Here is a 57,671-nt window from a genome sequence, read left to right as displayed (position 1 = left end):
TTAACCGCTTTGAGCGGATTCAGAATGGTTCTGATCCGGAATGTGGGTGGTACCACGGGTGTATTATTGGTTATGATAATCCCTCGTCCCTGTTTTTTATAAACAGGGCGGGGGATTTTTTGTTTTGTTTAGCATGATGAAGTGATGAAGAGAGCAGATTTAGAGGGGTATTTTTTAGGAGGGATAGACTGTGGCTAAAGAAAGATTCGAGAAACCTACAGGAACGCAGGATGTGCTTCCGGGAGCTGTGGAGAAATGGCAGTATATTGAGGGGAAGGCTAGAGATTTATGCCGTCGTTTCAATTACCATGAAATCCGTACACCGATGTTCGAGCATACGGGGTTATTCGAGCGTGGAGTAGGCGAAACAACGGATATTGTAGAAGGCGAGATGTACACGTTCAAGGATAAAGGCGATCGTGATCTGGCACTTCGTCCAGAAGGAACGGCTGGTGTCGTTAGAGCTTATGTTCAGAACAAGCTTTACGGTGAACCTGATGTAAGTAAGCTGTATTATATCGGACCTATGTTCCGTTATGAGCGTCCACAGGCAGGTAGATATCGTCAATTCCATCAGTTTGGTATTGAGGCTTTTGGAGCTGTGGATCCGGCTATTGATGCGGAAGTAGTCTCCTTAGGCTATCAATTCTATAAGGATCTTGGCCTTAAGGATGTAAGAGTGGAAATCAATTCTGTCGGTAACGCACCTAGCCGTGCAGCTTATCGGGAGAAGCTATTGGGTTTCTTAAGACCAATGAAGGATACCCTTTGCAGTGACTGTCAGCGTCGTATTGAGCGTAATCCGCTTCGCGTGCTGGATTGTAAGGTAGATCAAGATAAATTTACAGATGCGCCTTCCATTTTGGATAGTCTGGACGAAGAGTGCACGACTCATTTTGAAAAGGTGAAGATGCACCTTGATATCATGGGTGTGGAATTCACCATTAACCCTCGACTTGTAAGAGGACTGGATTATTACACGCATACAGCGTTTGAATATAAAGCAGCAGGTATTGGTTCGATTGATACCGTGGGCGGCGGAGGCCGTTACAACGGTTTGGTTGAAGAAATTGGTGGACCGGATCAACCGGGTATTGGTTTTGGGATTGGACTTGAACGAATTCTCCTCATTTTGGAGGATCAGAAGGTAGAACTGGAGACGGCGAAGCCACTGGATGTGTACTTCGTAGCTCTCGGTGAAGAAGCTGATATCGAAATCTCTAAGCAGCTATATATTCTGCGCAGCCAAGGGTTCTCAGCAGAACGTGACTACCTGGGCCGGAAAATGAAGGCACAGATGAAATCCGCAGACCGTATGTCGGCACGTTATACTGCGATTCTTGGCGAAGATGAGCTGAAGAATGGTGTAATTACCGTGAAGTCGATGAATACAGGGGAGCAGCGCACCGTGAAGCTGGATGAGCTGGGTCAGGCACTGGTTTAGACCATCTGACTAACGTCTTATGGTGACTGTATAGAGAAAGATTAAAAATGTATTTTTAACCATGAAGGGGAATGATAAATTATGCAAAGAAGTCATCAGTGTGGACAATTAACACCAGAACATATTGGACAGACGGTAACCTTGAACGGATGGGTGCAGACTCGCCGTGACCTTGGGGGCGTACTATTTATTGATCTGCGTGACAGAAGCGGTATTGTACAAGTTGTATTTAACCCAGACTACTCTGGCGAAGCCTTACAAATTGCTGATAAGGTTCGTAGTGAATACGTCCTGGCTGTTAAAGGTAAAGTTGTTAAACGTGATGAGGAAACCATTAACCGCAACCTGCCAACAGGTGAAATTGAAGTTCAAATTACGGACATTGAAGTGCTGAACGCAGCTAAGACACCTCCGTTCTTCATCGAGGATGGTGTGGAAGTAGACGAGTCTCTGCGTCTCAAATATCGCTATTTGGACCTTCGTCGTCCAGAGATGCAAAGAACCTTGCTGCTTCGCTCGAAAGCTTCTAAGATCTTCCGCGATTTCCTTGACAGTGAAGGGTTCATCGACGTAGAAACACCGATCCTAACTAAGAGCTCACCGGAAGGCGCGCGTGATTATCTGGTACCAAGCCGTGTGCATGAAGGCGAATTCTTCGCATTGCCGCAATCTCCACAAATCTACAAGCAATTGTTGATGGTCGGCGGCGTTGAGCGCTATTACCAAATTGCTCGTTGTTTCCGTGATGAAGATTTGCGTGCTGACCGTCAGCCTGAATTCACTCAAGTCGACATTGAGACTTCATTCCTGTCACAAGATGAATTGCTTGGTATGATGGAGAAGCTGATGCAGCGTCTGTTCAAGGAAACTGTAGGAGCAGATATTGAGCTTCCGTTCCAACGGTTGACTTATGCTGATGCTATGGGCAAATACGGTTCTGACAAACCTGATCTCCGTTTTGGATTAGAGCTTGTAGAAATGAACGATATTGTTGCTACTAGCGGTGTTAAGGTATTCGCTTCTGTAATCGAAAAAGGCGGCGAAGTGAAATGTCTAAATGCTAAAGGCTGTGGCACTTGGACTCGTAAAGAAATCGATGACCTTGGACCTTATGCTGCTCGCTATGGCGCGAAAGGCTTGGCATGGATTCAAGTGAAAGACGGCGAATTCAAAGGGCCGATTGTGAAATTCTTCTCCGAAGAAGAAATTGCGGCTGTGAAGGAACGTACAGGCGCTGAAGAAGGCGACCTTCTCCTCTTCTCCGCTGATAATAAAAAGGTTGTAGCAGACGTTCTAGGCGCCCTTCGTGTTAAAATTGGACGTCAGCTCGGTCTGATTGACGATAACGTGTTCAAGTTCGCTTGGGTTACAGACTTCCCACTCCTTGGATATGACGAAGATCAGAAACGTTATGTAGCAGAACACCATCCGTTCACTCGTCCACGTGAAGAGGATCTGCATCTATTTGACACAGATCCAGGTGCGATCCGTGCACAAGCTTATGACATCGTTCTGAACGGTTATGAAGTAGGCGGAGGCTCCATGCGGATTTACAAACGCGAAGTACAGGAGAAAATGTTCGAAGCCCTTGGATTTACGAAAGAGGTTGCTTATGAGAAGTTCGGCTACCTGATGGATGCGTTCGAATATGGTACACCTCCACACGGTGGTATCGCTTTCGGTTTAGATCGTCTAGTTATGCTGCTGTCCGGTCGTACAAATCTGCGTGAAACCATCGCATTCCCGAAAACGGCAAGTGCAACAGATCTACTTATGGATGCACCTTCGCCAGTTGATGGTTCACAATTGGAGCAGTTGCACATTAAGCTGGCACTTAAACCGAAGAAAGAAAAAGAATAATTAACTAATCGAAGCGGGCGAGGCAGATTTCTGCTTCGCCAAAGCTTTTGAAGGAGGCTGAACCTCATGCTACATCAGTTCTCACGCACGGAACTGGCGATCGGACCGGAAGGTCTGGAAATAATGAAGAACAGCACGGTAGCGGTGCTTGGCATCGGCGGTGTTGGCGGTATAGCAGTTGAGGCTTTGGCGCGTACCGGCATCGGCAGACTGATTCTGATAGATAAGGACACTGTAGACATCACCAATGTAAACCGCCAGATTCATGCACTCACAACTACGGTTGGGCAGAAGAAGGCTGAACTGATGGTAGACCGTGTGAAGCTGATCAATCCGGAATGCGAAGCGATTGCGCTCAACATGTTCTATACGGAAGAAACCTATGAGGAATTGTTCAAATTAAAACCTGATTATGTACTTGATGCTTCGGATACGATTATTTATAAGGTTCACATAATCAAAGAATGTCTGTCCCGTGGAATTCCAATGATCTCAAGCATGGGCGCTGCCAACAAAATGGATCCTACAAGATTCCAGGTAGCGGACATTTCCAAGACAACTTATGACCCTATTGCGCGTGTCATTCGTCAGAAGCTTCGTAAGGAAGGAATTAAGAAAGGCGTGAAGGTGGTTTTCTCTACGGAGCCGCCAATGAAGCCACGTCAGGATGTTACGGATAAGATCGTTCCGGAGAATGCGCCGGATCGACGTAAAGCGAAACAACCACCAGCTAGTAACGCCTTCGTTCCGCCGGTAGCAGGCCTGATCATGGTCAGTGTTGCCGTGCGTGATTTGCTTGAGGCTGGAGGCGTCAGCGTGTAAGTGAATCGCTGAGCTGAAGCTGTTTCAATTATAGCGATAGTAGTAGTAAAATGGACCAAAAGGGCGACCAGCTGAAATCCAGTTGCGTACGCCCTTTTGTTGTGGTTAACAGGCGGGTCTGCAAGATGCAGACCACAAATAGGCATAATAATTGAACCGGGATGAACCGTTGATTATAAGCCTTATTATCCGGGTAATATCCGCCTGCGGAACTTAATATCAGTGGAGGTTTTTGTACATGAAATCAAATTTTTTGCGAAATAGTGTAGGGCTTGCACCTGAGAATGACTGGAAACGGGAGTGGGCTGCAGGGATCCTTTCGTATTTTGCTTCGGTATACATTGTAATGGTGAATGCGACCATTCTTCATGACGCGGGTATGCCGCTTAGACCAGCAATGGTGGCTACACTATTGACTGCCATTACAGGCTGTCTACTGATGGCCTTCGGTGGGAAGACACCAATCATCGTGGTACCAGGGATGGGGATAAACGCATTTTTCACATACACACTTGTACATTCTATGAATTTAGGTTGGAGAGAGGCACTTACTGTAGTTGTAATAACCGGTGTGTTATTCGCTATCGTGGCCTTCACATCGCTTTATCGTATTCTAAGTGAGGCGATTCCTCAAAACCTACAGCATGCCATTACAGTCGGGATAGGGCTTTTTCTGACCTTTATAGGACTGCAAAAAAGCGGGATTGTGATTGCGCATCAGACCACGTTTGTTGCTATAGGACATTTTAGCGATCCAGCAGTTATCACTTCCTGTGTAACCTTGTTACTCGCTTTAGTACTGTTTATCCGCGGGACCAACGGTGGTTTGCTTATCAGTATGCTGGTTGGTACAGGTCTAGCCTACTTGCTGGGAGCGGCTCACGCGCCTGAGAAGCAGGCATCCGGTCATGTATTTACGGGTTATGAAAGCTTATTTCTGGGAATGGACTGGAGCGGCATAGTGAGCCTTGTGTTCTGGATTGCTGTTTTCTTACTGCTCTTAATTGTTGTATTTGAAAATATTGGGCTAGTCGCCTCACAGACTATGATGGCAGGGCGTCCTGAGCGCTTCAAGAGTAGCTTACGAGCACTCTCTATTGCCAATATCGCTGCAGGTCTCTTCGGAAGCAGTCCTGTAGTAGCCGCTGCGGAATCTAATGCAGGTATTGCTGCAGGTGGACGTTCGGGACTGACCTCACTCGTGGCAGGGCTGCTGTTCGGGGCGACATTCCTGTTCCTCCCTCTGCTCTCCTACATTCCAGATAGTGCTATCGCTCCGATCTTGATTGTAATCGGTGGGCTTATGGTACAGAATGTGCGTGAAATGGACTTGGGAGATTTAACAGAGCTCTTTCCTTCTTTTCTAATCATGGTCATGATTCCATTCACCTATAGCATCGTAGATGGTATGGCTTTTGGATTTATTACTTATCCGATCGTGAAGCTTGCGGTGGGCAAGGGAAAGGAAGTACCTCCTGCGCTGTATGGGATTGCGGGCTTATTTGTAGCTAACTTTATTTTGCAAGCTGTGCTGTAGTCGTATGTTCGCTTGAAAGATTTGGTATTTTAGTGCTGATTATGCTACAATGGGTATCCTTTTTGCGTGAGAAGAGGGAATGAGGAGAATGAAAATTTAAGCTCGATAAACTTTTAGGAGGTAACTGAAATTGGAAGACAACTTTCAAAGTGCCTATCAAGAGGAAGAAGACAGGCTGAATCAAGCGCTTACTGAGATTGACACCTTACTGGAGAAACTTAACCAGACTCCGGTGTACACGGGACACGATTATACGGAACAGGTGTTAGAAGCGAACCGTGATCAGAAGCGCAAAGATCTTGCCAAGCTTCGGCAGGAGCCTTATTTCGGACGGCTTGATTTTCAGGGCAATGATGAGAAGCAGCGGAAGGCACTCTATATAGGCAAAATCGGCGTAGACCGCGAGCAGGTAAGCGACCGTCCGCTAGTCATCGACTGGCGCGCACCGGTAGCAAGCCTGTTCTATTCGTTTACCGGTGGTACGGAGCCTGCCTCCTATGAAGCTCCTGAGGGGCTGATAGAAGGACTGGTATACCTCAAGCGCAACGTGGTGATCCGGAAGCAGATTCTGGAGCGGGTCGCAGATACGTACAACCGGGAGAGTGACGCACCTGTGGTGTCAGATGAGTTTCTCGTCTATCGCCTGGGTGAGAACAAAGATAATCGTCTCCGCGATATCGTATCGACCATTCAGGAGGAACAGGACAAGATTATCCGTGCCGCCAAAAATACAGCATTGATCATACAGGGCGTAGCGGGAAGTGGTAAAACTACAGTTGCACTACACCGTTTAGCCTTTCTGCTGTATCAATACAAAGATCAGGTCTCTGCAGAAAAAATGATTATTTTTGCACCGAACCGAATGTTTCTGGATTATATTTCGGATGTACTGCCTGAACTTGGTGTAGGAAATATTGCCCAGAGCACCTTCCCGGATTGGGCTGCAAATGTACTAGGTCTGGAGCTTCCAGAGCAAGATGCTACGGAGACGATGAACCGTTGGTTCGAAACTCCGGGCGGCATGCCTGTGATTACAGAAGAGACACCTGGACGCTTCAAGGGTTCTACGGTGTTGATGGGAATAATAGAGTCCAGCATCAAGCTATTGGAAAGCAGCTCGGTACCTGAGGGTGATTTTATCCCATGGGAAGGTGCTGTACTGCGCCGCTCCATGATCTTGCGCTGGCATAATGAGGAGTACGCCCCTTATCCGCCAGCGAAGCGTAAGGAACGTGTAATGGCACGGATACATCGCTGGATTGAGATGGAGCTGAAGAAAAGTCCGTCAGCTGCAGCTATGAAGGATCGCAAGAAAAAAGGTGCTGCGCGAGAAAAAGCATACAGTGCAAAATGGCCTAAGTATGATCCGCTGACGATCTATAAGCAAATCTTTCGTGCGGCTAAAGTCCCGGAAGATTGGCCGGTGGATCCACCTGAGAATATTCCAGCAGCTGTGCTGAAGGAAACGGCAAAAGAGCTGAAAAAAGGGATTATACGTGAAGAGGATTTACCACCTCTGTTATATATTTATTATCTTTTGAATGGGAACGAAGGCGGCGCTCGTTTTGATCATGTGGTGATCGATGAAGCCCAGGATTTCTCCCCCTTCCAAATTGCCGTGCTGGATTTATACGTGCGTGGACATTCCTTTACCATTCTAGGCGATCTGTCGCAGGGTATACACGCTTATAAAGGCGTACACGCATGGGAAGAGATGCAGACCTTATTTGCCCCTGAGAACACGGCTTACCATGCGTTGACACGCAGCTATCGTTCAACCATGGAAATTATAGACTTCGCTAATGGAATTCTATCCTCGGGAGTAGAAAGTTCGTTGTTGGCTGTTCCTGTCTTTCGTAGTGGTGACCCTGTTCGGATGATCGCCTACGGAGAAATAGTCGGAGAACGGGAAGCTGAAGGAAATGCTCGTTTGAGCACTATACAATCGGCACTGAAGTCCCTGTCTGGAAGGGAATATCGTACGGTGGCTGTGCTGACACGTAGTCTACGTGAAGCCACAGAGCTGTACGCTGAACTAGAGCAGCATTTTGAAGATATTCATCTGATCGACGGTAGTATGACGCAATATCAGGGTGGATTATCGGTACTACCTGTGTATTTATCTAAAGGTTTGGAATTTGATGCGGTCATCTTAGCAGATGCCGATCAAGACCATTACGGAGCGACAGCATGGGATGCGAAGCTGATGTATGTAGGTTGTACACGAGCGCTTCACGAGCTGTGGTTACTCCATAATGGGGAAATGCCTTCCTATGTGCAAACGGCGGTTGAAAGCGATTCTGAGGGGAACTAAGACTGGTGGAGAACAGTTATAACTGTTTTTGAACTTGTAACTCCCCTACGGGTATGGCTTAATAATAAGTGTCCGGCCGGGCAAGAACACTTCTGGAAGGAGGCTGAGTGAAATGATTTCAGTATACGAGGTGGTTTCCGTCTAAGACGGAAACCCGCTTAAAGCGAGGAGGCCGTAAGGCCTCCTTATTTCAAAACATGAGATATATGTACCGATTATTCATTAGGATTACGAAATGTGAATTAGAATGTAGACGCTACCAAGAGGTTTTTATATAATGAAAATACGGATTTTTCCAAATATGAGGAGAAGAAAGGAGGCAGGTGACGTGGAAATTACTTTATCAGTAGTTGACGGACGCATAGGAACACACCTGTTGAAGGAGGAAATGCAAGTTGAGTTATGTAAATGGGAAGGATGTGCTCCCCCCTGGCTTGCTCAAAGAGCTTCAGGGATACATCCAAGGTGAACTGCTCTACATCCCGAAGAAAACGGAAGAGCGGGTTAGATGGGGCGAGAACAGCGGTTCGAGGAAAGAGATAGCAAACCGCAATGAGGAAATTTTCAGTTGTCATCGAAAAGGCGATTCCGTAGCAGAGCTTCAGAAGAAGTATCATCTGTCGGAAGAGAGCATTCGAAAAATCATATCAAAAATGCGGCTGGCAATAAATTGCTAGCGTACAGTTCAAGCATAAACGCCTTTGGCGTCCCTATAAGGACGGTAAGCGTTTATGTGAGAAATAATAAGGATAAAGTATAGCGTGGAACCTATACTTTCGTATATTTTGAAAAAAGAGCATGGCTCCCGCCTTTCTAAGACGAGATCATGCTCTTTTTATTTTTTTTGTGAAAAATAAGTCTATGGTATGATAATGGGAGATGTACATTGGCTTTTATAAGAATATAGCAAGGAAGTGGAGTTATGGATTTATTTTCTATGGGAGAGGACAACGGGAGCGGAAGGTTGCTTGCGGACCGAATGAGACCGGAGAATCTGGATGAATATATTGGTCAAGAACATATCATAGGCCGGGGAAAGCTGTTGCGAAGAGCGATCGAGGCAGACCAGGTCTCTTCGATTTTGCTCTATGGACCTCCTGGATGTGGCAAAACAACATTAGCTCATATCATTTCTCATCACACACAAGGTGAATTCGTACGCCTGAATGCGGTGGAGGCTTCTGTGAAGGATGTGCGGGAGGTCATTGAACGAGCTCAAAATAATAAAACACTTTACGGTTCTAAGACGATTCTTTTTCTGGACGAGGTACATCGGTTTAACAGTTCACGTCAGGATGCGCTATTGCCAGCAGTAGAAAAAGGTACCATTACATTTATTGGCGCAACTACGGAGAACCCATTCCATTACGTTAACGGAGCACTTATGAGCCGTTCTACCTTGTTTCAGCTAGAGGCGCTAACGAGTGAACACAGTCTGGTCGCGATGCGCAGAGCTTTAGCAGACAAGGATAGAGGGCTTGGATTCATGGAGCTTCAGGTCGATGAAGAAGCATTACTGCATATTGCTACCATGGCTAATGGAGATATCAGGCGGGCTTTAAATGCTCTGGAACTTGCAGCGTTAACTACTGCTCCAGAGGTAGACGGGAGTGTGCATATCACGCTGGAGGTGGCGGAAGAGTCGATTCGGCGCCCCATTGTGAAGGCAGATGAATCGACGCAGTATGATGTTCTATCTGCTTTTCACAAAAGCATTCGAGGTTCTAGTGATGCTGCCTTGTTCTGGTTTCTGTATGCGGTAGAGAAATTGGGGATGGACCCGATGACTTTTATTCGTCGACTAATTGCAGCGAGCAGTGAGGATATCGGCTTAGCTAATCCCCAGGCTATGGTCCAAGCGGTGAGTGCGCTTGAAGCCTATAGAAATAACGGTTGGCCAGAAGCGAAGCTGAACATTGCGCAAGCCATTCTTTTCGCGGTGGAGAGTCCGAAGTCTAATGCCGTCTATACTGCTATTTCAAATGCAATGGCGAGTATGGATGAGATTAAATCCGCCGAGGTACCGCTACATTTACGTGATACACACTATAAAGGTGCTACTGCTCTAGGGCATGAAGGGTATCAATATCCGCACAATTTTCCGGGGCATTATGTGAAGCAGGAGTATCTGCCTAAGGAGATTTCTCAGCGTGTCTTTTATCAAGCGACCGAGCAAGGGAATGAAATTAAAATCCGTCATAACCAACGACTCCGACGAGAACAATAATCCACCAGTGACTGTAGTATCTTCCATTTTAATGCTAATAAGCAAATAAATTTAATGTAACACAAAAAAATATTTATTCCAAAAAAAGGCGGCCTAGAGCCGTTTTTTTGTTGTCTGCGTTACTTTTAATCACATGAACGAATTTTTTTTATAGGAAAAGATTGATAATTTACCATAAGTTAATTAAAATGAACTACAAAGTTACGGAGAAACAAGTTTTAATTCCGATGGAAGTACTTGTACTATTCTTAATGGTGTTAATAATCATAACAGTCGATGTTTGATATGTTTCATGAAAAGAATGCTGTTATATCAAAATTTACATAATATTTCATTGGGTAAATTTTGAAACTTTTGCCGTTAGGGGGATTAATTTGAGCGAAGAATTATTAGAAATTAAGAATTTGTCCACATCGTTCAGAATCGTAGATGACTATTATGCTGCAGTAGACGATGTTACCCTGTCCGTTCGCAAAAATGAGATTCTTGCCATTGTTGGAGAATCCGGCTCAGGAAAAAGTGCGCTCGCCTTTTCAATTATGGGATTGCACACAAGGGCCAAAATAGACGGACAAATCAAATACAAGGGTCAGGATATCGTTACTATGTCTCCTGCTGCACTCAACAAGCTGCGCGGTCAAGAAATGTCCATGATTTTTCAAGATCCTTTATCCGCATTAAATCCACTCATGATTATCGGTTCACAGATTGAAGAAGTACTCATCCTACATGATTCCAAGCTTTCGAAGAAGCAAAGAAAAGAGAAGGTCATTGATCTTTTGACCAAGGTTGGAATCTCCCGTCCCGAACATACATATCAGCAGTATCCCCACGAATTATCTGGTGGAATGAGGCAGAGGGTTGTGATTGCTATTGCGATTGCCAACGGCCCCAAGCTTTTGATCGCCGATGAGCCGACTACGGCACTAGATGTAACCATCCAATTGCAAATTCTTGAACTTATAAAAAAATTAAAAAACGATATGCAAGCAGGCATTATTTTAATTACCCATGATCTAGGGGTTGTCAGTGAAATGGCTGACCGGGTTGCGGTAATGTACGCCGGGCAAATCGTAGAAATCGCAGATATTTATACGTTAACGTCTAATCCGAAGCATCCATATACAAGATCCTTGTTGAACTCCATTCCAACCGTTAAAGAAGAGAAGTCTAGACTTCATGTGATTCAGGGAATTGTCCCACCATTACAGAATCTTCCGCGTAAAGGATGCCGTTTCGCGGCCCGAACACCTTGGATTCCGGAATGGGAGCATGAGGAAAATCCGCAGCTGCATGAAGTAGCCCCAGGGCATTTTGTTCGCTGCACCTGCCATAATAACTTTCATTTCCCGGATACTAACGAGGAGGCAATCTACAATGGGACTTCTTGAGGTTAGAAATTTAGCAGTTCATTTTCCAATCCACGGCGGCGTTTTTCGAAGAGAAATTGGCGTAGTCAAGGCAGTTGATAATGTTAGTTTTACTATTGAAGCAGGCAAAACTTACGGTTTGGTTGGTGAATCCGGATCAGGTAAGACGACTACTGGTCGTGGAATCATTGGACTCAATTCTATTACTAGCGGTAGTGTGATTTTTGAAGGACAGGATTTGGCTTCAAAGGGTGTACGTAAGCAAAAAAATATCCGCAAGGACATTCAGATGATCTTTCAGGATCCGTACTCTTCCTTGAATCCTAAGAAACGTGTGCTGGATATTATTGCTGAACCCTTACGTAATTTCGAAAAGATGTCTCCGGGCGAAGAAAAAAGACGTGTGCAGGAATTGCTTTTGCAGGTTGGATTAAGCCCTGAAAATATTCTTAAATATCCGCATGAATTCTCAGGCGGTCAACGGCAGCGGATCGGTATTGCAAGAGCTATTGCGCTCAAACCGAAGTTGATTATTGCGGATGAACCTGTCTCTGCGCTGGATGTTTCCGTACAGGCACAGGTGCTCAATTTTATGCAGGATATTCAAAAAGAACTGAATCTTACGTTTCTGTTCATCAGTCATGATCTCGGAATCATTAGGCATATGTGTGATCACATTGGGATTATGTATAAAGGACGTCATGTGGAGCAAGGGACTGCTAAAGATATTTTTGACAATCCTCGTCATATTTATACCAAACGTCTAATTGCTGCCATTCCTGATATTGATCCTAAGCAAAGAGAGAAGCAGACGGAGTTTAGAAAATCAGTAAGTCTGGAATATGAACAAGCGCACCGGAATTATTTTGATGAACTAGGCATGCCTTATCCATTGAAATCCATTTCCGAGACTCATCTGGTAGCCTTGCCTGAGAAAGGTTGAGAATATGTGGAAGATTATTGTTCGTAGAATTCTTATTATGATTCCTCAAATATTTCTATTAAGTATTCTTGTTTTTCTAATGGCGAAGGCGATGCCGGGAGATGCGTTATCAGGGATGCTTGATCCAAATATTGATCCTGCGGCCATCGATGCGATGAGAGAAAAACTAGGCTTAAATGATCCGTGGTACATCCAGTACTGGGATTGGATCACTAAAGCGATTCAAGGTGATTTTGGTCAATCCTTCCGTTTCAAAATGCCTGTATCAGAGCTTATCGGTCAACGCCTCATGAATACACTTTGGCTGGCGATTGTCACGCTGATCCTTACATACCTTATTGCTATTCCACTTGGTATTACTAGTGGTCGTTATAACGATTCATGGCTGGATCGCCTCATTACTGGATACACCTATATTGGCTTTGCCGCACCATTGTTTATTTTCGCTCTCTTAATGGTATGGCTCTTCGGATTTCATCTTCATTGGTTTCCTACTAGCGGCAGTGTTAGTCCTGGAGAAGTTCCGGGTACGCTAAGCCACTTCTGGAGTAAATTCTATCATCTGCTACTGCCCGCGTTATCAATGGCGCTGATTGCAACGGTGGGGACAGTACAATACCTGCGGAATGAGATTATTGATACGAAACAAAAGGATTTCATCCTCACCGCAAGAGCAAAAGGTGCTTCAGAGTCGCGCGTCTACAATCGACATATATTGAGAAATTCCTTACTGCCAATTGCTGCATTTTTCGGATATGAGATTACTGGACTGATCGGCGGAACGGTGTTCGTTGAAAGCATCTTTAGTTATCCGGGTATGGGTATGTTGTTCCTCAGTTCGATAACAATTCGGGATTTCAGCGTAGTAACGGCTCTCGTTCTTCTATATGGGATTGCTGCCATCGTCGGTGCGTTGTTATCAGATATTATCTTAAGTATCGTAGATCCGCGTATCCGGATTAAATAAGAAGATGAACACTTTGAGGTGAATAAAATGGCAAAGACAAGCGCAGAGTTAGCTCTGCTGCAGGAAACAGATAAAAGTCCATCAGGCTTCAGGATTGTTTGGCGTGAGATCGTGCGGGATAAACTGGCTTTGGTCTCACTGATTTTCCTATTTACGATTATTGCCGCCGTTTATGGGATTTCCTTATTTTTAGATCAAAAAGAGATTGTTACGGTTGACTTGTTCGCACTGTATGAGAAGCCTTCGGCTGTACATTGGCTGGGGACCGATTATGGAGGGCGGGATGTATTCGGTCAATTAATTATAGGCACACGAAATTCCATGTCGATTGCTTTTATGGTTACTTTTTTTACGGGAATCATTGGGATTCTAGTAGGTTTGTTCTCTGGATACTTTGGGGGAACGATAGATAATATTTCGATGCGTGTTGTAGATTTCTTCATGATTCTACCCTTTCTAATGATTGTTATAGCTTTTGTAAGTGCAGTTCCTAAATACAATACGTTAACTTTCTCCTTTATCATGACTGCCTTTCTATGGATGGGGATTGCCAGGTTAATACGTTCCAAAACGCTACAAGAGAAGGAACTCGATTACGTTCAGGCATCAAAGACATTAGGTTCCTCCAATCTTAAAATTATGTTCTCACAAGTGCTGCCAAACTTAAGCTCAATCATTATCGTCACGATGACTTTGAATTTGGCAGCTAATATTGGATTGGAATCAGGCCTATCCTTTCTAGGTTTTGGTTTTCCGGAAAGTACACCCAGTCTGGGCACTCTAGTGAGCTATGCGAGAAATCCGCAGACACTTGAGTTCAGATGGTGGATCTGGTTACCCGCATCACTGCTGATCTTGGTGTTGATGTTGAGTATAAATAATGTGGGTCAAGCGCTCAAACGTGCGACCGACGCAAGACAAAGAAAAGGATAATAAGGGAGGAAATGATTAAATGAGAAAACCCATCCGTTCAAAGGCACTACTAGTTTCATTAATGTTTGTAATGTTGTTCGCCCTTGCAGCCTGTGGCTCCAAGAACAACAACGGAGCGGCTGAGTCAACAGCAGCACCAAGTGCCAGTGCTCCTGCGGAAACCGCAGAAGCGACGGCAGCACCTGAAGCAGAAGACGGACTTTATAACATTAAAGATTTCAGTAACATTAAGACAAATCAAGGTGAAGCTATTGATGGAGGCTCGATTACTTTTGGTCTCGTTTCCGACAGTCCATTTGAAGGTACTTTGAACTGGAACTTCTATTCCGGAGATCCGGATGCACAAGTGTTGAATTGGTTTGATGAAGGTTTGTTAACATGGGATAAAGATTATGTATATACAAATGATGGTGCAGCAACGTATGAAGTCTCGGAGGATGGACGTACCTTTACCTTTACGATTCGCGACAATGTGAACTGGCAGGACGGCAAGCCAGTAACAGCAGAAGATTGGTTGTTCGCGCATGAGGTTATTGGTAATCCGAAATATGATGGACCACGTTATGGTTCTGACTTTACAAATATTGAAGGTATGGATGATTACCACTCCGGTAAGGCCAAGACCATTTCTGGAATTAAGGTGCTGGGTGATAAGAAACTGCAAATTACTTATCTGAAATCTACACCTTCTCTGTTAACAGGTGGGGTTTGGATTTATCCGTTAGCCAAACATATCTTTGGTGGCATGGATGTTGCGAAAATTTCCTCTTCTCCTGAATTACGTCAAAAGCCGATTGGCTTTGGAGCTTTCAAAGTGGAAAGTATTGTTCCTGGTGAATCTGTAGTATTCGTTAAGAATGACGATTACTGGCGTGGAGCTCCTAAACTGGATAAGGTAATTCTGAAGGTTATCAACCCTACAACGATTGTACAGGAGTTGAAATCTGGTGGAGTTGATTTAGTGGATTCCTTCCCTGTTGATCAATTCCCGGATAATGCAAAGATGTCAAACGTTGAATTCCTGGGTGCGATAGACCGTGCTTATACGTATATTGGATTTAAGCTGGGGAAATGGGATGCAGAGAAAAAAGTCGTTGCTACCGATCCTAAAGCTAAAATGGCGGATGTGAACCTGCGTAAAGCCATGTGGGCTGCTGTAGACAATGATACAGTGGGTAAGAAATTCTATAATGGTCTTCGCTGGAATGCGACAACTTTAATTCCACCTTCCCATCCGGAATTCCATGATGCTACTAATCCGGGTGTAGCTTACGATCAAGAAGCCGCCAAGAAAATTTTGGATGATGCAGGTTATAGGCTTAATGGTGAATTTAGAACGAATCCAGATGGCAGCGAGCTGAAGATTAATTTCATTTCGATGACTGGTGGAGACATTGCTGAACCGCTGGCTCAATATTATGTACAATCTTGGAAAGCAATTGGCTTGAATGTAACTTTGGAAATGGTAGAGTTTAATACCTTCTATGATCGTATTGGTCAAAATGGTGAGGATGATCCTACCGTTGATGTGTATCAAGGCGCTTGGGGTGTAGGGATTGACGTCGACCCAACAGGTCTATACGGTAAAGATGCAATCTATAACTTCCCTCGTTATGCAAGTGCAGAGAATGATCGTTTGCTCGCCGAAGGGGTTTCCGAGGCTGCATTTGATGTAGACAAACGTAAAGAGATCTATAAAGAGTGGCAACAGCTCATGGTAAACGAAATTCCAGTATTCCCAACACTTTATCGTGCAGTAGTAGTCCCAGTTAACAACCGTGTCCTGAATTATGCGATTGGTGATGGCACAGGGCTCTACTATAACGACATCGCAGTATCTGCAGATAAAGCTGCAGTAGCTCAGTAAATAGAAACAACACAGAACAGCAGTTCAGGGAGAGCTTCCTGAACTGCTGTTTGTTTATTTCTATTTAAAGCGTTCATTTGGTTATTATTCGCTTCAAAGTCGGTTAGTTGTATTTCATGCAACTAAAACCTAAATGTTAGAGCTAAGAATGTAATATAACAGTACATACTACAGCTATTTCTTGTGTTTTCGTATATTAGAGTTAATGTTGTAAGTTATAGAATACACTTAAGCTTGCGCTGAAGGAACAACCTTCTCGGCATATTCTATCGTTCCGCCACCGAGACATTGCTCACCGAGATAGAAGACAACGGCTTGGCCAGGTGTTATCGCTTTTTGTGGAACATCAAAGTCTACGTTTATCGTTCCGTCTTCCCGTGCTGTAAGGGTCACGCCCTGATCAGGCTGGCGATAGCGGAATTTGGCGGTGCATTTTAGAGGCTCAAGACCTAGCTCTTGCCCGTTAATCCAGTTTACACCGGAGGCAATCAGACTAGTGGAGTACAGGCTGTGGTGCTTGTCTCCTTGAACTACATAAAGAATGTTGCGGCTAAGGTCTTTTTCGGCTACAAACCAAGGTTCACCGTTACCGGAGCCACCAATGCCAAGGCCTTGGCGTTGACCCAATGTATAGTACATAAGTCCATCGTGGCGGCCTTTGATTTCTCCAGTTGTTATATCTACCATATCACCCGATTGTGCTGGAAGATACTGGCTGAGGAATTCGCGGAAGTTACGCTCACCGATGAAGCAAACGCCTGTGCTATCTTTTTTCTTGGCAGTATAGAGTCCGGCTTCTTCGGCAATTCTCCGGACTTCCGGTTTCGGAAGATGACCAATCGGGAACATTGCTTTAGACAGTTGATACTGTCCCAGCGCATTCAAGAAATAGGTCTGGTCTTTATTGTTGTCTACACCGCGGAGCAGCTTGTACATTCCATCTTCTTCAATAACACGCGCATAATGTCCAGTCGCTACATAATCGGCGCCAAGCTGAAGGGCTTTGTTCAGGAACTCTCCGAACTTGATCTCTCGGTTGCACATGACGTCTGGATTCGGCGTCCGGCCGGCCTTATATTCATCGAGGAAATAAGAAAATACTTTGTCGAAGTATTCCTTCTCGAAATTAACGGTATAGTAAGGAATATCAATCTGCTCGCATACGCGGCGAACATCCTCTGCATCGCTTTCGGCCGTACATACTCCGAATTCGTCGGTATCGTCCCAATTTTTCATGAAGATGCCGATGACGTCATAGCCCTGCTGCTTGAGCAGAAGCGCCGTGACGGAGGAATCGACCCCTCCGGACATGCCGACGACGACACGGGTGTCTTGTTTTGCTTTTGTCATCGTAATCACCATTTCTGTACCCAAAATACCGGTCATTCATGGAACACCCGGCTCAAAATGTATTATAACATACCTGTCTACTGTAAAGCCTAAAATAAGAGGCTGAGAATAGAAAAATGTCCACCAGGGGTGAACATTCTTGCAAAATGTTTCGTTTGCCATTTCATTTGTGACTTCGAATATGATAACATAAACTAAGAGTAATCATCGGAATACCTTGATATGACAAACGCATGACTTACCGAATCAATAGTATACAATAACTAGACACTAAACCGAAAGAGGTGCCCCTTTGAAAATATCAACCAAAGGACGTTACGGACTAACAATTATGATGGAGCTTGCACTGAAATTTGGTGAAGGACCGACCTCACTTAAGAGTATCGCTGAGAAAAATGGACTTTCTGAACACTATCTGGAGCAGTTAATTGCTCCTCTGCGTAACGCAGGACTGGTAAAAAGTATTCGTGGTGCATACGGTGGATACATTTTATCACGTGAGGCTAGTGCTATCACAGCGGGTGACATCATTCGTGTGCTAGAGGGCCCAATTTCTCCAGTAGACTTTACTGAAGAAGATGATGCAGCAAAACGCGATTTATGGCTGCGTATTCGCGATAGCATCGCCGACGTACTAGATTCCACGACTCTTCATGACTTGATTAATTATAAAGAAGAGAGCTTGGCTGACAACTATATGTTCTATATATAGTTAATGTATTTGGAATAAAAAACTTAAAGTTATAGCATTATCGATGTTTAAGCCCCCTTTTTGGGGGCTTTTTTAATGGGAAAATCACATTCAGAGTAGTCAATGAAGCTTGTCATCTCGATTACCGGGAGAAAGGTCCAGGTTACTCTCGTTACGCAAAAAAAGGATGCCCTATATTCGTTCGGCATCCTTTTAATTAATCATCAGAAGTTTATTAATAGCTTATTGATTATCACCAAACCAGATGTTCTCTGTACCGGTCCGCGTGTCCGTCCATACGCTCACTAGACGGCCTGTTTGGGGGACAATGGCATTGCCGATGTAGTCCCCAATTAGGGGAATGCCGGTGACGTCAAAGGAAGTTGTCGTTATACGGGTGTTTGTAAACGTCATCCCCCCATCTCTAGATGTAGCTAGATAAACATCAAGGTTGAGGGGATTGACTCGATTAGTGTAATAGGTAACGAATATTGCGCCATCCGCAGGGGACACGGTGATGGCTGGGAAAAAGTTTTGAGAGCCCGCTGGACTTCCCGTAATGGAGATTGGTGTACCCCAATCCACACCGAAATTGGTGGAAGTAGCAAGAAAAATATCGGAATAACCTTCTCGAAAATCTTGCCATACAGCATAGACATTACCTTGCGTCGTCGGTGCATTAGAAATATCCGCTGCGAGGGAAGGGTATGTCAGACATCTAAATGTATATCCCGGCAATGGATCTGGTGGGACTACAACGCTGGCGACCATGGTTTCAGGGGTGAAAGTGACCCCGCCGTCTGGGGATGTGCGAATTTTAAGATCAGTATTACCGGGAGGCTGATTGATCCATCCCACGACAACAATCCCGTTTAATGTAATTGCTATACCGGGGAATTCTTCAAATTCTTCGACCGAAGACAGCAGGGCAGGACTGAAATAAGTATTACCGCTATCTAGGGAACGATTGAAGAATATCGTATTTCCTGGTATGAATTGTGTGTTGTAATCATGCGTATAACCAGTATATACATTTCCAAAAAAGGGACTTGATCCAGCCTTGTCGGTGACAACGACCACCTGGTCATCATTTACAAACTGTCCAAACCCTTGATTCACGATGACTGGCGGTCCGAATGAAGAGGCGTTGTCGACAGAGGTATAGGAAACGATCGACCCGCTGAGACCGTCTGAATCGAAGGCGTGAGCCAATACGACGAACGTGGTCGGAAAAATATAATCAATATGTGGTGCTTCGATGCCTGCAAATCCTGTCGGTAACGGTAATAACGTTGTTGTCCAAGTGGCACCTGCGTCAATAGATTTGTACAAACCTATATTGGGAGGGCCTGTTCGAAGATCTACAGCTACGGCGACCATAACCGAAGGATTAAGCCAATTTACCGCGATGGTGGGCTCGAATTGAGTGCTTGTGCTCGGCGAAAGTTGAATATTAACCATGCAAAGCTCCTTTCGTCATAGAGTTTTCGGTACTTACGGGTTCAGCTGAGCTATGAAAGTAAGTTCGGATTGCAGCACTCTTTGATGGGGGATGACGTTTCCTGACGAATCCGTTCCGAACACCGTGATAATCGTGTCTGCCGGTGCGTTTCCAGTTACGAGAAATTGGACTTCATAAGCTGAATTGCCTGCGATATTAAAACTGAGAAACTGGCTGGTGTTCGCATTAACATTTAATGAGTTGGAGTAGACTAAACCTTTACTAACCAAGGTATTCCATACGTAAACGTGATAGACTACGTTAGATGAAAAACTAAGGTTGTCATTATCGATATTAATGACCACGTTGGATGCTGGGGTAGTCCCTGTGTTCGTAATGATGCCTGTTGTTGTTGCCATGAGCTTCACCTCTTTATTAGTTTGCTATATATATATGAATTGAGATTCATTGTGTTTGGACAAGGGAATCAGAAAAATCGCGGAAATTGGAAATATGAGAGGTATGCTATTATTCCATGAATCTCCCCTTCCTCTTGCCTCGCAACTTACAAATTAATCCTGAATAAATTGATAGAAAATGAGGGGAGGAGTGATGGAAATGGCTTTTACAACAGGTCTTATTACTAATACGAGAGCTACTGGTACTGCAGCAAGTAATGTAGTGGTCAGCGTTCGCAACACAAGTAACGCGAGTGCAATGATGATCGTCGAAGTTTTCGGCGTTCCATATTCAACGCTTGCACTAACACCACTGTATGTCACAGGTTATTATGTTCCAGCAATGAGTTCTGATGTCAGAGAGTTCTTCATTGCAGGGAATGTCGCTTACGAGGTTCAGGTAAGTAGTCCTTATCCATTGGCTAATGTGGTGTGCTCCATGTACGGATTGGATGAGTTCGGAAATCTTGTTACAGAACAGAGAGTGCTTCAATCTGAATTAACGGAGATTACCGCACTTTCTTTACCTGTATAACAGTATTTTTGGGAAATCAAGAAGCAACCACCGATGAGATTTGGGTGGTTGCTTCTTTTTTAGGCGCAATAAATCCTCTTAGAGGCATTCACACAGGCACAAAGGTGGAATTTAAATATACTAATTTTATACTCCAATGTAGAGAGAGGTAAAAATCATGGCGGATGTAGGAGTAGTTATGCCTTTGTATACCCAAAAGCCGGAATTCCTCCGGCAAGCTCTGGAGTCTGTTCTGCGCCAAACCTTCACCGAATTTCGACTGATCATTGTAATTGATGGTGCGCCAGATATGGAATCGCTTGTGAGATCAATAATTGCCGAGGATCCAAGGGTAACTATTATCTCTTATGTACAGAACAGGGGTATTGCACATGCGCTGAATACGGGCTTTGATCTTTTATTTAGCGAACCCAGTATTCAGTATTTGAGCTGGGTCTCCAGCGATAATGTTTATGAACCCCGTTTTCTCGAAATCCTTCGAGGTGCACTAGTGAAGGGGCCGCAGGAGCTAGGAATCGTGTACAGTTCTTTTCAAAGTATAGATAACGAGGGAAACCTACTTCATAACGAGCATCAGCTAGCTACTCAGCGAAATTACCAGTCACAGCCCAAAGAGAGATTGCTGGATTACTCGCTTATTGGTGTTTCTTTCATGTACAAATCGCAGGTTGCGAAGCTTGTTGGGGGGTACGGAATGGAGCCGGTGGAGGATTATGATTACTGGCTGAGACTTGCTGAACATTGTGATATTCGCTTTATCCCCGTGGAGCTGGTGAATTATCGTGTGGACTCTACCTTTAGTGTATCTGCACAGTTACATTCCACTGAAAATCATCGGAGATGGAGATATACGTACCACTTGACCCGCCATCAGGCGCGATTCCGTAGAGGGATTCGTCCTATGATTACCGTTTTATATCCTGTAGTAAATGCTGGTGCGGAGGAAATAGCGAGGATAGAGAATTTGTATGAACAGACGTATAGCAATTATGAGTGTCGGGTGCTGGATTTATCACTTACGGGTCAACCATCTGTTCTAATAGGTTCAATCCCTCATCCTGCAACAGAGTTTGTTTACATGCCAGGAGTAGTGGAGTCGCACGCGATTTGTGGAGCGCTAGAGCACTTGTCCACTCCCTACACGATAGTTTTAGGTCCCAAGATTTTCATTGGAGCACTCGATATTGAATACATGCTGGAGGCTTTGATTACTACCGGTGGAGACACGATCTCCAATTATTATACAGATGATCATAGCTTGATTGGATTCCGGCATAGACATGTCCCATCGACTAAAAATCACTACTATAATGAGCTGTTTCGAAGCACAGACTTGTATGATTTGTTGAAGATCTATTTTTCCTAAAATAATATGTGAATGAGTGATCGTAATGAAGATTTTGTTCACCTTCTTCAACCCGAGCGGCGGCATGCAGACCCTGAACCGAGTGCGCTGCCAAGCATTACATGATCGCGGTGTAGAGTGTCATTTGCTGTACACACACCCTGGAAAAGGGCAGCAAAATATCCCTAATATTCAAACCTATATTACCAATAATGATGACGAGATCAGGGGACTGCTCACTCGGGAAGCTTTTGACTTGATTGTAGTGTGTACGGATATTTACTTAGCGGAGCGGTTCAGAGGGTTTGGTTACAAGGGGCCGCTTGTTTTTGAGGTGCAGGGATTGGGGACCTTAGATGAAGCGGAGCAAGTTATTAGTAATTTTAATGAGCGGATTCACAAGCTAACCGATGCACTGCTCTATCCAGAAACCACTCATTTGCAGACGCTTTTTAAAGGTGGATTTCCATCTGTTAGTCAATATTGCTTTGACAATCCGATCGATTGCGATCAGTTTGGATATACCAATTATCCTGCAAAAAGCTTTCCCATCCTCGGCTGGGTGGGACGAATTCAAACGAATAAGAACTGGAGAGAATTTCTACAAATCGGACAACGGCTGCTGGCGATCCATCCTGAGCTTTATTTATGGATTTTTCAGGACGATACTTTGTTTGAGCCGGAGCAAAAAGAGAGCTTCGAACAATTTGTAGCCGAGACTGGGATTTCCTCACGTTTGATTTCGCATTCCAATGTTCCTCACGGGCAAATGGCAGATTATATGAGCATTATTGGTGATTCGGGTGGTCTACTCTGTTCAACCTCTATTCTCGAGGGATTTGGGTACGCCGTAGCTGAGGCAATGTTGTGTCGTTGTCCTGTTCTTACTACGGATTCGGATGGCATTCGGAGACTTGTCATTAATAATCATACTGGAAAAATATACACAAGAGGACAGCTGGATGAAGCTGTGAATGCTGCTTTATCTTTAATGCATGATCCAGCACTGCGGGACAGAATTAGGATGAATGGCGAATGGCATATCCGAAACAATCTTTCCTCCGGGCTGTATGCGGATAGATTTCTCCAGATGTCTCATCAATTGATGAGACGCCGGTCTAAGATCGAGCGTCGATGGTCTTAACTCTGCGGTTATGCCGCAGGGTTAAGATGTTTTTTAATATCAGAATTTATATGCTTACGTTATAAATTATCCTTCTATTTCTGTGCCTCTTCAATTAATTCCTTTGCATCATTCCGAACATTTCCGACAGCCGTGGAAACTGGATAGGCTCGCATTAGTTGTTGATCATACGGTTTCAGGAGCTTTATTAGAGAAGTGTTGTCCTGATTGCCCCGATCCAGCCACTCTGTCTCATCCTCAGGCTTCAAAATAACCGGCATGCGATTATGGATTTCAGCCATAAGCTCGTTCGGAGTAGTCGTTATAATCGTGCAGGTACTTAGTTTATTACCCTCAGGGTCCATCCAAATATCATATAATCCGGCCATAGAGAAAATACCTCCGTCGCGCATCATGATCCGCATGGGTTGTTTGCTGCTGCCCTGCACCTTCCATTCGTAGAAGCCGTCAGATGGGATGATGCAGCGACGTGAGCTTACTAAGCGCTTGAAAGAAGGTTTCTCCAGCAGCGATTCTGCCCGGGCATTGATCATTTTATTGCCGATTTTGTCATCCTTTGCCCATGTAGGAACCAGGCCCCAACGCAGTTCCCCGAGCTTATTGCTGGAACCTGTATTAATGACTGCCGGAATTTGCTGCATGGGCGCGGCGTTATATTTAGGGGCATAGTGGATAATGGTTGAATCATTCGCAAAATATCTGACCATCAGCTCTTCCATTGTGACGGTTATTGTATAGCGTCCGCACATTATTTACACTCCCCAGTCAGTAGATTAGAAGTTCACTCCGTTTACAGCTTAATTTCATCATGTTATGCTCGGAATATTTCTTATTATAAACGAAGCGGAATGAATGAAGAAAGAGGTGCTCATTGGTGATTTTGGTAAGCTCTTGTCTAGCTGGCATGAAGGTGAGATATAATGGTACGGATTGTTTGGATGAGAAAATTCAGATGCTTTTGAATGAGAATCAAGCGATTGCTGTGTGTCCAGAATTGCTGGGAGGATTCTCAACGCCTAGAGAACCAGCCGAAATCATTGGTGGGAATGGCGAGGATGTGCTGGCAGGGACGGCTAAAGTAGTGGATCGATCAGGTACAGATGTTACAGATATGTATTTAGAGGGTGCTTATATTACGCTTGCAAAAGCCCAAGAGGTATCAGCTACGATGGTAGTGCTTAAAGAAAACAGTCCTTCTTGCGGCAGCAGTATGATTTATAATGGGGAATTCAAAGGGAAGAAAATAGCCGGAAACGGCGTTACTACAGCTTTACTTAGAAAAAATGGCATTGAGGTAACCTCTGAAGAGAACTGGCTACTATAATCCTAGCTTTCATAGGGAAATGATTACAATATTGTGTTCTTTCGCTTGTGGAAAACTCACTTCTCGCGCGGTATAATTTAATAGTTCCAAGTATAAACGCCTTCGGCGTCCTTTTTAGGACGGTTAGCGTTTAAGCGAGAAATATAAGGATAATGTATAATGTGAAATTTATACCTTCTTATATTTTTAGAAGAACTAGTTTCCTATACTCTAGAAGCGGAGAAATGAATATGAAATCCATCTATTTGGACCACGCCGCATCAACCCCGGTTCATCCCGAGGTGGCTAAGGTCATGCTGAATATAATGACAGAACAATACGGAAATGCATCGAGTGTACATCAGTTCGGGCGTTCAGCTAAAAGAATATTGAACGGGGCGCGCGATAATATCGCCGCCTTTTTGGGCTGTTCACCTGACGAGTGGGTGTTCACTGGAGGCGGCACCGAGAGTGACAATTTAGCACTCTATGGAGCAGCAGCTGCAGTTTCCCATAAAGGAAAACATATTATCACCACCCAGATCGAGCATCATGCAGTGTTACATACCTGCGAAGAGCTAGAGAAGGAAGGCTTCAAAGTTACCTATCTCCCTGTGGATTCGACGGGTAGGGTATCTGTTACAGACGTAGAGGCTGCATTGCAGGAAGACACGGTGTTGATCAGCGTAATGTATGCCAATAATGAAGTCGGCACCGTTCAGCCTATCAAGGAGGTTGGTCAGCTTGCTAGAGAACGGGGAATTCTGTTCCATGTAGATGCTGTACAAGCTCTAGGTGCACTCCCTATTACACTCCGAGAGCTTCCAGTAGATTACATGAGCTTTACTGCTCATAAGATCAATGGGCCTCAAGGGATCGGTGGTTTATACGTTCGAAGCGGAGCGCCACTGCATCCAAGACTTCATGGCGGCCTTCAGGAGCGCGGCAGACGTGCCGGAACAGAGAATCTAGCCGGAGCAGTTGGGTTTGCTAAAGCCGTTGAAATAGCGGTTAAGGGGCTGTCAGAACGTCAACAGAATATGAAGCTCCTGCGCAGTAGACTGCTCGAGGAGCTGGATACTCTGATTGGACGGGAGCGTTACTCGCTTAACGGTAATACCGAGGAGTTTTTGCCTAGTATTCTGAATTTGAGCTTCCCAGGGGCTGGGACAGATGTTATGCTGATGAACCTGGATATGGAGGGGATTGCGGCAGCAAGTGGTTCGGCTTGCACCTCAGGATCCCTGGAAATATCTCATGTTCTGAAAGCAATGGGACTTCCCCAAAATATTTTAGAGTCTGCGATTCGATTTAGTATCGGTTTGGGTAATACTACTGAAGAAATCGAGTACGTTGCTCGAAAAGTTGAAACCATTTTGAATCGCCTACGTAAATGAGACTAGTTACTCTAGGTTTCGATCTGTAACGGGGCGATTCGGCTTTTGGCTTTCTGAGAGCTCGTAAGTACACTCAAAGTGAGGGGACCGAGGCAGCCATGAGACTACAAGATCTGATCGGCTTGGCTGTATTTGAAGTTGAAGAGGGGAATGAAATCGGCAAGATTGTCGATATCCTACTCGATTCAAACTGGAATATTACGGGTATTGAACTGGAAAGCAAATCTTTTTTTGGTGGCCATGTGAAATTTGTGGCATGGAAAGATATTGTGGCCTACGGCGAGGATGCTGTCATGATTCGTAGTAAAGAGTCGATTGATAAGACAGATGCTGATCATATACCTTGTACTTTTCTACTAGGAAAGAACAAACTTAAGGATTTGAAAGTACTGACTACAACTGGAACTATACTTGGACGAATATCGGATGTTTATTTTGACCAAAAGTTGGGAAACACAATAGGAGCGCTGGAAATCAGTGACGGGCTTGTGACTGATTTGATCGAAGGCCGCAAATGGCTGCCTTGTTCTGATGAGATGTCCATTGGTGAGAATGCTCTAATGGTTCCTGCAATGAGCGAAGAACGGCTACAAAAAGCCATTAATATTGTTAACGGATAGGTGGAATGTATTATATGAAGTGTCCAAACTGTAACTCCAAAGATATCGGAAAGATTGGTTCCCACCAGTTCTATTGCTGGGGCTGTTTCATTGAATTGACGGTAAACGGCGAGAAAATGTCGGTGTATCAAGTTGAAGAAGATGGCACACTCAGCTCGCTGGACGATCTCTTCTCCGGGGATGATATGACTCAGGATTTCCCGCAAATTCATGCGTCGTCTTAACTATGAAGCTTGCTTTGTAAGCAAGAATGATCTATGTACTTAAAGCGTCAATCTCCTTTCAGTTGAAATCAGCTGCAGGGTTATTGGCGCTTTTTTTGGGTTCCCCGCAAAGTACCTGATTCAGCATCGAAGCAAAAGCCTCACTTTGTGGGGTTATTTTGTGTACTTGATGGTTATTTTGCTGCGGCCATACATATACTTATTTACGAAGCTAGTCCAGGCTACAGTCGCAGGAGGGTACACTCATGGAGCAATGGTCCCAAAGTAAGTGGTTCCGCTGGATGATCGGAGTGCTGCTCTCCCTGATCATTTTGTATTTTGTTTGGTTGCTTCGTCCGATGCTGCAGGGGATATTTGTATTTTTGAAGGCAATCCTCGCTCCATTTCTGGCAGCTATGATTATTTCCTACGTGCTGAATCCCGTCGTTAGTATGCTGGCTGGACGGAAGATGCCGCGTAGTGTAGCTGTTCTACTTATATATGCAGTATTCTTAACGGCGATTGCAGTGATCGCAATTAACCTTATCCCGATGTTTATCGAGCAGCTTGAAGAGTTGAATGAACATTTGCCAGAGATGACGCTGCAAGCCCAGGGGCTGATGCGACATATGAATTCTAGACTAATCCCGCCCGGGGTCGAGATGGGGATGAATAACTGGTTTTTTCAACTGGAAAGTCGTCTCGCTGAAGGGATTTCTAATTTTCTCGATAATATAGGGACAACGATTAATGTGCTGTTCAATGCTTTCATCGTACCGTTTCTAGTGTTCTATATTCTGAAGGATTTTGATGTGTTTGAGCGGACGGTGGTGTCTTGCCTGCCCCGCGCACGCCGCAAGTCTATTGTAACTTTGTTAAAAGATATCGATGATGCACTCGGCAACTACATTCGTGGACAGTTTCTGGTCTGCATTATTATAGGTGTGCTTGCTTATATCGGGTATGCCATTATCGGAATGCCGTATGCTTTACTGTTTGCCAGTGTGGTGGCAGTGTTCAATATTGTTCCGTATATGGGTCCTTTTTTGGGGGCTGCACCAGCCATTGTGATGGCTTCGACTGTTTCTTTTCGTTTAGTGCTGTTGGTTGCAGTGGTTAACACAGTGTGCCAAATCGTGGAAAGTAACATTATTTCACCACAGGTGGTGGGAAAGAAGCTGCATTTGCATCCGCTGCTCATTATTTTTGCGCTTCTGGTTGGCGGTGAATTGGCGGGAATGATCGGACTTATCCTTGCTGTACCGTTCTTCGCAGCTGCAAAAGTCGTTATTCAACACTTTATGACGTATTTAATCAAACGAAAGCCCGTGTAAATAGGGTAAAACATTGACTATAGACAACAGTTTTGTATATAATGTTGGGGAATATTACTGATGAACAGTCGGTATATATAGTTGATCGATGATGAGGAGTATTAATTCTATACCGTTATTGCAGAGAGCCGGCACTAAGGTGCGAGCCGGTTAACGGAACGGAGTGAACTCACCTCGGAGTAACGGCGCAAGTTTCAGGATATCCACTAGACATAATGGATGCCCTAGGTGAACCGTCGTCGCCTCACCCCCGCTAAAGGGTGCAAAGTGAGTGGCAGAATAAAGTATATTCAGCCGCTAACTAGGGTGGTACCACGGGAATTATAACCTCTCGTCCCTAGCGATAATACGCTAGGGATGGGAGGTTTTTTTGTAAATATAAGAGGGTATAGGTTTCCCGAAATACTTCATGTCTTATATTTCTCGCATAAACGCTTACCGTCCTTATAAGGATGCCGATGGCGTTTATGCTTGGTTAAGAAATCTAAGTAGTAATACTCCAAGGAGGAGCAGACAATGAGCGACAATCAAACAAACAGTATACCTGCCGGCGGTTACCGGGCGCAGGCTATTGAGCCCAAATGGCAAAAGTTCTGGGATGAGAACAAAAGTTTTAAGACAGGTGAAGATCCAACCAAACCGAATTTCTATGCACTGGATATGTTCCCGTACCCTTCAGGTGCAGGACTGCACGTAGGTCATCCAGAAGGCTACACAGCAACGGACATCGTATCCCGTTACAAACGGATGCGTGGTTTTAACGTGCTGCACCCAATGGGCTGGGATGCTTTTGGACTTCCTGCAGAGCAGTATGCAATGGATACAGGTCAGCATCCACGTGATTTTACAGATAAGAACATCGATAATTTCCGTCGTCAGATCAAATCGCTGGGTTTCTCCTACGACTGGGATCGCGAGATCAGCACTACAGATCCAGATTATTACAAATGGACGCAGTGGATTTTCATCCAGCTGTACAACAAAGGCTTGGCTTATGTAGCAGAAGTACCTGTTAACTGGTGCGAGGCACTGGGTACAGTACTTGCCAACGAAGAAGTTATTGATGGTAAAAGTGAGCGCGGAGGACATCCGGTTGTCCGCAAACCGATGCGTCAGTGGATTCTGAGAATTACTGAATATGCTGAGCGTCTGCTTGAAGATCTGGAAGAGCTGGATTGGTCTGAAAGCATCAAGGATATGCAACGCAACTGGATTGGCAAATCCACAGGTGCAGAAGTGAACTTTGAAATTGAAGGTCACGATGCTAGCCTGACCGTGTTTACAACACGTCCAGATACATTGTTCGGAGCTAGCTACTGTGTATTAGCACCAGAGCATGAACTGGTTGATGCCATTACAACAGAAGCACAACGTGCAGCGATTGCAGAATATCGTGTGAAAGCTTCTCATAAGAGCGATCTGGAACGTACAGATTTGGCTAAAGAGAAGAGCGGTGTATTCACGGGTGCGTATGCAATCAATCCTGTGAATGGTGCCAAGGCACCGATCTGGATTGCAGATTATGTACTTGCCGGATATGGAACGGGTGCGATCATGGCGGTTCCAGGTCACGATACTCGCGACTGGGAATTTGCTAAACAATTCGGCCTGAATATCGTGGAAGTCGTACAAGGTGGCAACGTTGAAGAAGAGGCGTATTCCGGAGACGGACCGCATGTCAATTCTGATTTCTTGAATGGACTTAAGAATGAAGAAGCGATTGCGAAGATGATTGCTTGGCTTGAAGAGAAGGGCGTAGGTAAAGGTAAAGTAACCTATCGTCTGCGTGATTGGCTGTTCAGCCGTCAACGCTACTGGGGAGAGCCGATTCCAATTCTGCATTTGGAAGACGGTACAATGAAGACTGTTCCGGTTGATCAGCTGCCGCTGGTACTGCCTGATGTAGATGCGATTAAACCATCGGGTACTGGGGAGTCTCCACTTGCGAATGTAACAGAGTGGGTGGAAACGATCGATCCTGAGACTGGTATGAAGGCTCGCCGTGAGACCAACACCATGCCGCAATGGGCGGGCAGCTGCTGGTACTACCTGCGTTATATTGATCCGAAAAACGATCAAGAGCTGTGCTCCCCTGAGAAGCAAAAAGCATGGCTTCCAGTGGATCTGTACATTGGCGGAGCGGAGCATGCCGTACTTCACTTGCTCTATGCACGTTTCTGGCACAAGGTGCTTTATGATATCGGCGTAGTGGAAACGAAAGAACCGTTCCATAAGCTGGTTAACCAAGGCATGATTCTTGGAAATAATAATGAAAAAATGAGTAAATCACGCGGAAATGTCATCAACCCAGATGAAATTGTTGAAGCTTTCGGTGCGGATACACTGCGTGTCTATGAAATGTTTATGGGCCCTCTGGAAGCAACCAAGCCTTGGAATGAAAAGGGTGTTGAAGGGGTTCACCGGTTCTTGTCCCGTGTATGGCGCCTGTTCGTGAATGAGGAAGGTAAGCTCAATGCCAAAATCACAGCAGATGGCGGTACGGAAGAGTTCAAACGTACTTGGCACAAAACGATTAAGAAAGTCACTGAGGATTTCGAACATCTGCGTTTCAATACGGCGATTAGCCAGTTGATGATTTTCATTAACGATGCCTACAAGCAAGAAACCTTGTCCCATGAAGCTGCCGAACACTTTGTGCAAATGTTGTCACCACTGGCGCCGCATATTGCTGAAGAGCTGTGGCAACTGCTTGGTCATGAAGGAAGCATCAGCTACGTGGCTTGGCCAGCTTATGATGAAGCATGGACAGTCGATGCTGAGGTTGAAATCGTTATTCAAGTTAATGGTAAAATCGTACAACGCGCCCTGATTCCGCTGGATATGGGTCAGGAAGAAATGCAAGCTCATGCGCTGTCACTTCCTAATGTGAGTGCAGCTGTAGAAGGTAAAACCGTACGCAAGATTATTGCGGTTCCTGGCAAGCTTGTAAATATTGTAGTGGGTTAAGCGAAGAACGCAATTCTGCCCGCAGCATCGGAGAAATCCGTGCTGCGGGCTTTGTTGTTCTAACGTTCTTTAGGACCCTGATTAATAGTGTCGTGGCCGAATAGCTCATCAAGCTTAATAACATCCTCATCATATTTATCATGCGTTGTCGTGATGAGGCGTTCAAATACACCATCTAGACTGGTACGTAAGTGGCTTAACGCTTCTGCAGTAATGCCACCGCGAACAGCGACCCGTTCTTGAAGCTCTTGCGGGGTAAACTCCCCTTCTGTCAGTAATTTGCCTGTTCCAAGCAGCATTTCACCAGCGAGTCGGCTGATTAATGTCTCTTTAATTCCAGTGGCCTCAACGGCTGCTTCTATCCAGCGCTCAATGAAATAGCTTAAGAACGCAGGTCCACAGCTGGAGAAATCAGAAGCGATTCGGGTATGTGCTTCTTGGATTTCTAAGGGAACACCTATGAAAGACAATAGCTGTAGCAGTACAAGCCTGTCTTCTTTATTAAGCCTGCTGCCAAATATGCACAGTGAAGTCCCACTCTTGACGCAGTGCGTAATGCTTGGGATGATCTTGGCAATTTTGGACGGCAAAGCGGATTCCAGATGATGCAATTGAACTGGACTTGTAATGGATACGACAATTTGCTCACTCCGGAGACATGAGCCGATCTCATCTGTTAATGTTTTAAATTCAAGTGGCTTTACGCATAAAAAAATGATATCACTTCCTAACGCTGTCTCCCTATTGCTTCCGCAAATGGAAATGCCGGGGTGACGCTTCTCAAGCTCCAGCAGCTTATTCAGGCTGCGGTTGCTGGCAAGCACATCACACGGTTCTAGCGCTCCGGAAGAAAGAAAGGCGTCGATCAGCAGGCTGCCCATGCTGCCTGTTCCGATAAATCCTACTTTCACCTGTGGTTCCTCCTTTCTAGCATTGCTTTTTACTAACTGACATGAATTCTCTTCGTTATATGTATGCAGGATAGCCTTGGACAAATGACAGGTTTTGTATGAATTATTAAAGGGAATTCCAATTAAAGGAATGTATGAAGATTCACAAAAAAGTATAGGACGAATTTTCGTGAGGGGGAGCGCATTTTGAATAAAGGGAATATAGTGCTCGGAGTGGTTGTAGCTCTACTGGGTGGTGGGTTGCTATGGTCTGCAGGGAGCAAGGGGGATTCCGGCATTGCCGGATGGGAAACCTTGAATGCAAGCATGGAACAGGCGATTGGAGTCGCTGAGCCAGGTGAAGCTTCGGCTACAGAGGGCAAAGTGGGAGGCCAGCAGACGAAGGTAGATAAGCAAAGTGCTGGGAAAGTTACAGTGGGAGCCGAAGCTATTGGGAAGACTGATGCTTCTGGAAAAACTGATAGTGCTGGAAAGGCTGAAGTTAGTGATAAGTCTGATGCTGCTCAGAAGTTGAAGGATACTGCACAAGTAGATCATACTGTCCCGACTCCAGTAGATGAAAAAGGGACAACAGTTACTGGAGAGAATGCTTTGGAGGCGCTTGAGGTTACCACGTCAGTCGCTTCGCAGGAAGGTAAAATAAATGTGAACACTGCGGGTGCTAAGGAGCTGATGGATCTTCCGGGCATCGGAGAGAAGAAGGCCCAGACTATAATCGAATACCGCAACCGTGAAGGGGCTTTTCGTAGTCTGTCAGATTTGGGGAAGGTGAAGGGGATCGGGCCCAAAATGCTGGAAAAGCTAAAGCCTTTAGTAATATTTTGAAGATAAAAGGGTATTGAAGGTACTGTTGAATGTGCTACAACCGTTGTCCTAGTGAATACTTGCGGGGTTGTGCTACAATAGTTAACAACTATTTAGAAGGATATGGAGATTGATTATGACTGCTGCTTATCGTAAAGACTGGGATACTTATTTCATGGACATTGCCTGCATGGTCTCAACTCGTTCACGCTGTAATCGCCGACATGTGGGTGCTGTGCTGGTACAAGGCAAGAAGTTGCTAGGAACAGCGTACAACGGGGCGCCAATGGGCGTACCTGATTGTTCAGAGGCAGGCTGTATGCTCTCGGAGCAATATGAAATGGAAATTGTGGATGGCGTAGAGACAATGGTGAAGAAACAGCGCTGTATCCGGACGATTCATGCGGAACAGAATCTATTGCTATTTACAGACCGAATCGATCGGGAAGGCAGTACCGTCTATGTGACAGATGAGCCTTGCTGGACCTGCGCTAATATGCTGGCGAACAGTGGTATCGTGGAAATCGTGTATTACCGACCTTACCGTAAGGATATGGAAAAGGTTGAAGCGATGATGGCTGCCAAGGGTATCATATTTCGTCAATTGGAGAACTATGAGCCGCCAAGTGAAACGATGATCAAAGTATCGGAATAGCTGATCTGTATAACACCAATTTAATAAGATGACTTGAGGAAGAACCTCTCGTGCGCTTTTATGGCGTATGTAGAGGTTCTTTTTTTTGTATCCAGTATTGTGAAAGGGGGATGGGCGCGTGAAGGAAAGACCCTTGTTAAGCTTTACAGTATGTTGGGTGGCTGGAAGCGCAGCGGCTTGCTTATGCTCAGGGAACGGACTGCTGTTAGCGTGGGTTGGATTAATACTTTTACTGGTGAGTCTGAGGGTGTGGGGAACGATGGGCTGGAAATACATAGCGGTGTTATGTTTTTCTATTTCTTTAGCAGCTGGATATTGGGAGTGGAGCGAAGCTCGCAATATTAGCGGAATACCTGAGGCGCTGGGTAGTACGATTGCAGAGCTGAATGGGAGTCCCGTGGAAGCTAGAGGCACGATCGTTTCCGTCGTGGAACGGGATGGGGATCGGGTTGATTTTATAATGAAGCTCTCACATATGAAGCTGCTTAAAGAGGGGGATGAAAAAGCATCTGATCCTGTGGAAGAGCAGGGTGGAAAAGTGGAGGGTGAGTTAATCTTGGTGCAGATCAAGCTTCTGGCCAAGCAAGAAATTGCTGTCGCTGCGGAGTGGCGAAGAGGGGATGAGGTGCTACTTAATGGCGTGCTGGAAGAGCCGGCAGTAGCGCGTAATTTTGGAGGCTTCGATTATCGTACCTATTTACATACGAAGAAGATTCATTGGCTATTGAAGGGGCAGGGAGCGGAAAATGTAAGGGTAACCGTGCCAGATTCATGGAGTCCGTTAACGATTCTTCGCTTAAATGACAGCGCGCGAACGGCCCTTGGTGCGGAGCTGGACCATCTTTTTCAAGGACGCCACTCTGGGTACATGAAGGGCTTAATCATTGGGATGCAGGATGATCTCGATCCGGATACTTTTAAGCAGTTCTCCCAGCTCGGTTTGACGCATATTCTCGCTATTTCAGGTATGCATGTAGCGGTGTATGTAGGCGTTCTTTTATTTCTGTTCAGACGCTTACGCCTGACAAAAGAGACCGCACTAACGCTCACTTTCTTACTCGTTCCGGTATACGTCCTCTTGTCTGGTGCGGGTCCGTCCATTGTGCGTGCGGGGCTGATGAGTATGATTGCCTTGCTCGCTGCAAGAGTTGGAATGTTGAAGGATGGACTGAATATTTTGGCGGCATCGGCACTGGTTATGTTGATCTGGAATCCTTATATGCTGCTCAGTGTCAGCTTCCAGTTGTCTTTTCTAGTGACCCTGGGTTTGATGGTCTACGTTCCGCTTATGAATCCTCTTTTGAGCATACTGCCACGCTGGCTTAAAGGTGCGGTCTCTGTGACGTTAGTGGCCCAATTAGTTTCTTTCCCGCTCACGATTTATTATTTTAATCAGTTTTCGCTACTGTCCTTTGTCGCCAATTTGGTCTTTGTACCTTTTATTACCTTTGTAGTATTGCCGCTAGGGACGCTTGCGCTACTGCTTGGACGACTGTGGGAAGATGCTGCAAACGTACTGGCGCATGTTACGGAGCTGCTGAATAACTTTACTTTCTACGCAGTGGAATGGATCAACAAATTTACCGGTGGAGTACTGATTTGGGGCTCGCCTTCACTGCTGTGGATCGGGGTGTACTATGATTTGTTGTATGGTCTGCTGTATGTTGCCAAGCTAGGAAAGGAAGCTCGTTCTGCACCTCAATATATGGAGGATGAGACGAGACCTTTAGCGGAGGCTGGTTTATCTGTGAACAGTCACGGCGGGTTTGGGAGAGTGGGGAATGCACAGCTTACTGTTGGTGCTTCTAAGGTTGGACGCTGGAGCGGAGCGATTGTTCTACTATTGGCGGTTGGGCTGGGGATGTTGCTGTATAGGGGTTATCAGTCGGATGGTCAAGCTGGTAGAGGTACAATTAGTTATCTGGATATTGGACAAGGCGACAGCATTCTCATCACTACACCGAGCGGAGCACATATTCTAGTGGACGGTGGTGGAACCTTAAACTTTGGTCAAAAAGAAGAGTGGCGCGTTCGCCGAAGTCCGTTCGAGGTTGGCGCTAAAGTGCTGGTGCCTCTGCTGAAAAAACGTGGTATCCACCGTTTAGATGCGATTATTTTGACACATGGAGATCAGGACCATGCCGGAGGACTCCAAGCCGTGTTGGAAGAAATTCCAGTTTCGGCGTTGCTTTTTAATGGAACGTTAGTTGATCGCGAGTTTTATATGGGGATGATGAGGACTGCACTAGAGAGGGATGTTCAGTTGTATGCTGTGCATCAAGGAATGACCCTTTCCCCGGATGATCAGACGGAGCTGTCCTTTTTATGGCCGGAGGGAAGGGATGGAGAAGCGTCGGGTACTCCTTATCAGAATGGCATTCCTCTACTGGAAGACCAGAACCACGATTCGGTAGCTTTTCGCTTAGAGATGAATGGTAGAAACTTTCTATTCACCGGAGATATGGATTTGGAAGCCGAGGAAGAGATTGTAGAGCAGGCTAAGAAAAAGGGGATCAGCACTGGACCTGTCATTGAGGTGCTGAAGGTGGCTCACCATGGGAGCAAGACATCCTCTGGCGAAGCTTGGCTTGACTTCTGGCAGCCTGCAGCAGCGGTGATTTCTGCGGGTGTCAATAATCTGTATGGTCACCCGAAAGCTGAGGTGTTGGAGCGATTGCGAGATAACCAAGCATCTATATTCCGGACGGATCAGCAGGGGGAGATACAGATGCGGGTGCGGGCGAAGGGAATTGAAGTGCGATATAAGTTGGTGGAGGCATTGCATTTTGTGCAATAGAACGCAATCCAAGATAGCTGGATCTTCATTTTGTTGCACTTTGTACACTCAAAATGAGGGAAAACGCCTATTTCTCTGAATTTTAATAGTATCTATTGCATGAAGTGCAACAGAATCTCTTTATGGGGTTGGAAAATCAAGTTCTATTGCACGAAATGCAATAGAAAGCTATTTACAGATATATTCAGCTCTCCAATCCGACTTGCGAGCACCACTGATGACGTTTAAGCGTTCATCGGTGGTGCTTTTTAATAGACAGATATAGAGATTATGCTGTTAAGTAATATATGACCTAATTATTTATTTTAAAGGGAACTTTTTCAAGTTTGGAAAGTCTTATTGGCAAGGGGTGAGACGAAACATGCTAAGCGAAGATATGCCATATGCAGAAGCGTATGCGTCCGAAATGACCTTGCGGGAAATGATGGAGGAGTATGGATCGGATGTGTGGAATTATGCTTTTTTCTTAACTAGAAGCCGTGAGCAAGCGAATGATATTAGCCAAGAAGTGTTTTTGAAGGCATATAAAAATGTGGGGAAGTACCGGGGACAATCGTCGATGAAAACTTGGCTACTCACGATTACTAGAAATACAGCCTTTAGTTGGAGTAAAAATAGCTTTTGGCGCAGATTCATACCATTTGGAGATCAACCTGTTACTGTAAATGCTCCGTCTGCGGAAAGAGAAGCGCTCGGAAATCAGTATGCGAACCGAATCTGGGAAATGATTATGAACCTACCAGATAAGAACAGAGAGGTGCTTGTACTGGATATTCAGCATGGACTATCGATTGCCGAAATGTCTGATTTGCTGAATATAGCTCAGGGGACTGTGAAATCTCGACTCGCGCGAGCGAGGGAGAAGGTTAAGCAAGCCATCCAGAAGGAGGAGAGAGAATGAGAGGCAAAGCTGATGACAGTAACCCGGTGATGATCGGACAGAATGATTGGTATGCGCAAGCAGGCAAAAAACCTTTTATTGAAGATGGCTTTACACCTGAGCTGATGATTCAGATCGAACAGGCTGCTACGCTTAAAAATAAAAATCACAGACGTTATCGAATAAACAAAAGTTTGCTACTGACCAGTGTGGCTATGATTTTGTTGATAGGTGCACTTAACTTGCCTATAGGTGCATGGAAGAGTCAGGGTCCAGTCCAATCTTCATCGGTGCAGTCACAAGCCGCAGCGATACTGCCTTCTTCTACTCCTGTTACTAATGACAAAGCGTCAGAGCCTCCGACAAGCCCAGCAGAGTTTGAGATTAGCGGTAAGAAATACTACATGCCTTTGCCAATGAGCAGAGATAAGACTAAAGCATATGCCGTGGAGACAACAGCGGGAATCCTTTGGTCGCCGCCACCCCCGATGGTTGACTACAAGAAGCCAAAGTACACACATCCTACAGAGCCGTTCACCCTTTACCTGAGCTCGAAGGACCAGACGGAGCTATCGGCTTCTTCGGCTACTAGGATATATACTTTTCCTCTTTATGCGGGAGGGGCAAGTACTTATCAATATTTGAGTGGGGTTTTTGAAGCGGGAGAATATGTCCTGTTAACTTCTTACAAAAAGACTCTTGGTGTAGGTATGTATGAGGATGGTGAATTTTCAATGCTTAATGTTAAAAAAGCAGCGGCAGGGGAAACTGTGGTACCGATCACGCTTAAATCCTTTGATGATACACTATTAGATTACAAGTCAATCATTGCTGTTGATAAGGAGCATGAGCAGCTCGTACTTAGTTACTTAGAATATGCAGGGGATAAAAAGTACAAAGAGAAAACCGTACTTTATGATATGGAGACCATGAGCATTCCAACATCTGCTATAGCAATTGGGTTTAAAGAGATTAAGGGAGAAACACTAATCATGGATTATAAAGTGGGCGGGGAACAACGTAAAGCGGATATTCTTATGAAAGCTGGATTGGGGTGGCTGGATGAGAATTGGGCTTTTTTATCGGAAGAGCAACAAAATAAGCTTTATATGGATTTTATGAACAATACTCCTTAGTAGATAATTCACCCAATAAAAGCTATACTTTTTGATAAAGTAATTTTCTTTTGAGAAGAGTGGAGCCGAAGTGATGAAGAAGTTAACGATTGATGATGTGGCTCAAAAAGCGGGAGTGTCGAAGAGTACGGTTTCCCAATTTTTGAACAAACGTTTTAAATATATGAGTGAAGCGACGAAAAACCGGATCGAGGCTGTGATTGAGGAGCTCAATTATCAACCGAATGGACTTGCGCGCAGTCTGAAACAGAATCGGACGCATATGGTCGGAATCATCGTTGCTAATATCGATTATTCGCTGTCTATTCAATGTATCCGGGCGATCGAGAACGAGCTGCAGCAACACGGAATCCAAGTAATCATATGCAATGCCGATGAGAATGCGGATAAAGAAAGCAAGTACGTCGAAACCTTAGTTGCCCGCCAGGTGGACGGTTTGATTATTTTTCCGACGGGGAACAATCCATCTGCATACAGCCGACTAATAGAGGCGGATTTTCCGTTAGTGTTTATGGATCGTCTGGTAGATGGAATCACTACGCAGAGTTTGCTGCTCGACAATGAAATGGCGGCCAAGATAGGTGTGGGACAGCTTACACAGCAAGGCCATGCGCGAATTGCTCTGGTCACCCTGCCGCTAGGGGAGCATGCGATTACCCCTCGTAAAGAGCGGATCAGTGGTTATAAAAAAGCAATGGAAGAAGCGGACCTAACGCTTCGTGAGGAGTATATTTGTAGTGTGCCAAAAGAAGAATTAGCTGCAGGACTGAAGCGCCTTTTAGCGTTGCCGGAACCTCCGACAGCGTTATTGGCTACGAACGATATCACGCTAGCGGAGATCCTGAAATATGCGAATCGAAATGCCATCGCTATTCCGGAACAATTGTCTGTCATCGGTATAGATGATGCGGAGTTCGCGCAAATTTATAATCCGGTCATTACAACAATTCGTCAGCCTGCTTACGAAATGGGCATGCAAGCCGCTAAGATTATACTCTCTTGTATCGAGGATAAAGGTGCTTCTGTTCCTATCACTTATCGTTTTCCGCCGACCTTGCAACAAGGACAGTCTGTGAAGTTATATAACTGACTACAAGCTATAGAAGCATAAAAAATGCCGTTCCACAGATCAACTGTGAGACGGCATTTTTTAATAATAAAACTCCAGAGCTGCTAGACTATAAGGCTGTAACGTTGTTGTTTCATCTTGTGGTTAATTGTACTTTCTGCAACTATTTTAGTTTGTGCTTCCTGGATTGAGAGTTTAATTGTATTTTGTGCAGTTATTTCTGCGGGAAATTGCTGACAGCGATGTTCACCTGGTTTTTAAATGTATAAAGTGCAATTAAAGCCGAGAAAAAACGATTTTGACTCGATATAGTTGTATAGAGTACAGCTATGTTGTGTAGATTTAGTTGTATTCAGCTATTTATGAGAATTACAGAAGTTTACTGAGATTATGTTGCGAAAGCTGACTCAAATCTATGTGCTTAAACCTCCTGCTGCATAAACTTCGCAAGCTCCTCACGGGTCGGAAGTCCATCCATATCGCCAGGCGACATAACGGCTAACGCACCGATCGCATTGCCACGTTTGACGGCCTCAACAATCGGAAGCTTTTCCAGCATCGCACTGATTACACCAACGGCAAACCCATCACCTGCACCTACGGTATCAACGACCTGCTCTACCTTAAACCCGTCTACATAATCTTCTCCTTCAGCGGATTTATAGTAAGCGCCTTCAGGCCCGAGCTTGATGACGACTAAGCTGACGCCACGCGCCAGATAATAGTCCGCAATCTCTTCTGGCGTACTTAGACCTGTAAGAATCTTGCCTTCACCGAGTCCTGGAAGGAACCAATCACAGCGTGTAGCCAGATCATTGATCGTCTTCACCATTGTTTCTGTATCCGGCCATAAGCTAGGGCGCAGATTTGGATCGAGAGAGACCGTCTTTCCTTGTCGCTTCATAAACTCCATAGCATGAACAGAGAATTCATGACAGCTCTTGGATAAGGCGGCGGAGATACTTGTTACGTGTAAATGTCCTGCAGCATTAAAGTATGCCTCGTCAAAATCAACCAGACTAAGCTTGGAGGCCGCGGAATTTTTGCGGAAGTATTCGACTTTAGGATCGCCTGTAACAACCTTTGATTTGATTAACATACCTGTTGAATTTTCTTTAGTAAAAGTAATGTTGGTGGTATCAATGTTCTCTTTCTTCATTGCTTGAGCAATGAAATGACCAAAGTTATCTTCGCCAAGCTTCGTAACATAACCTGTAGGATGATTTAAGCGCGATAAGCCTGTAGCAACATTGCTCTCGGCACCTGCCAACGCTTTGGAGAACGAAAATACTTCATGCAGGGGACCCGTTTCATTCGCATAAAACATCGCCATCGGCTCCCCGAAAGTGACGGCATCCAACTGTTTACTCATTTGAGTTCCTCCTAGGGTAATGAATTTATCCCAGTATAATGATGTATAATTTGAAATTATCACATAAATCGGTTTTGTACAATAAAATAATGATTTTTAATCCAAAATGTATTTTGGATAAAAGAAAATAAATGACTAATAATTCCTTATAAAACAAGAGTTTGTTGGTCATTTTGATAAATTAATATCTCTATAACCATAAAAATGTATTGACTGTTAACCGTATTGTTATTACTATCTGATTATAGATTATATCGTTTTAATTAGTAAATTTAATAAAAAAGTTTATCTAAATTAGTATTTCATATTCATCTATGATCGTACCAATAGAAAGGGAGTCTACTGATGAAGAAAATGAAAGTATTGCAGAATGTGGCGTCCGTTGGAGTTGTAGCCGTTATTCGTGCTGATAGTGCTGAGGAAGCTTTTAAAATGTCCGTTGCTTGTATCGAAGGCGGTTTGAATAATATTGAGGTAACTTTTACTACTCCGGATGCGGATGTGGCGATTAAACGATTGGTAGCGGAGTACGGAGATCGCGCAGTGATTGGAGCAGGAACTGTACTTGATCCATTAACGGCGAGAATAGCCATTCTTGCAGGCTCGGAATTTGTGGTCAGTCCCTCTTTTGAAGCAGAGACAGCTAAAATGTGTAATCTTTATGGTATTCCGTACATGCCTGGCTGCATGACATTAAATGAAATGAAGGAAGCATTGAAGTTTGGTGTGGATGTGCTGAAGCTGTTCCCTGGCAGTGCGTTTGGTCCGGATTATGTGAAAGCGGTTAAAGGCCCTATGCCGCATGTGAACATTATGCCAACAGGTGGCGTGGATCTGAATAATATGGAAAAATGGATTGCCAACGGCTGTATAGCAGTAGGTATCGGGGGTAATTTGACTGCACCTGCGAAGGATGGTCGATACGATCAGATTACCGATCTTGCAGCTCAGTATGTGGCAAAATTTAAAGAGGTAAAAGGTATATAATTCTGTTTTTCTTAATTCGAATAGATAGATTTATTGAAGGTTGTATAGCTGACGCATGTCAGCCGTACAACCTTTTTTATATACATATTTTCAGACATTCAGATTTTCTTACATTATATGTATTCATAAAGTATAGAATGAGGACAAAGGCAATAAACTATAAAGTAGAAGAGTTATGATGATTGACTGACGTCTACGAATTGGAATGGTTTATTATCGGACCGGGAGTGAGTATATGCCTGCTTATCATGATAAAAAGCTGTATCTTGCAGCTGATGAAGAGGATGCGGAATACGTAGAAATTGCGTCGGCATTCCATGGTTGTAAGGTGACGGAAGGCCAGATCTATAGATTAGAGAGGAATTACAATAACCCTCATATTTTTGAGAATGGAGAGGCGTATGTTGTGGATGATGAAACTAGGGACAACTACGCAGTGTTCATGCTCTGCAAGATTGTGTTATATAAATAGAATTATGTGCTCGATACTAAGGTTATTTCTTGTTTACTGACGGCTTCTTTTCCGACAGGAGGATAAGCCGTTTCTTTTGGAAATGGAGGATATTTCTTACCTAAACGCTTGCCGGCCTTATTGGGATGCCGAAGGCGTTTATACTTGTGTCATTTTTGTTATAAAGTTATTCAAAAGAGTATTTGAATGATTGAAGTTTCCCCTGTATGCTTAGTAGGAATTATTGGCTGCGAAATGCTATGAAATGTGCGATAGCGCTTTATAAAAGATGGCTTAACATGACGTTCTAAGAAAAGTTTGGTATTCTAAAAATATTAATTACAGGGTTGCAACAAATTCGCAGTCTTGCGCGTCAGTAAGATTGCATAGAGAGGGGGAACCTTCGTGGTGGAGCAGGGACTCATCAGAGCCGCTCAAGCGGGCGATCGCGACGCTCTAATCACCCTATTGCGAGAAATTGAAGGGCATGTATATAAAACCGCCTTCTACATTTTGCATAATGAACAAGATGCGCTGGATGCATCTCAGGAGGCCTTGATCCGGGTTTATACCAAAATCGGTTCATATGAGGAAAAGGCCCAGTTCAAAACGTGGGTTCAGCGAATCGTTACCAATATTTGCATTGATAAATTCAGAAGAACTAAACCTACAGTTTCTATTGATGAGCATGAAATGGTGTTTCAGGATAAACACAATGTGGAACGTGAGGTTCTATCCTCTTATTTAGCTGAGGATATACGTGAAGCGATTGATCAATTGCCCGAGCATCATCGGACGGTCATCGTCCTGCGCTATTTACAAGATTTTTCTTACAACGAGATTGCAGACTGCCTGGATTTGCCTTTGAATACAGTGAAATCATATCTGTTTAGGGCCAGACAGCAGCTGCAGAATAGACTTCAGGAGTACCAGAAAGGTGGTGTATCGGGATGAAATGCGCGGAGGTGATGGAATGGATGCACCGCTATATAGACCAAGACTTGAGCCAAGATGAGATTGTTGAGATGTTCCGTCATATCGATAATTGTCCTTCCTGCGCGGAAGTCTTTGAGCGGCTGACACTTCTCTCCAAAGAATTGGAGCAGTTGCCAGACGTGAAACCCCCGTTTAGTCTGGTTGACTCTATTTTACCTCAGCTTGCAGAATTGGATCGAAGCAGCCGTGAACAAAGCGCTGTGAGAACCGAGGAACCAGTTGTAGTTCCATTTTCACGTGAAAGCTCCCGCGGTAAACCTTCCAAGGGAACCTCTATAGCAGCACGGACAGGCATTGGAGCTATCGCAGCTGCCGTAATATTAGGGATCGCTATTTTTAATATGCCGGATAAAATGCCTGGGGCAGAGGTAGAACAAATGATGCAGGATAGTAGTAAAGCGACCAGCGATAGTGCTAATAATATGGCTATTGATTCGCAAACCTCTACTTCTGCTGAATCATATGAGGCTGCGCCTGCTAATAGCGGAACGGATTCGGGGGCTCTACCAGCTGCTCCTGATGTGAATGAGGATAACGCTGCATTAGATAGAGCGATGGGGCCGGTAGACCCTGCGTCGATGCCGACTTCTCCAACAGAAACTAATGCTGGATCTGGAGGACGGTCGATACCAGAACCAACAAATAATGTGAAGCCCAATCCTACGGAGAAGATTATGACGCCGAAGCCGGATACTGTAACGAAAGTTCAAACTCCGGATACTAGTGCTGGCGGTAATAATCAGTCCAAAGCTGATAAGAAGGATCAACCTGCTTCTATAGATAAAGGGATCGCAGCTGATTCAGCGCCACCTACGGAGGAATCATTAAAGACTTCTGATGACTTCGGAATGGGCGTTATGGGTTTTAACATTTCTAATGATTCTAATGATTCTAATGTACAGACTTGGACTTCCCCTGATGGGCATTATGCCGTTGAGTTTGCTGGATTACAGCTTGTTATTTATAAGAATTCACCCGAAGGTTCAGTGGAAGATAGGATAGCAGTGACTTCTTATCCATTAGAAGGAAATTGGATTTCTGGAGAATGGTCGGCGGATAGCTCGCAGTTCACGTATGTGACGGAGAAGGATGGTGTGAATACCACTAAGGTGTACACTGTACAGGAAGCAACAGCTTCTTCAACGCCGGTTACATCACCTGGGGCGACACCATCGAAGACTCCATCTTCAACGTCAACAAATTAAATTGAGGCTGGAACATTTTTCGAAGTTTCAGAATATACTATAGCAACCGGACAGGAACTAGAAAGTATAGGATTTGAAGAACATCGGTATGACCGTCGGATGGGAAGTTTCTAGGGCTTCTCACTCCGGCGTTTATATAGATGCGCCGCTTAAACGGAGGGGCTTTGGCCATGGCTGCCAGAGTTTCTCCGTTTTTGCATGTGCATTTATGTCGTTTTTTTTGCTACAATAGGAATCTGGGTAAATTGGGCTAGATGAATGGAAAAGGAAGTGGCGGAATGGATGCCAAAACGGCGATAAAAGAAATCAAACAAGGGAAAATCTCACCGCTGTACCTTTTGTACGGCAGTGAAAAATTTCGAATGAATGAATTCGCGGCAATGCTGGAAGACCAGCTGATTGCCAAAGAGGATCGCGATTTTGCGGTTATTCCCTTTGATCTCTCTGAGACGCCGGTGCAGGCTGTGGTAGAAGAAGCTGAGACTGTACCTTTTATGGTAGAACGTAAATTATTGCTGGTGCGGGACGCATCGTTATTTACAGCGGGAAAAGAAAATGCCAAAATTGAGCATCGTATAGATATTTTAAGTGATTATTTGCAGCATCCTGTAGATTTCAGTGTGATCGTCTTTATGGTGAATAGTGACAAGCTGGACGAGCGTAAGAAAATTGTGAAGACTGTTAAAACGGCGGGTACGGTATTAGCTTTCAACCCGCTAGGGGCAGAAGAACTGCTGCGCTGGGTAGAGAAAGGGATTCGTGAGCGGGGTTGTACGATGGCACCTGGCACCGCAGAGATTCTTATCACTAATGCTGGGACAGGTTTGCAGGGCTTATCCGCGGAAATGGACAAGCTATGTTTGTTCGCTGGTAAGGGCGGAACCGTAGACGCAGAAGCAGTAGAGAGTCTGGTGCATCGCGGAACGGAACAAAATGTGTTTACGCTTGTAGAGGATATCGCTAATCTGCGTCTAGATAAGGCGCTTGATACGCTGTATGAGCTGTTGAAGCAGCGAGAAGAACCCATTAAGATTGCTGCGCTGGTTGCGCGGCAGTTCCGAATTATTTTACAGGTGAAGGATTTATCAGCACATAGTTATTCGCAAGGTCAGATTGCCTCTCAGATTGGACTTCATCCTTATGCAGTAAAGCTTGCAGGGGAGCAGGCCCACAAGTTCTCAAGTGAACGTCTGCGGCAAATTTTAAGTGCACTAGCTGATCTGGATTATAAGATGAAGACAGGAGCTATAGATAAAGTGCTTGGTCTGGAGTTGTTTATGTTGCGGCTAGGTACTTGAACTAAGCAGTGGAAAAAGTATATGGAGATGATCCATCTATGAAAAATGCCTAATCGGAATGAAAGTAACTTATTCAAAAGAGAAAAGTTGATCGTTTAAGAAAACTACCTTTCTAAGGTGGTTTTTTTTTCATTCAACTAACGTCTAAAGGAAACTATTACTTATATTTATAGAATAGTAGGCACAAAAAAACCCAACCGTATGAAACATAGCGGTCAGGTTCTTCAATTGCTCATTATGAATGTCGTCTTAGGCTTGAGCCTTAAGAGCGTTCAATTTCTTCGCCAAGCGGGATTTTTTGCGGGCAGCCGCATTTTTATGAACCAGACCTTTAGTTACGGCCTTGTCCAGCTTTTTGGAAGCAGCTTGGAAAGCAGCTTGAGCAGTTTCAACTTCCGTACCTGTCAGTGCTACATCAGCAGTTTTCACAGCTGTACGAAGCGCGGATTTTTGGGAAGCGTTCAGTGCACGGCGTTTTTCGTTCGTGTTTACGCGTTTAACCGCGGATTTAATATTTGGCATTGCATTCACCTCCTGTAAGACATTCGAAATCATTATCAAATGATTCACAACTTAAAATAGTTTAGCATGACCGGTAGTAAAAAGCAATACTTAAAGCTTTCAAATTAAACCATTTTAACCTGCATAAACAAGGGCTTTCTCTCGCACACTATCGACAAAAGAGCATAGGCAGAAGCTTGCAATTTGAGTTTTTGTTAGAAGTAACTCAAAGAAGTGTCTACTCACAAAACTAAGGATCGCTTCCGATGTGAGTTTTGTCCGAAGTAATTCAATGGAGCGATACTAACAAAACTTTTAGGAGGCTGGAACAATGGAACCGGATCTGCAGCTATATTCGGTACGCACGGACTTGGCGTTAGAGGCAAAGGAAATGGCTCAAGGGCCACAAAGGACGCCAATCCCTGGTGTAAACGAAGAAGTGGAAGAGTCTGATGGGATAAAAGTTACCCGGCTTGGTGTGGCTAACGCTGCCGGATCACAGGCGATAGGTCGCGCGATTGGAAATTATGTCACGCTTGAGGTACCAGCATTGCGCAATGGAGATACTGGCTTGCAGCAAAAAGTAGCTGAAGTCTTTGCTCGCGAATTCGAGGACTTCCTGACTAGGATTGGGATTGGTAAGGATGCATCTGTACTAATTGTTGGATTGGGGAACTGGAATGTGACTCCAGATTCATTGGGGCCGCTGGTGGTGGAGAATGCGCTCATTACTCGGCAATTTTATGAGCTCGTGCCGGATCAGGTCTCTCCAGGCTACCGTAAGGTAAGTGCTATTGCTCCCGGGGTGTTAGGGTTGACCGGTATCGAGTCGAGTGAGGTTGTACAGGGGATCGTGGATCGTACAAAGCCGGATCTTATTATTGCCATTGATGCGCTGGCATCTCGTTCGCTTGAACGGATCAATACGACGATTCAAATTGCCGACATCGGTATCCACCCCGGTTCGGGGATTGGCAATAAACGGCGCGGATTGACGCAGGAAATTCTGGGTGTTCCTTGTATTGCTATCGGTGTTCCTACAGTTTGCTATGCTTCGACCATTGTAAATAATGTACTGGAGATGATGAAGAATCATTTCGGGCAAGGAGCTGGTCACACCAAGGAAATTATGGGGATGCTAGACGATATTTCTGAGCAGGAACGATTGTCATTAGTGAAGGAAGTACTTGAGCCACTAGGACATGATTTGATCGTTACACCTAAGGAAATCGATGAATTTATTGAAGGCATCGCCAATATTGTAGCCAGTGGTCTGAACGCGGCCCTGCATGATGCGGTCGATCCTGAGAATGTCGGCGCTTATACCCACTAATTGAATCATAGCTAGCACAAGTCCGGCGGGATGCTGATGTACAGTATCTCGCCGGACTCTATGTCTATTCTCTCATTTAGGGTTCTACTATTTCTCTTTCGCTCATAGATTTGGAGTATAAGAGATTACAGAGGGCTGGAGGAGGACATAAATATAATGAATAAAAAATGGTTTCAGCTTTGGAACATCGGCCGTTTACGTGGAAGAGTGCTGGATGCTTTATCGCTGGGAAGAACGATGCTGCTGTTGGCCGGAGGTTCGCTAGTATTTTTCATGCTGCTTGGCGCTGGTGGATTGGCCGGACAGAAGTTGAACTCTTCACCCATTCCATCTATGAAGGGGCTTGCGGCCTCCCTATCGAGTGGATTTTTCATGGAGCTGTTGGGGATGGAGGTCCCCCATTTACCGCAAGGGAAAGAGCCTTCCGCTTTTTCAGGTGAAAAAGTAACTTCCTTTGTATTTCAATTGCTGACCAGTGTGAACCCAAGTGATCCGAAGAGTCTTGTTTCTCGTGAAGTGCCAGGCTTGGCAGCGGATGATCCATTTCTTTTGCGAAAAGGCTCGGGTGGCTCTACAGGAGCTCCTGTTGATTATCATCCGGGAACGGATGAACTGGCTGAGGGTGGAGGGGAAGGGGGTGATCCATCGGTTCCAAACGAAGTGGACAAGCCCGAAGATACTCCAGCACAGCAGCCTGAAGCGACAATAGCTCCGTCTCCTGAGCCATCAGGAGCTGCGGGAGGTACGGATAAGAGTGAACCGCAAAGCGAGACAGATAATACCAAGGATACGTCAGTTAAACGGATTCTTATCTATCATTCACATCCTCGGGAGGCCTATAACCCTCTACTAGGAGTAGCGAACGAAAATCCAAGCTCTGCGGTTTCTTCTAAAAATGTAATGCTGGTAGGAACATATATTACGAAAAGATTGGAACAACGCGGGATTGGTACAGTTCATGCCAAAGAAGATTTTCTAACAAAAATTGCCGACTATAACTGGAATTTTTCCTACAAATACTCTCGAATGCTGGTTAAATCTGCGATGAGCTCAAATCAAGAAATGAGTGAACTTATCGACATTCACCGCGACTCGCAGCGTCATGGCAAAACAACTGCAGTGATTGATGGGAAAAGTTACGCTCAGGTGTATTTTATTATTGGACATGCGAATAAAGATTGGAAGAAGAACGAAGAGTTTGCGAACAAGATTCATCAAACGATTGAAAAGAGTTACCCAGGAATATCTCGCGGAATATGGGGAAAAGCTGCGGGTAAAGGAAACAACGGGGAGTACAACCAAACCCTCTCACCTAACAGTGTCTTGATTGAAGTGGGCGGTATTGATAATACAGCAGAGGAATTAAAGCGTACGGCTGATATTTTGGCAGACGCTATTGCGGATGTGTACTGGAGCAGTCATGACTCGGAGAAGGTAAACGCTGCTGGCAAGGCGACGAATCCCACAACCCAAGAGAGCAAGGGACAAACCAATGCTACAGCACCTCAAAAGTCGAACGGAGCTTCTTAAGCTACAGACATTTAATTTAGAATAAACAGCTTTATTACCAAGTATTTAAAAAGGAGTGGCTTACATGTCTCGTTTCGGTAAAAAACTGGTTATGGTCGGTATTTGGGCAGGGGTCGGCATACTCTTAGGTATGCAGTTTAGTGGCAGCGGAGGGGCAACCGTCTCTAAGCTGTTGCCAGGCTGGACCGACCTATCGACTACGCCAACCAGTCAAGTGACGGGCATGCAATCACAGCCGATTAAGAATGGGGTTACACAAGGTGGGCAGACTTATGTGTATGTTCCGATGGTGATCGACCCTATCACAGGTGCATATACGCCTGTTTCTCCATTGCCTCAGAATAGCAATCCTGCGCCAACTACAGATCTTCCTCAGAAGGTGGTAGATGGGTATAATACGAAAACTCCAGAGCAGATTCTGATTCCTGAGGAACAAAAGCCGACAGTCGATGTGATAGCGGATAAAACGGCAGGCCTTCTGCAGCAAGCTTCTCAGAAGGGCATACGCTGGGTAGTCTCATTGTTCGATTCGGCGGAAGAATCACAATGATTTCAGGAGAAACAGTTATTTCACGGGTACGTGAATAGCTGTTTCTTCTGTTTTACGTAAGGGCAGGATTGATGGAGTAAGCTTGTACTGTTATAATAAGTGGATTAATATCAGGCTGTCTGTGGGGGTAAGGAATGACTGACGTTCAGAAAAGACAACAACAAATTCGCAATTTCTCGATTATTGCACATATAGACCATGGTAAATCGACACTAGCTGACCGCATTTTGGAATACACGGGGGCACTAACCACGCGTGAAATGCAGGAACAGGTACTCGATCAGATGGATCTGGAGCGCGAACGTGGTATCACAATAAAGCTGCAAGCCGTGCGTTTAACCTATCGTGCAGACGATGGTGTAGAGTATTATCTCAATTTGATTGATACACCGGGACACGTCGATTTCACCTATGAAGTTTCCCGCAGTCTTGCAGCATGTGAAGGCGCACTGCTGGTTGTGGATGCGGCTCAAGGAATTGAAGCGCAGACACTGGCCAATGTGTATTTAGCACTGGATAATAACCTTGAAATCCTACCTGTGCTCAACAAAATTGATTTGCCAAACGCTGACCCTGACCGGGTAAAGCAGGAGATTGAGGATGTTATCGGGCTGGATACCAGTGAAGCGGTTATGGCATCTGCCAAAGCCGGTATCGGGATCAAGGAAATTCTGGAGCAGGTGGTGAAGCAGGTTCCTGCGCCATCCGGTAATTCAGAAGAGCCGCTTAAAGCGTTGATTTTTGACTCTCATTACGATCCTTACAAAGGCGTTATCGTCTATGTGCGCGTAATGGACGGTAAAATCCGTGCGGGATCGAAGATTAAGATGATGGCAACTGAGAAGACTTTCGAGGTCATTGAAGTTGGCGCATTTATGCCGCGTATGACCATTGTCGATGAATTGAACATCGGGGATGTTGGATTTATCGTAGCTGGGATCAAGCATGTTGGAGATACCCGTGTCGGTGATACTGTCACTGACGCAAAGAATCCTACTGCTGAGCCGCTTCCAGGTTACCGTAAGATCAACCCGATGGTATATTGCGGGTTGTATCCGATTGAAACCTCAGATTATAACGATCTTCGTGAGGCATTGGAGAAGCTCCAGCTTAATGATGCTTCGCTAAGCTTTGAGCCGGAAAGCTCGAGCGCGCTTGGATTTGGTTTCCGTTGCGGATTCCTTGGACTCTTGCATATGGAGATCATTCAAGAGCGGATTGAGCGCGAGTTCAATTTGCCGCTAATTACAACAGCACCGAGTGTTATTTATCGAATTATGCTGACCAATGGCGAAATGATTCAAATCGACAACCCGTCACATTATCCGGAAATCGGAACGATTGACTACATTGAAGAGCCATATGTTAAAGCAGCAATCATCGTGCCTAACGACTTTGTAGGTACCGTAATGGAGCTGTGCCAGAACAAACGTGGCGAGTTCGTAAATATGGAGTATCTTGATACTAATCGTGTAACGATTACTTACGAGATTCCACTGTCTGAAATCGTTTATGATTTCTTTGATCAGTTGAAATCAGGTACAAAAGGTTACGCATCCTACGACTATGAAATTTGCGGATACCGTCGTTCGAATCTGGTCAAGATGGATATCTTGCTTAACAATGAGCAGGTCGATGCCTTGTCCTTTATCGTTCACCGTGATCGTGCATACAACCGCGGTCGTATCATTTGTGAGAAACTACGTGGGATTATCCCTCGTCAAATGTTTGAAGTGCCGATTCAAGCCTCTGTGGGTACGAAGGTGGTTGCGCGTGAAACCGTTAAGGCGATGCGCAAAAACGTACTTGCAAAATGTTACGGCGGTGATATTTCGCGTAAGCGGAAGCTGCTAGAGAAACAAAAAGAAGGTAAGAAACGCATGAAGCAAGTAGGTAGCGTAGAGGTACCACAAGAAGCATTCATGGCAGTACTGAAGATCGACGAGTAGAAATTAGGTAGAGCCGGGAGAATATCCCGGCTCTATTTTTTTGCGCAGGAGAAGTTTACAATAGGGTGGAAGGATTGTAAGCACATACACTGTAAGGGGAGTCCTCTTTTGAAACGATTATATTTGAAACTTACGCCAAGTACCTTTAAGAATCGGATTTTGTTAGCTTTCTTACTGTTGGTACTAACACCCATTGCCATGCTCGTTCTGTATAACTTCAAAGAGACAGAACAAATGCTGCAGGATAATGCGGAAACGAAGAACATAGAGCAGCTTATTGGGATTAAGAATGGTTTTGTTGATCTCATGAGTCTCGTTATGAAAACAGGGTCATTACTTGAACAAGATACAACGATTTTATCGATAATGAAGAATCCCGAGCAATCGGATGAAATCACGAGAAAAAAGCTCGTTGAAAACAAGTTTGGAGCGATTGAAAATACATTCTTCATGAGTGGAGCGACGGTGTATTATACTTTAATCGACCTTCATGGAAACGCATACACTTCCTTTATGCCGAGGGAAACCTTGAGCTACGACGAAATCCAATCGGAGGATTGGGTTCAAGCATTGAAGCGAGAAGGAGCGAATCGATATATATGGAATCCGAATGACAAGAATAATGTGGTCCGGGAAAGTACAACAAGTAAGAAAATGCTTAGCCTCTATGAGGTTATGCGTGATAATGGTTTTAACATTTATGCCTATGCAAGGCTAAGTATCGATTATGAGGAGTGGTTTACTAGATCAACGTTAGGGAGTAAACAGGAAGGTTCTTTTTTTCTGCTCGATGCCTCAGGGAGAATGATGCTTAATCCGGATAAGGATGAGACCTTTTCTCCAGATATTGCGCAGAGTATTGTGAAGAGTGACCACCAGCGGCAGACAGAGCGTGCTGCATCTATCATCGATCCGAAGGAGAAGAGCTTATACACATACAGCTACATCGAAGAGTTGAATGGTTATGTCGTTAAAAAGGTACAGCTAGCACAGCTATTTCTTGAGGTGTATAAGCAGAAGCAACGATTTTTTGCAGTATTTGGAGTCATACTACTGCTATTTGTTCTATTAACTTATTTTATATCATCGACGATTACAGTGCCGCTAAAGAAGCTGCAGAAGAAGATGGAGATGACCGCTAAAACCAATCTCAAAATGAAATTACCCGAGCAAGGGCGGGGAGAGATTCTTGCACTGACTCAGAGTTTCAATATAATGATCCATGATTTAAATGAGCTGTTGCAGCGTCTTCAGCTTGAAGAAAAACAGAAGCAATTCGTTCGATTTCAGGTATTACTTTCGCAGATGAATCCACATTTCCTACTAAATACATTGAATACGATAAAGAGCATCGCCTTAGATAAAGATGATGATGAAATTTATGAAATTTGTGTTGCGCTAGGCAAAATATTGGAAACAACATTAAATACTGAAGTGGATTTGATTCTGTTAAAGGATGAGATTGTACTAATTGAATCTTACATGGAGATTCAGCGGCAACGCTTCGGACATGGGATTGAGATTCAATATGATATCAACGAGGAACTACAGTACGCATTAATCCCTAAATTCTGTCTTCAGCCCTTAATTGAAAATAGCTTGATTCACGGCTTCGGTCAGTCTGTGAAACAAGGGAGAATTGATATTTCCGCTAAGGTGACTGGACAGCAACTATATCTGCAGGTTAAAGATAACGGCATGGGGATAGATAGAGCACAGCTGAATAAGGCTGCACGGAAACGAAAAGGAATCGGTGTTCAGAATATTAGGGAGAGCTTAGAGCTGTTGTTCAAGAATCAACGGACAGGCATGGACATTGTATCATCAGACACAGGAACTGAAGTGATTATCCATTTTCCACTTCTTATTTCAAAACCTTACGATGGAGGTAAGCTCACATGTGGAGAACGTTAATTGTGGATGATGAACAACCCGCGGTTAAAAGTATACGGAAGTTATTCTTAAAGGCTGGAATCCCGTTTGAAATTATAGGTGAGGCGGAGAATGGAGAAGTAGGCTTGCAAATGATTCGTGAGCTTCATCCAGATGTGGTAGTGACGGATATCAATATGCCAGTGATGGATGGGGTGAAGCTCCTTCAAGTTGCGCGAGAGGAAGGTTTCGACTGCCGATTTGTAATGTTGACCGCTTTGAGTGAATTTGAATACGCCCGGCAAGCGCTCGTATTTGGGGCTTCGGACTACATTCTGAAGCTATCTTTAGATCTCCAAGGTTTGAAGCAGACCATGGATAAGGTTCATGCCGAGCTGGAGCGAATGGTGAAGATGAAAAAGGCCGATAAATGGTTTCCTGAGAAGCAACAAACGGGACCGACAGATCATGTGGAGATGAACAAAATAATTGCTTATATTGAAGAGCATTATTCTGAGGACATCTCGCTTAAATCCATGTCAGAGTTGATACGAATGGATGCCAGCTATATAAGTGACTTATTCAAGAAAAAGACAGGGAAAACGTTGACGAATTATATTCAAGAGCGGCGTATTCAGGCTGGAAAAATGCTGCTTGCAGAGACGAAGCTAACAATTAGTGAGATTGGGCAGCAGGTGGGCTTTGAGAACGATAATTATTTTATTAAAATTTTCAAAAAGTGGTGTGGCGTCACGCCAAATGAATTTCGCAAAGAACCAAAAAACGTTCTATAGTTTCCCAAATGTAGTTCATCCCCCAGAATCCGCTCTGATGATAAAGTTATAGACGTAGAGCACAACACATAATCCTTCCAAGGGGGAAGATATCGATGAAGAAAAAGTGGTATCCTGCAGTGCTTTCTGTCTTATTAGCAGGTACGATGCTGGCTGGTTGTGGTACTAGTGGAAGTAATGATGCGCAGGGCAGTGCAAATGGACAAACAGCAAAGGAGAAAATAAAGCTTACGATGTGGGGGGCAGTTCCGGCAGAAGCCGGGCCTCAAGCTGTAATTGATAACTGGAATAAAGATCATCCAGACATTCAAGTCGAGTATATCCGTAATGTAAATGACGATGCTGGAAACTTAAAGCTGGATACTGCCTTGATGACCAATCAAAACATAGACCTTTTCATGAACTACGATCTTGCTCATTTACAGAAACGTATGGATGCAGGCGTTGCCTTGGATCTAAGCACGAAGACAGATTATGATATCGACAGCCAGATCGGCGAGGACGCAGCAATGTGGAAAATCAATGATAAGTACTATGGGATTCCTACAAAGAAAAACATGGCGTTTGTGTGGTTGAACAAAGATATGCTGGATGCAGCAGGATTACCGATTCCTGCGGTGGACTGGACCTGGTCAGATCTTGAGGAGTATGCGAAGAAGCTAACGAAGCCTGGTGTGTACGGATTATTGCAGGCAGATTCCTCCTTCTCAACAACGATGGACGGTACGCTTGCTGGAATGGGTGTGAAACAGGCGGATGGTACTTCAAACTTTGGGAATGATCTATGGAAAGAACACCTGGAAATATTGCATAACATGATGTTCGTGGACAAATCCACACCGGAATATGGTGAGCAACTGACCAGTAAAATGCCGGTTGACACCATGTTCCTTCAAGGCAAAGCGGCAATGCTGGCAGCAGGTGAGTTTATTTTCCGAAATGCGAACAACTTGAAAGACTATCCGCATGATTTCAAAACCGCGTTCGCCGCTATTCCAAAAGTGAATAAAGATCAAAAGGATTATAAATATTCGGGCGGTGTGGGTGACATGCTTTCTCTTAATGCGAAATCCAAGAATCTGGACGCAGCTTGGGAGTTCGCAAAATGGTATGCGGATGGCGGTATGCTGCCGATGGCAAGCGGTGGTCGTATTCCAGCCTCTAAGAGTGTAGATAGTAAGGAAGCAATGAGCCTTCTCATGAAGGGTGTGGAAGACAAATATGATACAGATTCAATGAATAAAATTGTATTCGGCAAATTCCCGTCCTTCCAGCTAAATGTAACTCAACAAGCCATTGATGCACGTAAAGAAGAGTATGAAAAATACTTTTTAAATAAGCAAGATATTGAAACCACGATGAAGAATATGCAAACCCGTTCGCAAGAGTTATTGAAATAATGAAATAGTTAGCACAAAAGAGAAGGAGGCAGATTTCTTCGTTCTTCTCTTTCGTGTACCCATTTTTCAGCATACGAAAGGCGGCGATACCGTGAAGCGGAGAAGCTGGATGGACAGACAAGGCTGGATCGGCATGACCTTTATTCTTCCGAATATGATTGGTATTCTCTTATTCTTTATTATTCCTGCAATCTATTCCTTTGTCCTCATGTTTACGAATTATCAATTTTCAAATCCGAATTGGCAATTTACTGGGCTGGATAATCTCAAACGATTGTTCCATGACGATAATTTCTATGCCTCGATCAAATATACGGTGATATTCCTGATATCGGTTCCAGTATCGATGGTGCTCGCATTTATTGTAGCGCTATTTCTAAACCGCAGTGTGTATCTTAAAGGCGTATTACGTGGAATGTTCTTCCTACCATATATCTCCAGTGGAGTAGCCGTTGCATTTGTTTGGATGCTGCTATTTCAGCCTTCACAGGGACCCATCAATGAAATGCTTCGCTGGATTGGCATAACATCGCCGCCAGGATGGTTTGCGGATACGGAAACCGCAATGTATGCCATTGATATCGTACAAATCTGGCTGATGCTTGGCTACAATATGATCATATATTTAGCTGCATTACAGGAAATTTCGACAGAACAGCTGGAAGCTGCCCGGATCGATGGTGCAAGCACATTCAAAACAACATGGAAAATTGTATGGCCTCTTGTTAGTCCCACAACTTTCTTATTAATGATTACCGGATTAATTATGACGATGAAATCGTTCTCGATTATTCAAGCTATTACGGCTGGAGGTCCTAGCGGAAGTACGACGGTCTTATCACTATTCGTTTATAAAACAGCATTCAGTTATTACGATATGGGATACGCTTCAGCCATTTCATGGTTCTTGTTCGCCGTCATTCTCGTCATTACAGTCATTCAGTGGATCGGCCAAAAGCGCTGGGTTCATTACTAAATGATCCCACAAAGTGAAGCTTTGCGGGGGGCCCCGAAACCATAATTTAAAGGAGCAGGCGGTATGAATGAAAAAGCAGGAAACATGAAGGTGAAACTGCCAGTAACGATCATCATGTTTGTTCTAGGACTATTTATGATTGTGCCTTTCCTATGGATGCTCAGCACATCCTTTCAGACACCTGCCGAGGTGTTTAACAAATGGCTGCCTTCATCTCTCAACTGGAGCAATCATATTCGGGTGTGGACAGGAAGTCATGATTTTGTTCCGTATTATTTAAATTCACTTAAGATTTCAATTGTTGGAACTGTGGGGGCGGTGTTTCTATCTGCCCTTGCTGCTTACGGATTTTCACGTACTTCGTTCAAAGGTCGAGATGGACTATTTGTCATATATTTATCCATGATGATGGTTCCGCCTCAGGTACTTTTTGTTCCAAAGTTTATCATGTTTAACTGGGTTGGGATTTACAATACGCATTGGGCGCTGATCCTACCAGCCATGTTCTCAATCTTCGGTGTATTTATGCTTCGGCAGTTCTTTATGAGCATTCCTAAGGAAATTACGGAATCTGCTTTTTTGGATGGGGCGGGGCATTATAAGATATTTTTCCGCTTAATTCTGCCATTAGCGAAACCAGCAATAGCAACGTTTGCTATTCTCGATTTCTCCTGGCAATGGAATGATTATGAGAATGCGCTTGTATTCTTGCAAAGCCCTAAACTATATACCATTCCGCTTGGATTGCAGAATTTTATTCTTGAGAACAATGTGGACTACAACGGGATGATGGCTGCTTCATCGGCTGCGATTATTCCAATGATTATTATCTTCTTTGTGGGTCAGAAATACATTATTCAAGGGATTTCAAGTTCGGCTGTGAAAGGCTAACTATAGGAGGGGTACTAACATGAGAACAGAAACGGTTAAATCCGATGTAACAGTGGTCGGTGGTGGACTTGCAGGAATGAACGCGGCGATCGCTGCAGCGCGCCTAGGGTTAAAGGTAGCACTAGTGCAAAATCGTCCTGTACTTGGTGGTAACTCGAGTTCAGAGGTTCGGGTATGGGTATGTGGTGCAACAGGACATGGTGTAAATCGATATGCACGTGAGACAGGCATTATGGGTGAGT

General features: G+C 44.6%; 50 protein-coding genes (1 of these 50 cut by a window edge). 43 read left to right on the top strand and 7 right to left on the bottom strand.

Going from position 1 to position 57,671, the window contains the following annotated elements:
* The first annotated feature begins 190 nt into the window (after window positions 1-190).
* From hisS to NSS87_RS24315, 12 genes are all read left to right on the top strand, one after another.
* A complete protein-coding gene (gene hisS, locus NSS87_RS24370; protein ID WP_339243268.1) occupies window positions 191-1,444 on the top strand; it encodes a histidine--tRNA ligase in 1,254 nt (417 codons plus the stop codon).
* 81 nt (window positions 1,445-1,525) lie between these two features.
* The gene (gene aspS, locus NSS87_RS24365) at window positions 1,526-3,304 is read left to right on the top strand and encodes an aspartate--tRNA ligase (protein ID WP_042191089.1); all 1,779 of its coding nucleotides are present in this window, start codon (window positions 1,526-1,528) and stop codon (window positions 3,302-3,304) included.
* Window positions 3,305-3,370: 66 nt separating this feature from the next.
* Complete coding sequence (locus NSS87_RS24360; RefSeq protein ID WP_042191088.1) at window positions 3,371-4,126, top strand: tRNA threonylcarbamoyladenosine dehydratase; 756 nt, start codon at window positions 3,371-3,373, stop codon at window positions 4,124-4,126.
* Window positions 4,127-4,364: 238 nt separating this feature from the next.
* The gene (locus tag NSS87_RS24355; protein ID WP_339243267.1) at window positions 4,365-5,663 is read left to right on the top strand and encodes an NCS2 family permease; all 1,299 of its coding nucleotides are present in this window, start codon (window positions 4,365-4,367) and stop codon (window positions 5,661-5,663) included.
* 130 nt (window positions 5,664-5,793) lie between these two features.
* A complete protein-coding gene (locus NSS87_RS24350) occupies window positions 5,794-7,977 on the top strand; it encodes a UvrD-helicase domain-containing protein (RefSeq protein ID WP_339243265.1) in 2,184 nt (727 codons plus the stop codon).
* A gap of 395 nt (window positions 7,978-8,372) precedes the next feature.
* Window positions 8,373-8,654 carry a CD3324 family protein gene (locus NSS87_RS24345; protein WP_042191081.1) on the top strand — a complete coding sequence of 94 codons (282 nt, stop codon included), beginning with the start codon at window positions 8,373-8,375 and terminating at the stop codon, window positions 8,652-8,654.
* Window positions 8,655-8,899: 245 nt separating this feature from the next.
* A complete protein-coding gene (locus tag NSS87_RS24340; RefSeq protein WP_076284834.1) occupies window positions 8,900-10,204 on the top strand; it encodes a replication-associated recombination protein A in 1,305 nt (434 codons plus the stop codon).
* Window positions 10,205-10,578: 374 nt separating this feature from the next.
* Complete coding sequence (locus tag NSS87_RS24335) at window positions 10,579-11,595, top strand: ABC transporter ATP-binding protein (RefSeq protein ID WP_042191077.1); 1,017 nt, start codon at window positions 10,579-10,581, stop codon at window positions 11,593-11,595.
* Entirely contained in the window at window positions 11,582-12,517 is a 936-nt protein-coding gene (locus tag NSS87_RS24330; protein WP_042191074.1) for an ATP-binding cassette domain-containing protein, read from the top strand. The genes NSS87_RS24335 and NSS87_RS24330 overlap by 14 nt, the downstream gene beginning before the upstream one ends.
* A gap of 4 nt (window positions 12,518-12,521) precedes the next feature.
* A complete protein-coding gene (gene opp4B / locus NSS87_RS24325; protein ID WP_042191072.1) occupies window positions 12,522-13,484 on the top strand; it encodes an oligopeptide ABC transporter permease in 963 nt (320 codons plus the stop codon).
* A 27-nt stretch (window positions 13,485-13,511) separates the two neighbouring features.
* Window positions 13,512-14,417 (top strand): ABC transporter permease, encoded by a 906-nt coding sequence (locus tag NSS87_RS24320; RefSeq protein WP_042191070.1) that lies wholly within the window; start codon window positions 13,512-13,514, stop codon window positions 14,415-14,417.
* A gap of 19 nt (window positions 14,418-14,436) precedes the next feature.
* Complete coding sequence (locus tag NSS87_RS24315; protein WP_339243264.1) at window positions 14,437-16,284, top strand: oligopeptide ABC transporter substrate-binding protein; 1,848 nt, start codon at window positions 14,437-14,439, stop codon at window positions 16,282-16,284.
* A 228-nt stretch (window positions 16,285-16,512) separates the two neighbouring features.
* Here NSS87_RS24315 and mnmA read toward each other — a convergent pair whose 3' ends face one another.
* On the bottom strand, window positions 16,513-17,634 hold the full coding sequence (mnmA, locus tag NSS87_RS24310) for a tRNA 2-thiouridine(34) synthase MnmA (RefSeq protein ID WP_339248659.1): 1,122 nt from the start codon (window positions 17,632-17,634) through the stop codon (window positions 16,513-16,515).
* Window positions 17,635-17,926: 292 nt separating this feature from the next.
* Between mnmA and NSS87_RS24305 the strand changes: the two genes are divergently transcribed.
* Window positions 17,927-18,346: an Rrf2 family transcriptional regulator gene (locus NSS87_RS24305; RefSeq protein WP_042191066.1), complete on the top strand. Its 420-nt coding sequence runs from the start codon at window positions 17,927-17,929 to the stop codon at window positions 18,344-18,346.
* A 222-nt stretch (window positions 18,347-18,568) separates the two neighbouring features.
* Here the strand turns inward: NSS87_RS24305 and NSS87_RS24300 are convergent, their stop codons facing one another.
* Entirely contained in the window at window positions 18,569-19,786 is a 1,218-nt protein-coding gene (locus NSS87_RS24300) for a sialidase family protein (protein WP_042191064.1), read from the bottom strand.
* Between the two features lie 33 nt (window positions 19,787-19,819).
* Window positions 19,820-20,185, bottom strand: a complete 366-nt coding sequence (locus NSS87_RS24295; protein ID WP_042191062.1) for a hypothetical protein — start codon at window positions 20,183-20,185, stop codon at window positions 19,820-19,822.
* 199 nt (window positions 20,186-20,384) lie between these two features.
* On the opposite strand from NSS87_RS24295, the gene NSS87_RS24290 reads away from it, so the two are divergent.
* From NSS87_RS24290 to NSS87_RS24280, 3 genes are all read left to right on the top strand, one after another.
* Window positions 20,385-20,759, top strand: coding sequence for a hypothetical protein (locus NSS87_RS24290; RefSeq protein WP_042191060.1), 375 nt, complete (start codon window positions 20,385-20,387; stop codon window positions 20,757-20,759).
* 157 nt (window positions 20,760-20,916) lie between these two features.
* Window positions 20,917-22,125 (top strand): glycosyltransferase, encoded by a 1,209-nt coding sequence (locus NSS87_RS24285; RefSeq protein WP_339243263.1) that lies wholly within the window; start codon window positions 20,917-20,919, stop codon window positions 22,123-22,125.
* 25 nt (window positions 22,126-22,150) lie between these two features.
* Window positions 22,151-23,248, top strand: a complete 1,098-nt coding sequence (locus NSS87_RS24280; protein ID WP_042191056.1) for a glycosyltransferase family 4 protein — start codon at window positions 22,151-22,153, stop codon at window positions 23,246-23,248.
* Between the two features lie 74 nt (window positions 23,249-23,322).
* Here NSS87_RS24280 and NSS87_RS24275 read toward each other — a convergent pair whose 3' ends face one another.
* The gene (locus NSS87_RS24275; protein ID WP_339243261.1) at window positions 23,323-23,997 is read right to left on the bottom strand and encodes an SOS response-associated peptidase; all 675 of its coding nucleotides are present in this window, start codon (window positions 23,995-23,997) and stop codon (window positions 23,323-23,325) included.
* Window positions 23,998-24,122: 125 nt separating this feature from the next.
* Here NSS87_RS24275 and NSS87_RS24270 point away from each other — a divergent pair, with 125 nt between their 5' ends.
* The 6 genes from NSS87_RS24270 (at window position 24,123) to leuS (ending at window position 31,072) form a co-directional block, all read left to right on the top strand.
* The gene (locus NSS87_RS24270; protein ID WP_042194386.1) at window positions 24,123-24,572 is read left to right on the top strand and encodes a DUF523 domain-containing protein; all 450 of its coding nucleotides are present in this window, start codon (window positions 24,123-24,125) and stop codon (window positions 24,570-24,572) included.
* Window positions 24,573-24,802: 230 nt separating this feature from the next.
* Window positions 24,803-25,948 carry a cysteine desulfurase family protein gene (locus NSS87_RS24265; RefSeq protein WP_339243260.1) on the top strand — a complete coding sequence of 382 codons (1,146 nt, stop codon included), beginning with the start codon at window positions 24,803-24,805 and terminating at the stop codon, window positions 25,946-25,948.
* Between the two features lie 98 nt (window positions 25,949-26,046).
* Window positions 26,047-26,568 (top strand): PRC-barrel domain-containing protein, encoded by a 522-nt coding sequence (locus NSS87_RS24260; RefSeq protein ID WP_042191050.1) that lies wholly within the window; start codon window positions 26,047-26,049, stop codon window positions 26,566-26,568.
* Window positions 26,569-26,582: 14 nt separating this feature from the next.
* A complete protein-coding gene (locus NSS87_RS24255; RefSeq protein ID WP_036677557.1) occupies window positions 26,583-26,792 on the top strand; it encodes a hypothetical protein in 210 nt (69 codons plus the stop codon).
* Window positions 26,793-27,037: 245 nt separating this feature from the next.
* Window positions 27,038-28,105, top strand: a complete 1,068-nt coding sequence (locus NSS87_RS24250) for an AI-2E family transporter (protein ID WP_042191048.1) — start codon at window positions 27,038-27,040, stop codon at window positions 28,103-28,105.
* Window positions 28,106-28,621: 516 nt separating this feature from the next.
* A complete protein-coding gene (leuS, locus tag NSS87_RS24245; protein ID WP_339243256.1) occupies window positions 28,622-31,072 on the top strand; it encodes a leucine--tRNA ligase in 2,451 nt (816 codons plus the stop codon).
* A 59-nt stretch (window positions 31,073-31,131) separates the two neighbouring features.
* Here leuS and comER read toward each other — a convergent pair whose 3' ends face one another.
* The gene (gene comER / locus NSS87_RS24240; RefSeq protein WP_339243254.1) at window positions 31,132-31,983 is read right to left on the bottom strand and encodes a late competence protein ComER; all 852 of its coding nucleotides are present in this window, start codon (window positions 31,981-31,983) and stop codon (window positions 31,132-31,134) included.
* Window positions 31,984-32,169: 186 nt separating this feature from the next.
* Between comER and NSS87_RS24235 the strand changes: the two genes are divergently transcribed.
* From NSS87_RS24235 to NSS87_RS24210, 6 genes are all read left to right on the top strand, one after another.
* Entirely contained in the window at window positions 32,170-32,808 is a 639-nt protein-coding gene (locus tag NSS87_RS24235) for a helix-hairpin-helix domain-containing protein (protein WP_339243252.1), read from the top strand.
* A gap of 115 nt (window positions 32,809-32,923) precedes the next feature.
* Window positions 32,924-33,442, top strand: a complete 519-nt coding sequence (locus NSS87_RS24230; RefSeq protein WP_042191041.1) for a dCMP deaminase family protein — start codon at window positions 32,924-32,926, stop codon at window positions 33,440-33,442.
* Between the two features lie 118 nt (window positions 33,443-33,560).
* Complete coding sequence (locus NSS87_RS24225; protein ID WP_339243250.1) at window positions 33,561-36,239, top strand: ComEC/Rec2 family competence protein; 2,679 nt, start codon at window positions 33,561-33,563, stop codon at window positions 36,237-36,239.
* 361 nt (window positions 36,240-36,600) lie between these two features.
* On the top strand, window positions 36,601-37,140 hold the full coding sequence (locus NSS87_RS24220) for an RNA polymerase sigma factor (protein ID WP_042191039.1): 540 nt from the start codon (window positions 36,601-36,603) through the stop codon (window positions 37,138-37,140).
* On the top strand, window positions 37,137-38,255 hold the full coding sequence (locus NSS87_RS24215; protein ID WP_339243249.1) for a hypothetical protein: 1,119 nt from the start codon (window positions 37,137-37,139) through the stop codon (window positions 38,253-38,255). The genes NSS87_RS24220 and NSS87_RS24215 overlap by 4 nt, the downstream gene beginning before the upstream one ends.
* Window positions 38,256-38,328: 73 nt before the next feature.
* Window positions 38,329-39,345 (top strand): LacI family DNA-binding transcriptional regulator, encoded by a 1,017-nt coding sequence (locus NSS87_RS24210; RefSeq protein ID WP_339243247.1) that lies wholly within the window; start codon window positions 38,329-38,331, stop codon window positions 39,343-39,345.
* A 400-nt stretch (window positions 39,346-39,745) separates the two neighbouring features.
* On the opposite strand, the gene NSS87_RS24205 is transcribed toward NSS87_RS24210, so the two are convergent.
* Entirely contained in the window at window positions 39,746-40,696 is a 951-nt protein-coding gene (locus NSS87_RS24205) for a sugar kinase (RefSeq protein WP_339243245.1), read from the bottom strand.
* A 345-nt stretch (window positions 40,697-41,041) separates the two neighbouring features.
* Between NSS87_RS24205 and NSS87_RS24200 the strand changes: the two genes are divergently transcribed.
* The 5 genes from NSS87_RS24200 (at window position 41,042) to holA (ending at window position 45,633) form a co-directional block, all read left to right on the top strand.
* Window positions 41,042-41,683 carry a bifunctional 2-keto-4-hydroxyglutarate aldolase/2-keto-3-deoxy-6-phosphogluconate aldolase gene (locus tag NSS87_RS24200; protein ID WP_042130419.1) on the top strand — a complete coding sequence of 214 codons (642 nt, stop codon included), beginning with the start codon at window positions 41,042-41,044 and terminating at the stop codon, window positions 41,681-41,683.
* A gap of 235 nt (window positions 41,684-41,918) precedes the next feature.
* Window positions 41,919-42,155: a hypothetical protein gene (locus tag NSS87_RS24195; RefSeq protein WP_042191032.1), complete on the top strand. Its 237-nt coding sequence runs from the start codon at window positions 41,919-41,921 to the stop codon at window positions 42,153-42,155.
* Between the two features lie 384 nt (window positions 42,156-42,539).
* The gene (locus NSS87_RS24190) at window positions 42,540-43,088 is read left to right on the top strand and encodes a sigma-70 family RNA polymerase sigma factor (RefSeq protein WP_036677530.1); all 549 of its coding nucleotides are present in this window, start codon (window positions 42,540-42,542) and stop codon (window positions 43,086-43,088) included.
* Window positions 43,085-44,335: a zf-HC2 domain-containing protein gene (locus tag NSS87_RS24185; protein ID WP_339243242.1), complete on the top strand. Its 1,251-nt coding sequence runs from the start codon at window positions 43,085-43,087 to the stop codon at window positions 44,333-44,335. Before NSS87_RS24190 ends, NSS87_RS24185 begins: the two co-directional genes overlap by 4 nt.
* A gap of 278 nt (window positions 44,336-44,613) precedes the next feature.
* Window positions 44,614-45,633 (top strand): DNA polymerase III subunit delta, encoded by a 1,020-nt coding sequence (holA, locus tag NSS87_RS24180; protein ID WP_339243241.1) that lies wholly within the window; start codon window positions 44,614-44,616, stop codon window positions 45,631-45,633.
* 249 nt (window positions 45,634-45,882) lie between these two features.
* Here holA and rpsT read toward each other — a convergent pair whose 3' ends face one another.
* The gene (rpsT, locus tag NSS87_RS24175; protein WP_042130412.1) at window positions 45,883-46,155 is read right to left on the bottom strand and encodes a 30S ribosomal protein S20; all 273 of its coding nucleotides are present in this window, start codon (window positions 46,153-46,155) and stop codon (window positions 45,883-45,885) included.
* A 310-nt stretch (window positions 46,156-46,465) separates the two neighbouring features.
* On the opposite strand from rpsT, the gene gpr reads away from it, so the two are divergent.
* From gpr to NSS87_RS24125, 10 genes are all read left to right on the top strand, one after another.
* Complete coding sequence (gene gpr, locus NSS87_RS24170; protein WP_042191024.1) at window positions 46,466-47,467, top strand: GPR endopeptidase; 1,002 nt, start codon at window positions 46,466-46,468, stop codon at window positions 47,465-47,467.
* A gap of 156 nt (window positions 47,468-47,623) precedes the next feature.
* Window positions 47,624-48,997 (top strand): stage II sporulation protein P, encoded by a 1,374-nt coding sequence (locus NSS87_RS24165; RefSeq protein WP_339243238.1) that lies wholly within the window; start codon window positions 47,624-47,626, stop codon window positions 48,995-48,997.
* 64 nt (window positions 48,998-49,061) lie between these two features.
* A complete protein-coding gene (locus tag NSS87_RS24160; protein ID WP_076299687.1) occupies window positions 49,062-49,547 on the top strand; it encodes a hypothetical protein in 486 nt (161 codons plus the stop codon).
* 134 nt (window positions 49,548-49,681) lie between these two features.
* The gene (lepA, locus tag NSS87_RS24155) at window positions 49,682-51,496 is read left to right on the top strand and encodes a translation elongation factor 4 (RefSeq protein WP_036677511.1); all 1,815 of its coding nucleotides are present in this window, start codon (window positions 49,682-49,684) and stop codon (window positions 51,494-51,496) included.
* 108 nt (window positions 51,497-51,604) lie between these two features.
* Window positions 51,605-53,410, top strand: coding sequence for a sensor histidine kinase (locus NSS87_RS24150; protein WP_231573338.1), 1,806 nt, complete (start codon window positions 51,605-51,607; stop codon window positions 53,408-53,410).
* Entirely contained in the window at window positions 53,395-54,162 is a 768-nt protein-coding gene (locus NSS87_RS24145) for a response regulator (RefSeq protein WP_149647635.1), read from the top strand. Before NSS87_RS24150 ends, NSS87_RS24145 begins: the two co-directional genes overlap by 16 nt.
* A gap of 95 nt (window positions 54,163-54,257) precedes the next feature.
* A complete protein-coding gene (locus tag NSS87_RS24140) occupies window positions 54,258-55,562 on the top strand; it encodes an extracellular solute-binding protein (RefSeq protein ID WP_339243234.1) in 1,305 nt (434 codons plus the stop codon).
* Between the two features lie 91 nt (window positions 55,563-55,653).
* Window positions 55,654-56,538 carry a sugar ABC transporter permease gene (locus NSS87_RS24135; RefSeq protein ID WP_231573337.1) on the top strand — a complete coding sequence of 295 codons (885 nt, stop codon included), beginning with the start codon at window positions 55,654-55,656 and terminating at the stop codon, window positions 56,536-56,538.
* Window positions 56,539-56,601: 63 nt separating this feature from the next.
* On the top strand, window positions 56,602-57,429 hold the full coding sequence (locus tag NSS87_RS24130) for a carbohydrate ABC transporter permease (protein WP_339243232.1): 828 nt from the start codon (window positions 56,602-56,604) through the stop codon (window positions 57,427-57,429).
* Between the two features lie 19 nt (window positions 57,430-57,448).
* On the top strand, window positions 57,449-57,671 hold the start of the coding sequence (locus NSS87_RS24125) for an FAD-dependent oxidoreductase (protein ID WP_339243230.1). 2,027 nt of this gene lie beyond the right edge of the window; 223 of the gene's 2,250 nt are visible here — the first part of the coding sequence; it begins with the start codon at window positions 57,449-57,451; its stop codon lies off the right edge, out of view.

It is taken from the genome of Paenibacillus sp. FSL F4-0243, from assembly GCF_037963295.1.
GTDB lineage: Bacteria > Bacillota > Bacilli > Paenibacillales > Paenibacillaceae > Paenibacillus_AQ.
The sequence above is the reverse complement of the archived record's forward strand: the minus strand, read 5'-3'. Positions and strand labels throughout refer to the sequence as shown.

Excerpts from the sequence above, each read along its gene's own strand:
- aspS (WP_042191089.1), top strand. The coding sequence starts at position 1,526 with ATGCAAAGAAGTCATCAGTGTGGACAATTAACACCAGAACATATTGGA.
- NSS87_RS24360 (WP_042191088.1), top strand. The coding sequence starts at position 3,371 with ATGCTACATCAGTTCTCACGCACGGAACTGGCGATCGGACCGGAAGGT.
- NSS87_RS24355 (WP_339243267.1), top strand. The coding sequence starts at position 4,365 with ATGAAATCAAATTTTTTGCGAAATAGTGTAGGGCTTGCACCTGAGAAT.
- NSS87_RS24340 (WP_076284834.1), top strand. The coding sequence starts at position 8,900 with ATGGATTTATTTTCTATGGGAGAGGACAACGGGAGCGGAAGGTTGCTT.
- NSS87_RS24330 (WP_042191074.1), top strand. The coding sequence starts at position 11,582 with ATGGGACTTCTTGAGGTTAGAAATTTAGCAGTTCATTTTCCAATCCAC.
- opp4B (WP_042191072.1), top strand. The coding sequence starts at position 12,522 with ATGTGGAAGATTATTGTTCGTAGAATTCTTATTATGATTCCTCAAATA.
- NSS87_RS24320 (WP_042191070.1), top strand. The coding sequence starts at position 13,512 with ATGGCAAAGACAAGCGCAGAGTTAGCTCTGCTGCAGGAAACAGATAAA.
- NSS87_RS24315 (WP_339243264.1), top strand. The coding sequence starts at position 14,437 with ATGAGAAAACCCATCCGTTCAAAGGCACTACTAGTTTCATTAATGTTT.
- mnmA (WP_339248659.1), bottom strand. The coding sequence starts at position 17,634 with ATGACAAAAGCAAAACAAGACACCCGTGTCGTCGTCGGCATGTCCGGA.
- NSS87_RS24300 (WP_042191064.1), bottom strand. The coding sequence starts at position 19,786 with ATGGTTAATATTCAACTTTCGCCGAGCACAAGCACTCAATTCGAGCCC.
- NSS87_RS24295 (WP_042191062.1), bottom strand. The coding sequence starts at position 20,185 with ATGGCAACAACAACAGGCATCATTACGAACACAGGGACTACCCCAGCA.
- NSS87_RS24290 (WP_042191060.1), top strand. The coding sequence starts at position 20,385 with ATGGCTTTTACAACAGGTCTTATTACTAATACGAGAGCTACTGGTACT.
- NSS87_RS24285 (WP_339243263.1), top strand. The coding sequence starts at position 20,917 with ATGGCGGATGTAGGAGTAGTTATGCCTTTGTATACCCAAAAGCCGGAA.
- NSS87_RS24280 (WP_042191056.1), top strand. The coding sequence starts at position 22,151 with ATGAAGATTTTGTTCACCTTCTTCAACCCGAGCGGCGGCATGCAGACC.
- NSS87_RS24275 (WP_339243261.1), bottom strand. The coding sequence starts at position 23,997 with ATGTGCGGACGCTATACAATAACCGTCACAATGGAAGAGCTGATGGTC.
- NSS87_RS24265 (WP_339243260.1), top strand. The coding sequence starts at position 24,803 with ATGAAATCCATCTATTTGGACCACGCCGCATCAACCCCGGTTCATCCC.
- NSS87_RS24260 (WP_042191050.1), top strand. The coding sequence starts at position 26,047 with ATGAGACTACAAGATCTGATCGGCTTGGCTGTATTTGAAGTTGAAGAG.
- NSS87_RS24255 (WP_036677557.1), top strand. The coding sequence starts at position 26,583 with ATGAAGTGTCCAAACTGTAACTCCAAAGATATCGGAAAGATTGGTTCC.
- NSS87_RS24250 (WP_042191048.1), top strand. The coding sequence starts at position 27,038 with ATGGAGCAATGGTCCCAAAGTAAGTGGTTCCGCTGGATGATCGGAGTG.
- leuS (WP_339243256.1), top strand. The coding sequence starts at position 28,622 with ATGAGCGACAATCAAACAAACAGTATACCTGCCGGCGGTTACCGGGCG.
- NSS87_RS24230 (WP_042191041.1), top strand. The coding sequence starts at position 32,924 with ATGACTGCTGCTTATCGTAAAGACTGGGATACTTATTTCATGGACATT.
- NSS87_RS24220 (WP_042191039.1), top strand. The coding sequence starts at position 36,601 with ATGCTAAGCGAAGATATGCCATATGCAGAAGCGTATGCGTCCGAAATG.
- NSS87_RS24215 (WP_339243249.1), top strand. The coding sequence starts at position 37,137 with ATGAGAGGCAAAGCTGATGACAGTAACCCGGTGATGATCGGACAGAAT.
- NSS87_RS24210 (WP_339243247.1), top strand. The coding sequence starts at position 38,329 with ATGAAGAAGTTAACGATTGATGATGTGGCTCAAAAAGCGGGAGTGTCG.
- NSS87_RS24205 (WP_339243245.1), bottom strand. The coding sequence starts at position 40,696 with ATGAGTAAACAGTTGGATGCCGTCACTTTCGGGGAGCCGATGGCGATG.
- NSS87_RS24200 (WP_042130419.1), top strand. The coding sequence starts at position 41,042 with ATGAAGAAAATGAAAGTATTGCAGAATGTGGCGTCCGTTGGAGTTGTA.
- NSS87_RS24195 (WP_042191032.1), top strand. The coding sequence starts at position 41,919 with ATGCCTGCTTATCATGATAAAAAGCTGTATCTTGCAGCTGATGAAGAG.
- NSS87_RS24185 (WP_339243242.1), top strand. The coding sequence starts at position 43,085 with ATGAAATGCGCGGAGGTGATGGAATGGATGCACCGCTATATAGACCAA.
- holA (WP_339243241.1), top strand. The coding sequence starts at position 44,614 with ATGGATGCCAAAACGGCGATAAAAGAAATCAAACAAGGGAAAATCTCA.
- rpsT (WP_042130412.1), bottom strand. The coding sequence starts at position 46,155 with ATGCCAAATATTAAATCCGCGGTTAAACGCGTAAACACGAACGAAAAA.
- gpr (WP_042191024.1), top strand. The coding sequence starts at position 46,466 with ATGGAACCGGATCTGCAGCTATATTCGGTACGCACGGACTTGGCGTTA.
- NSS87_RS24165 (WP_339243238.1), top strand. The coding sequence starts at position 47,624 with ATGAATAAAAAATGGTTTCAGCTTTGGAACATCGGCCGTTTACGTGGA.
- NSS87_RS24160 (WP_076299687.1), top strand. The coding sequence starts at position 49,062 with ATGTCTCGTTTCGGTAAAAAACTGGTTATGGTCGGTATTTGGGCAGGG.
- lepA (WP_036677511.1), top strand. The coding sequence starts at position 49,682 with ATGACTGACGTTCAGAAAAGACAACAACAAATTCGCAATTTCTCGATT.
- NSS87_RS24145 (WP_149647635.1), top strand. The coding sequence starts at position 53,395 with ATGTGGAGAACGTTAATTGTGGATGATGAACAACCCGCGGTTAAAAGT.
- NSS87_RS24140 (WP_339243234.1), top strand. The coding sequence starts at position 54,258 with ATGAAGAAAAAGTGGTATCCTGCAGTGCTTTCTGTCTTATTAGCAGGT.
- NSS87_RS24130 (WP_339243232.1), top strand. The coding sequence starts at position 56,602 with ATGAATGAAAAAGCAGGAAACATGAAGGTGAAACTGCCAGTAACGATC.